This window comes from Alteromonas sp. C1M14 (assembly GCF_018860965.1).
Lineage (GTDB): Bacteria > Pseudomonadota > Gammaproteobacteria > Enterobacterales > Alteromonadaceae > Alteromonas.
In genome coordinates, this window is record NZ_JAHKQF010000008.1 from 346,030 (window position 1) to 403,700 (window position 57,671).

Below are 57,671 nucleotides of genomic sequence, written 5' to 3' on the forward strand. Positions count from 1 at the left end.
GCGGCAACGGCTTTTTCTACGCCTTTACCCATGTAACGTGACTTATCACCGTCACGCAGTTCAAGAGCTTCCCGGGAACCGGTTGATGCGCCGGACGGTGCTGCAGCACGTCCCATGGCTCCAGAGTCCAGATAGACATCCGCTTCTACCGTAGGGTTACCACGGGAATCTAGGATTTCGCGTCCGATAATGCGAGCAATTTTCGCCATTTCATTTCCTCAACGTTTGTTTGTGTAAAAGGCCCCGGGAAAGGGCTTTTACTATTAGAATCAATGGTTTTCTTTCTGATACTGTCCGGCTGCTTCTACAAAACCGGTAAACAGCGGATGGCCATCACGGGGGGTAGAGGTAAACTCCGGGTGGAATTGTCCAGCTACAAACCACGGATGTTCAGGAAGTTCGATAACTTCCACAAGCCGTTTGTCGGTGGATAAACCACTTACTTTAAGGCCCGCTGCTTCTATTTGATCGCGTAAGTTATTGTTCACTTCATAGCGGTGGCGATGGCGCTCATAGATCTCTTCGCTGCCATAAACATCGCACACCTTGCTACCAGGAATCAGATGGCACAGCTGACTACCTAAACGCATAGTACCGCCTAAGTCGGAGGTGGCATCACGGTGTTCTTTTGAGCCATCAGCATCTAACCATTCAGTGATCAGGCCTACCACAGGGTAGGGCGTTTCTGGGTTAAATTCGGTGCTATTTGCATCTTCCATATTAGCTACATTGCGGGCAAATTCTATTAAAGCAACCTGCATTCCCAGACAAATACCTAAATAAGGCACTTTATTTTCCCGTGCGAACCGTGCTGCGGCAATCTTGCCCTCAATGCCCCGTTCGCCAAATCCACCTGGTACTAAGATAGCATCTAATTGCTCAAGTACTTGGGTGCCTTTGCTTTCGATATCCTGAGAGTCAATATGATGGATGTTCACTGTCAGTCGATTTTTAAGACCGGCATGTTTCAGGGCTTCGTTAACCGATTTATAGGCATCAGGTAATTCAACGTATTTACCAATCATACCAATATTGACTTCTGCCGTAGGGTTTGACTCGGCGTACAGCACTTGTTCCCACTCGGTGAGGTCGGCTTCTTTGCAGTCTAGCTGAAAGCGATCTACAACCAGTTGGTCCATTCCTTGGGCTTTTAATGCCGCAGGAATGCGATAGATACTGTCTACATCTTTTAATGAAATAACGGCTTTATCGGCAACGTTGGTAAACAGGGCTATTTTAGAGCGTTCGGTGGCCGGCAGGGCACCTACACTACGACAGACCAAAATATCGGGTTGGATACCGATAGAACGTAATTCTTTAACCGAATGTTGCGTGGGTTTGGTTTTCACTTCCCCTGAAGCTGGCATGTAGGGCACTAACGTGAGGTGCATGTACATAGCCCGTTCACGTCCAACTTCAGTGCCTAATTGACGAATGGCTTCAAGGAAGGGTTGAGATTCGATATCTCCCACCGTACCGCCAACTTCAACAATGGCCACATCATGGCCTTCGGCACCATCGATAACACGCCGCTTAATTTCATTGGTTATATGGGGAATAACCTGGATGGTGGCGCCAAGGTAATCACCACGGCGTTCGCGACGCAGAACCTCTTCATAGACACGTCCGGTTGTGAAGTTATTTCGTTTTGTCATACGAGTACGAATAAAGCGCTCGTAGTGACCTAAATCGAGGTCAGTTTCTGCGCCGTCATCGGTGACAAACACTTCCCCGTGCTGTATTGGGCTCATAGTGCCGGGATCTACATTAATGTAGGGATCCAGCTTTAACATCGTTACGGTGAGACCACGCGCTTCAAGAATAGCTGCTAGCGAAGCGGCAGCAATACCTTTACCGAGCGATGATACGACACCACCGGTGACGAAAATATAATTTGTCATGCGAAACCTAAGGCGTTGGATTGTATGGCTAATGCGTTGAGTGCGACAGAACAAAACTCAACACTTGGACGGCGCAATAGTATAGCGAAAGACGCGCAGGCAAACAATCGGTTTGCCTGCTGGTTTTGGAAGTATTTTACGCCTGACTTAAACGCTTTAAAGTATATATTAAATCTAGCGCTTGGCGAGGGGTCAATTCATCGGGTGAAAGTGCGTTTAATGCGTCTCGTAGCGGATCGGGCATATCGGCAAAATGCATTTCTGATTGCCCTTGCTCGGTGGTGAGTGGTTCGAGTTCCGGTGCCACCTTTTCACTGTGCGCTGAGGAAGTTACCGAGGGCTGTTTGATAGGTTCTTTTGGGCCGGGGTTTTCAAGTTGTTGCAGTTTCATCCGCGCCGCCTGAATAACGGGACGTGGCACGCCCGCTAATTGGGCCACTTGCAAGCCATAACTTTTACTTGCTGCGCCCTCGGCGAGGGTATGCATAAAACGGATGGTGTCGTCGTGTTCAACGGCATCGAGGTGCACATTAACGACCCCTTTTTCTTTTTCTGCCAATTGGGTCAGTTCAAAGTAGTGGGTGGCAAACAAGGTATAGGCATGTATTTCTTGTGCGAGGTAGCACGCGCAGGCCCACGCCAAAGATAACCCATCGTAGGTACTTGTGCCCCGTCCTATCTCGTCCATCAACACCAGCGAGTGTTGGGTGGCATTGTGCAGAATATTCGCCGTTTCTGTCATCTCTACCATAAAGGTTGAACGCCCTGAGGCTAAATCATCGGAAGCACCAATACGGGTGAATATGCGATCGACTCTACCAATATTGGCGGTTTCTGCTGGCACATAACTTCCTAAATAGGCCATCAACACGATAAGCGCCGTTTGACGCATATAGGTAGACTTCCCGCCCATATTGGGGCCGGTAATAATGAGCATTTTTGTGCTGTCGTTTAGGGTTATGGGGTTGGCAATAAAGGGGTCGTCCATGACGTGCTCGACCACCAAATGCCGGCCCGATTGATAGTTAATTTCACGTTGGTCGGTGAGAGTAGGGCAATGCAAATCCAAGGTCACCGCGCGTTCAGCAAAACACTGTAAAACATCCAGTTTAGCCAGTGCTTCTGCGGTATCAATTAGACACGACAGATGGGGTTCAAAGGCATCGAATAAGGATTCATACAGTTGCTTTTCAAGGGCCAGGGCACGACTTTGACTGGTAAGCACCTTATCTTCATGCTCTTTGAGTTCAGGAGTGATGTAACGTTCGGTGTTTTTGAGTGTCTGCCGGCGAATGTAGTCTGCAGGGGCACTGGCGCTATTGGCTCGGCTTAGTTCAATAAAGAAGCCATGTACCTTGTTGTAACCTACCTTAAGGGTCGCTACGCCGGTGCGCTCACGCTCTCGTAATTCAAGGGCGTCGAGGTAATCGGTGGCACCTTTTGAGAGGGCGCGCAGTTCGTCAAGTTCCTCATTATAGCCTTCGGCAATGACGCCGCCATCACGAATAACCACCGGAGGGTTATCCACAATGGCATCATTCAGTAACTGTTGTAATTCAGGGTAGCTGCCTATGGTTTTACTTAAAGACGTGAGTAAGGGCGTGTTAAAACTGGTCAACAGATTAAGCAAATCCGGTAATTCATTAAACGCGTTCCGTAAGCGAGAAAAATCCCTAGGCCGAGCCGAGCGTAGCGCAAGTCGGGCCATGATGCGCTCGATATCTCCGATGCGTTTTAGCGTGTCGGTAACGGACTCATACCCGGTTTCTAAAAGTGCACCAATGGCTTTTTGTCGTAAATTTAATTCGTAATGATCCGTGATTGGTGCATGCAAATAACGCTGAAGTAACCGGCTACCCATGGGTGTGGCGGTGGTATCAAGTACGCTAAATAAGGTGTTTTCGTATCCGCCGGCCAAATTTTGCGTGAGTTCGAGGTTTCGCCGAGTGGCAGCATCAAGCTGGATACGGGTTTCTTGCTGCTCTTTGTGAATGCTGCGAATATGGGGCAATGCTGTTCGCTGGGTGTCTTTGACATACTGTAGTACGCAGCCTGCTGAGCCCAATGCTTTATCTAAGCCTTCTACTCCAAACCCATCGAGACTTTGGGTTGAAAATTGTTGATTGAGTTGTTCTTCGGCACTTTGAATGTCAAATTCCCACTCTGGCCGTCGACGCAAACCCTTTCGTTTTTCGATAAGATGAAGGCCGTCGAACCCTTCTGGATAAAGCAATTCAGCGGGGTTTACCCGTTGTAGCTCAGCTAATAATTGCTCATCGCTATGGCATTCCATGACTAAAAAACGGCCGCTGCTAATATCCAGTGTGGCGATGCCATATTGCATACTATGACCACAAACTGCAGCAAGGAGGTTATCTCGGCGTTCTTCAAGTAAGGCTTCGTCGGTGACTGTGCCGGGTGTGACTATTCGCTGTACCTGTCGATCAACCGGGCCTTTACTGGTGGCCGGGTCGCCGACTTGTTCGCAAATTGCCACCGATTCGCCCATTTTTACCAGCCGCGCTAAATAACTTTCTACAGCATGGTAAGGGACGCCAGCCATGGGAATAGGTTCGCCTCCGGACTTGCCCCGGGCGGTGAGCGAAATATCGAGTAGATGTGCAGCTTTTTTGGCGTCATCGAAAAAGAGCTCGTAAAAATCTCCCATACGATAAAACAATAAAATAGAAGGGTGTTGAGCTTTGATGGCCAGATATTGGCGCATCATGGGCGTATGTGATTCCAAAAAAACCTCTAGTAAAGTAATGAGTCAGTGTCGTTATGCCGTACATAATAAAGCCCATGAGGCCGTTTAAAAAAAGAAAGCGCAAAGCTTTCAAAGGGGGCACGGTTAAATGTTACACTGCAACGACAGCACAATGGTATGTATTATTGATATGAGTGACGAATTTTCAACTGTTTCTGCGTTTAGTGACTTACTTAGCACTGTGACACAACTTGGAGAGGTTTTGCGCCAGCAAGGCTGGACGGTGTCTTGTGCCGAGTCATGTACTGGTGGCGGCATTGCCTATGTACTTACCAGTGTCGCAGGCAGTTCTGATTGGTTTAATCAGTCATGGGTAACCTATTCTAACCAAGCGAAACAGCAACGCCTTGGTGTCACCCCAAGTACACTTAACCATCATGGCGCGGTATCACAGCAAACCGTTGAACAAATGGTTAATGGCGTCGTAGAAAACAGTGGCGCTGAGGTTGGGGTATCGGTAAGTGGTATTGCTGGGCCGGGAGGCGGCACTAAAGAGAAACCGGTAGGCACCGTATGGTTTGGTTTTTCCATTGGCGGCCAATTGTATTCAAGGTGTTGTCAGTTTGATGGCGATCGCTTGTCTGTGCGTGAACAGGCCATACATTTTGCAATCGACTTTCTGTACCAACGACTGGTTGCTGAATAAAACGGGGTAATACAAACTAAATATAAATTTGCACTTGACTGTACATGTATACAGTATAAAATGCATTCAACTATTGAATTTCGCTATGCGGGTCTCCTGCTGTTTCTACCGGTTTAAATAGAGTATCTATTTTTTCGCGAATTAACAGGTAAACGGGGTGGCGGCAAAGCCTCCATTATCTTGAGGATAATATCGTGGACAACAATAAATCAAAAGCACTTTCTGCCGCATTGGGCCAAATTGAAAAGCAATTTGGTAAAGGTGCCATCATGCGTCTGGGCGACAATCAGGCCATGGATATCGAAGCCATTTCAACGGGTTCACTGAGTATTGACGTGGCTTTGGGCATAGGGGGGTTACCTTGTGGCCGAGTGGTGGAGATTTACGGTCCTGAATCATCGGGTAAAACAACCTTAACCTTACAGGTTATTGCTGAAGCGCAAAAGCAAGGTAAAACGTGTGCGTTTGTGGATGCAGAGCACGCCCTTGATCCTATTTATGCGGGCAAACTAGGCGTTAATATTGATGATCTATTGGTGTCTCAACCGGATACCGGTGAACAAGCCTTAGAAATTTGCGACATGCTAGTACGTTCTGGTGCGGTGGACGTGGTGATTGTCGACTCGGTTGCAGCACTGACACCAAAAGCGGAAATTGAAGGCGATATGGGGGATTCTCATGTGGGCTTACAAGCACGTTTGATGTCACAAGCCTTGCGTAAACTCACCGCCAATATTAAGAAAACCAATACACTCTGTATCTTTATCAACCAGATCCGAATGAAGATTGGGGTGATGTTTGGTAACCCAGAAACCACTACTGGGGGGAATGCACTGAAGTTTTATTCCTCTGTTCGTTTGGATATTCGTCGTATCGGCGCAGTTAAAGAAGGCGATGAAGTAGTTGGTAACGAAACCCGAGTTAAAGTGGTGAAAAATAAAGTGGCTCCGCCATTTAAACAAGCGGAATTTATGATTCGTTACGGTGAAGGGATCAGCAAAGAAGCTGAGCTTATCGACCTGGGCGTTAAGCAAAAACTGGTGGATAAAGCCGGTGCGTGGTACAGCTACAACGGTAATCGAATTGGACAAGGTAAAGCCAATGTTATTGGATTTTTGAAAGAAAACCCTGACATTGCGAACGATATTGAATCGAAATTACGTGCAGAATTACTATTAGCGAAAGTTGAACCAACTGAAAAGCCTGAAGGCGAATCAGAAGAAGCGTTATAAGATAAAGTGGGCCACTTTACGCTTTTTGCGGAAGGTGGCCACTGTTTTCCCATCCCTCTGGAATTTTCCCCTGTAGCATATACGAATAAGCAATTAATTCGGCAATCACATAGTACAGAGATTCTGGAATTTCTTGGCCTAAATCCAGTGTTGCCAATATTTCAGATAAATGGGGATCTTCGTGTATAAGGATCCCAGCCTCTTGTGCCGCATGAATAATGGCATCGGCAAGTTCACCATACCCTTTTGATACGACTTTAGGCGCCGCTTTTTTATCGCCACCCCCATAGCGTAAACCGATGGCTCTTCGCGTTTTATTACTCATACCAATGCCTCAAATAACTGATACGGTGCTTCTTTTAATGAACCGTGTAAACGTCCTTTTTGACAACTGTGTTGCTCGATGTTTAGTCCTAATTGTGAGAAACGTTTAAGCAAAAAGGGCAGAGTATCAAAAAGTTGTGCGAGTAAGGCATCGGTAGAAGCATAAAACTGAAGATGAATATCATTACCGGTTATCCGGGTTTTGGCTAATAACTCTCCTAATTCACCCACATCGAGTTTCATGGTTAGATGCCAGATTTTTTGTTTTTTGGTTACTTCGTTGAGTTTCTCTTCTGGCTTTTCTTCAGTGCGAAACAAAATTTCTGGGGCAGGTTGACCGTCGCGACTTACTGGAAGCACGTAGTACATGGATTCTTGACCTGCGGCCCTGCTTTCTGCGTTTTGTACTTTTTGTTGTTGATGATTTGCAAGTAGGGTTTTCACTTGAGCGAGCATATTGCTGCGACTGTCTATGTGGGCAAATTCGTTTACCACACGAGACGGTCGAGAAGCCGGTTGCGCCGTTTTAACGGCTTTTGCGATAAATGACTCTGCCTGATCCATGACTTTCGCTAAGTCTGGTTGATTGCGCAGTGCTTTGCCCGCTAAATTGACTTGTAGCATGGCGACCAGAGCATTAATAAAACTAGATTGGCTAGGTGCAATGAGAAGGGTTGAGGGTTGAGTGACTAACGCTTGGGTCGACATTAACTGTTGAATTTGCGAGGTCACCGACGACGCCCCCTCCTCTGTGGAGGGTATAGCACCATTGAGGTTGCTTATTCCTTTTTCCCCTTGGCCTTTGTTACTTATATCAACCGCAGGGGATAAAAGCCCTAATTGCTCTCGCCACTGTTGCGCTAAGGCTTTCGTGGGCGTAGAGCCGGTTTGACTGGCTTCATTTAACGTAGCGACAAGTTTAGCAAGGGCGGTGTGGGTAGAACCCGTTTCAGCCAGTAATTGACGGGAAAGTTGAGTCACTTTTTCGTGAAATAATGGCAGGTTACCAATACTTTTACTAACCACTGATGGGTCAGCTTGGCGACTTCCTTCACCAATGGACTTGGCTTTTACCTCGACGTCATCGGGTGTTTCTAAGCCTGGTGCATTAGCGGTTCCTGGTGCATTAGCGGTTCCTTTTGCTGTCTGTTGCCCCGCTGGTGTTACCCCCTTTGACGTCACACTGTCCTTAATATTACGGGCATCGGCAGATAACTCGGCCCCTATCAGCGTGCTAGGCGGCACCTTCACTGTTTTAAGCAGGTTGGTGAGGGCTTCAGGCATCGTCGGTAATTGGCCTAGTATGCTCTGTGGAACGGGGAGGGCAAGTTTGGCTTGTGTTTCAACCCCGCTGACATTCAATTGGGAAAGCCGTAAAGTGATATGTAAATGCGTCAGCGCAGCAGCCCCCGTGTGTGGCATTTTTAATGCGCTGTTTATCGGGTTCGTTGACGGGGTTTGCACCGTCACGCCGTCGGCACTTAGGGACTTGGCTAAGCCTAATTGCACCAACGGTGAAGACGCCGATGCAGGTTGAGAGTGGCTGAGCTTTCCTTTTGCGATGGAAAACGTGATTTGCCAGCCCTTTGTTTGGGACGAATCTTTGGCTTCGACAGACATGGGCGAAATGGCGAGTTGTACTTTGTCTGTTATTTTAAGGGCTGAGGACAGCACGTCATCAAGCACTACAGGAACGTTAGGAGATCCGGGTAGCTGCATTTTTAAGGCGACTTGATTCCCTTGTAGGGCCTCTACCTGAGCACTTAATCGAATGGGGTTCGTCGGGCTTAACACCGTCGCTGCTTGGGTGGCTATTTGCTCAGCTAACGTTCTAATTATGCGTTGGGTATCGGCCTGGGTGATCACCGCTTGTTGTTTTAACGGCAGATGATCAAATAAGGTAGCCGTGCCCTGTGTATCTTTTGCCATGCTAGTTTGCGCCAGCCCTTGTAATACACTCGTATTTTGCACAGTAGGCTTTATTAACAGGGTGTCACTACCTAATTGACGAGGTAGTGTAATTTGTAATACCTGTTCAGGCAGACGCTGAACCACCGTTTTAGCCAAAGCAGAAAGGGTTTCAGACTGGGAAATTGCGGTGCTAGATTGTGCTTTATCAGCCTCATTGCTAGCGCTAATTAGCTTGGTTAATTCAAGGTTCATATCTGGCATATCGGCGGCTACTGTGATTAAGTTAAGCAAAATCTTGCATTTTTATCTTGTCAATTGTGCTTCAGGGTAATCTACGTCATAAAAAAGTTTAATACGCTAATGGGTGTGATGCGATTAAATTTGCCTATGCTAGAATGCAAAATTGAAAAAAATGTTAATGATTGAAGTGAGGATGTGTTGTCAGAACTAGTTGCCACCGATCTGTGTTGTATCAAGCGGGATCGAACGCTATTTGACGGTCTTTCATTAACGCTACATGCAAACCAGCTCATATACCTACGGGGCCCAAATGGGGCTGGAAAAACCAGCTTGCTACGTATTTTGTCTGGATTAAGTGAGCCAGAACGGGGCACGATCACCTGGGCAGGTGAACCGCTAGGTACTAACTGGTTCACACAAATGCTTTATGTTGGGCACAAACTTGGCTTAAATGGGGCGCTGTCGGCGGTTGAGAATTTGCGGTTTTGGTGTTTTCAACATCGGTTATCTGCAACATTGACACACATCATGGCGGTGCTGTTAGAGGTAGGGCTAGTGGGGTTAGAAGATATTCCCTGTCGAATGCTATCTGCAGGTCAACAGCGTCGCGTTGCACTGGCCCGATTGTACTTAAAACCGGCACATGTGTGGTTGTTAGATGAACCCTTTACGGCCTTAGATATTGCTGGGGTACAACAGTTAGAAGATAAAATGGGCCAGCATGTTGAAAATGGGGGAGCCATCATCACCACCTCCCATCAACCTCTATCCACACGCGTCGGACCCATCAAGTATGTTGATTTGGAGTATCAGATTTGAATCAGTTGTACAATGGCGTCTTTCTGCGGGATTTAACCTTAGCATTTCGTCAAAAATCTGAATTGATGCAACCATTAATGTTTCTCGTTATGGTGGTTTCTTTATTTCCTTTGGGTATTGGCCCAGGTCCAGAAACCTTACAACGGGTTGGCCCTGGGGTGATATGGATAGCGGCAATTTTATCGTCATTGTTAGGCATGGAGCGGCTCTTTCGTGATGATTTTATGGATGGTTCATTAGAACAACTTCAGCTGTCAGGTCTTCCTTTATATCAAGTGGCGTGTGTCAAAGTTTTGTGCCATTGGTTGGTCTCATTTATTCCGTTATTGCTGCTTTCTCCGTTGCTTGCCTTATTCCTACATTTAACCCTTGATATGTATCTGGTGCTAATGCTCACCCTTGCATTGGGTACGCCCTTGTTGTCTTTAGTCGGGGCCATTGCGGTGGGTCTTACCGTAGGCTTGCAGCGGGGTGGGTTGCTGCTTGCACTGCTACTTATTCCGGTGTTTATTCCGTTACTGATTTTTGCGACTTCTGCGGTTGAATCAGCAGCGTTAGCATTACCTTATCGAGCGCAAATTGCTATTATTGGCGCAATGTTGTTAATGGCGATAGCTGCGGCTCCTGCAGCCATTGCTTATGCCCTGAAAGTGAGTCAAAACTGATGTGGAAATGGTTGCATCCTTACGCACAGCCTAAGCGGGCTTATCAATTATGCACAACACTAACGCCCTGGTTTTGGACGGCGGCAGTGATGTGTTTAGCTTTGGGAACTATTTGGGGCCTGGCCTTTGCGCCGCAGGATTATCAGCAAGGTGACTCTTTTCGCATTATCTATATTCACGTACCCAGTGCCATGCTCTCTATGAGTAGCTATGTGGCCATGGCGATGGCCGCGTTGGTGGGGATCATATGGCAATGGCGTACAGCCTACATGACGATGATTGCCATTGCCCCCATCGGCGCGACAATGACTTTCATTGCGCTGATCACAGGCGCTGCTTGGGGTAAACCCATGTGGGGCGCTTGGTGGGTCTGGGATGCTCGGCTAACCTCGGAGTTAATTCTTCTGTTTTTGTATTTTGGCGTTATCGCACTTTACAGTGCGTTTGAAGATAAACAACAAGCGGGCAAAGCGGCGGGTGTCATGGCGTTGGTGGGCGTGGTGAATATTCCCATCATTCACTTTTCGGTGGAATGGTGGAATACCCTACATCAAGGCTCTACCATCACAAAATTAGACAAGCCTTCCATTGCCACGGATATGCTTTGGCCTTTGCTGATCAATTTGCTGGGCTTTGGGTTGTTTATTGCCGCAGTGACCACCATGCGTCTACGCAATGAAATTATTCGCCGTGAAATTCACCGTCCTTGGGTACAAAGCTTAGTTGAACAGAAGGAACAAGACCATGCAGTTTGATTCGTTGGCTGATTTCTTTGCAATGGGTGGTTACGGTTTTTATGTGTGGCTATCCTTTGGGGTTAGCGCGCTCATGATGGTCGCGATTACGGTACAAACTCGCATGGAACATAGTAAATTATTGGCGCAAATCACCACAGAAAAGCAGCGACAAGTGCGTATTGAAAAAGCGCGAAAAATGAAAAATGTCTCCCATGTACGTTAATCCAATAAATACAGGACAATAACCATGAATCCACGCAGAAAGAACAGGCTAGCGGTGGTGTTGAGTATAGGCATTCTCATTGCCGGTGCGGTTGGTCTAATGCTGTTTGCACTGACCGATAGTATCGATTTGTTTTACACCCCTAGCCAGATCGTTGATGGTCGAGAGGGTAAAAAGCCTGAAATTGGCCAGCGGTTAAGAATTGGGGGTATGGTGGTACCTGGCAGCGTGCAGCGTGACAAAGACAGCTTAGAAGTGAGTTTTGATTTAGTGGATACTGGGCCTGCGGTTAGGGTTAGGTATGCTGGGATCTTGCCAGATCTGTTCCGCGAAGGGCAGGGGATCGTGGCAACGGGTACCCTTGTAGACAATCGTATCATCGACGCTCAAGAAGTGTTGGCCAAACATGATGAAGAATATATGCCACCAGAGCTCGCGGAACAAATGAAGGGCATTAAGCACGTCAAACCGGCAAATATGGGGAGCCGAAATGATTCCTGAATTAGGTAATATCGCTCTCACGCTGGCGCTGGTTTGTGCCATTTTATTAGCCGTTTACCCTATGTGGGGGGCGCAAACGGGGCATTCTTTATTAATTGGTACGGCAAAGCCGTTAGCTGCCGGTATGTTTTTATTTACCCTACTGGCCTTTATTGCATTGGTTTATGCATTTGTCACTGATGACTTCAGCATTGCGTATGTGGCACAGCATTCTAATAGTCAACTCCCTGAATATTATAAGGTCACCGCGGTGTGGGGCGGACATGAAGGGTCGTTTTTATTGTGGGTGTTTATGTTATCCACATGGACGGTAGCAGTGGCTATCTTCAGTAAAGGGATCCCCGAGGTTATGGTCGCGAGGGTATTGTCAGTGCTAGGTGCGGTTGGTATTGGCTTTTATTTGTTTATGCTACTTACCTCTAACCCTTTCGACAGTATGTTGCCATTTTTCCCAGTGGACGGGCGAGATTTGAACCCCTTATTGCAAGACTTTGGCATGATCATTCACCCTCCCATGTTATATATGGGGTATGTGGGGTTTTCTGTCGCCTTTGCTTTTGCCATTTCTGCGCTGATATCAGGCCAGTTAGACTCTACTTGGGCGCGCTGGTCTCGGCCATGGGTGATTGCCGCCTGGGCCTTCCTTACCGTGGGCATCGCCTTGGGTAGTTGGTGGGCTTATTACGAACTTGGCTGGGGTGGATGGTGGTTCTGGGATCCGGTGGAAAATGCCTCCTTTATGCCCTGGTTGGTGGGTACGGCATTGATGCATTCCTTGGCTGTCACTGAAAAACGCAAAGTGTTTAAATCCTGGACGGTGCTTCTTGCTATCGCCGCTTTTTCGCTAAGTTTACTCGGTACCTTTCTGGTGCGTTCTGGCGTTATTGTGTCCGTGCATTCTTTTGCTAGCGACCCCTCTCGCGGACTATTTATTCTAGGTATATTGGTGGTGCTAGCCGGGCTGGGCCTGTTGTTGTATGCCTTGAGGGCCTCACAATTGCGTTCTTCAGGGCGTTACAGTTTGGTTTCCCGTGAAGTCTTACTGATGGGTAATAACGTGTTTTTGTGCGCAGCAACCATCGTGGTACTGTTAGGTACTCTCTTGCCTTTGGTGCATAAAGAGCTTGGCTTAGGTTCTATATCCATTGGCGCGCCGTTTTTCAATCAGATGTTTACGTTTCTCATTGTGCCTTTTGTGCTATGCCTTGGTTTAGGGCCATTAACTCGGTGGAAGCAACAGCCACTTAAAATGCTGCAAAAGCAAACACTGGTGGCGTTGGGCTTGAGTTTAAGTGCCGGTATTCTCATTAATTTTAGTTATGATGCGCCCACCTATATGGGAGCGATGGGGCTAGTACTGGCGGCGTGGATCCTCATTAATTCTGTTCAAGAAGTGATGCAGCGTACCCAAGCTATGTCTCAAGGCTCTCTCTTTTTTAAATTACGCCAGTTGACAGCCAGTCATTGGGGCATGGTATTCGGACATTTAGGTTTTGCGGTAACAATAATAGGGATCACCTTGGTGTCGAATTATGCGGTGGAGCGGGATATAAGAATGGCTCCGTCAGAAAGAGCAACCTTAGGTGGATACACGTTTCATTTTACTCAGTTAAAACAAGCGCAAGGGCCAAACTATACCGCCGATGTGGGCGTGTTTGATGTATACCAAAACGATGAAAAAATCGTCCATCTTGAGCCCGAAAAGCGTATTTATACTGTGCAGAAAATGCCAATGACAGAAGCCGGTATCCATTCCTCTTTATTCCGAGACTTGTTCATTGCCATGGGAGAGCCCCTTGGTGATGGTGCTTGGGCGGTGCGTATTTACATCAAGCCTTTTGTGACTTGGATATGGGCCGGCGCCGTTATCATGGCCATTGGAGGGATTTTCTCTATCTCTGATCGTCGTTATCGAATGGCGAAAATGGCGGCAGTACGACGGGTATATGGCGGGCAGCCGCTGGCCGCCCAAGGAGAAGCACAATGAACAAAAAGCTCGGCCTATTATTAATACCCTTGGTGTTGTTTTTTCTATTGGTGTTCTTTCTTTTCCAGGGGTTGTTTTCGGATCCTAGGCAGCTAGATTCACAAGCCGATGGCAAGCCTGTACCTGGTTTTTCCCTGCCAGATTTAATGGATCCCGCGACAACCTACGATCAAGACGTGTTTAAAGGTGAAGTGACCATTTTAAATGTATGGGGAGTTTGGTGTGTCACCTGTGCTGTTGAAATGCCTTTTCTTACTCAGTTACGTCAACAGCAAGATGTGCATTTTGTGGGGCTGTATTTTGACCAAGATCTTGATCCTGATTTTGGAACCAAAACCCTAAGCCGGGTACAAGACGAAGTGACCGACATGCTTAGTCGTTATGGGAATCCGTATCAGTTTAATATCTTCGATGTTTATCGTGATACATCGCTAGATTTAGGTGTGACCGGGGCGCCTGAGCACTTTCTTATTGATAGTCAGGGAGTCATTAGAATGCACCATATCGGCGATATTAATGAACGCGTATGGAAAACTAAAGTTGGCCCCCTCTATCAGCAGTTAATTGCTGAAAAGAAAGCGGCTGAACAAGGGCTCCATAAAGGCGACGAATGATGAAAAATATTTTTCTTTTGTTAGTGCTTACTTTAGGTCTGTATGAGCCGGCGTTAGCGGTAGAAGATAGCTATGCTTTTGCAGATCCTGCCCAGCGAGTGGCATTTTTGGAATTAACCGCCGTATTGCGTTGTCCTATGTGTCAAAATCAGAATATCGCTGATTCCGATGCCATGATTGCCCATGATATGCGTAGAAAAGTGTATAGCTTGCTTAAAGAAGGAAAAACGAAGCAAGAGGTCATCGCCTACATGAAAGATCGATATGGTGATTTTGTTTACTACAAGCCACCGGTGACGTTCGCCACCATATGGTTATGGGCGTTACCGGTGATTTTTATCGTGTCCCTCATGTATTTTGTTATTCGACGCCGTTCACAGCCTCCAGAGCAAGATATAGACGCAAAACTTAAACAGGCAGAGGCCATGCTAAAACAGGATGATTCATGAATTGGAGTATTTTCGTTGTTGTCGTTTCTGGCCTTATTACTCTGGTTACTTTACTTATTGCCCTCCCTTGGTTGCGTAAAAGAAAAGTAGATAAACGAGATACCCTAACTAATATTGCGGTTATAAAGCAGCGTCTTGAAGAGCTAGAAAGGGAGGCCGAAGAAGGCCTAATTGGCGATGCAGAAAAACAAAAAGCCAGTGATGAATTGAAGTTGGCTTTGGTGGATGAAAGTTCACCTCAACGTCGACAGCAAAAACAAAGTGCATTCCCTGCGTTGTTAGTGGGTGGTGCGTTAGCCTTTGTCACCGGCGGTATCGTGTATTTCACGGTGAATCATCTTAATCAAATTGAGCAAGCTCAATCTGCGATCTCTGCGTTGCCTGAACTCAGTGAAAAACTGGCATCTGGGAATGCCAGTAATTTTACTGCCAACGATATATCGGCGCTGACTTATGCCATTAGACAACGCCTACGGGAGACTCCTGAAGATGCCACCGGATGGATGTTCTTAAGCCGTCTTTGGTTATCGGTAGGGGAAACCACCCAGGCCACCCAAGCTATTGAAAAAGCCATGGCGATTAAGCCTACAGATAGCACAATACAAATTACTTATGCGCAGGCATTGATGGCATCCAATACTGAAGAAGCTTTGTTGGCAGCTCAGTCGGTACTTACTAACTTGCTCAAGCAGAATCAAGAAAATGACAATTTAGTGTTGATGATGGCCGTGGTGTCGGCCCGTCTTGGCGATTTAGATAATACCCGTACGTATTTTGCCAAGGTGAGAGACAAACTGCCTGAAGATAACGAAACCCGTTTGGGATTAGAACAGCGTTTAAGTGAACTAGAAGCACTTAGTAGCGCCACCCCCACACCATCGAGTACAATAAGTGCAACAGGGTTTGATATGCAGATCACCCTTGATGAAGCGTTGAAAAATAAAGTGCCTACTGAAGGCTTTCTTATCGTTTATGCTCAGGACGGTAATAGCGACAACCGCATGCCAGCTGCAGTGGTGAAAATGCCATTACAAACATTTCCTGTAACATTAACGCTAACCACGGAGAATGCCATGTTGCCTTCGTATACGCTATCATCCTTATCGCAGGCAAAATTGGTTGCACGTATCTCTGCTGATGAAGATGTGATGCCTGCCACAGGTGATCTACTTGGGGAAATGACGGTAACGGTCAGTCAAGGCGAAGTATTGTCGACGAAATTAGAAATTAATGAGGAAATAATGTGACCTTGTTGTCCAGAAAGTTTTTATTGAATGTTCTTTTTAGTTTAGCTTTTTTAGGTGGCTGTGCGAGCCAACCTGATGTGCAGCAAGAGGAGCAAACCAATCAATACGATGGTGATCCAAAGGACCCCTTTGAATCCGTAAACCGGGTTTCTTGGGATTTTAACTGGGAAGTCTTAGATCAATACCTCCTACGTCCTGTCACTGTGGGTTATGTCACTGTGATGCCTCAATTTGCCCGTACAGGTTTGGTCAATGCCACCAATAATTTAGAAGAGCCAGGAAATATGATGAATAATCTATTTCAGGGTAAAGTTGATGAAGGGTTAGATAGCCTTGCGCGCTTCGTTATCAATTCTACTGTAGGTTTGCTGGGCACCATTGATGTGGCAGACAAAATAGGAATACCCAGAGAGCGAGAAAGCTTTGGGGAAGTGCTGGGTGTTTGGGGCGTAGAAACTGGCCCTTATTTAATGATACCAGCAGCGGGCCCTAATGATCCCCGCTCGTTAACCGGCGATGTGGTAGACAATGTGTATTATCCTATGGCCATTTTGGATGGAACTACAACGGTGATCCGTTTTGCTGTCTCTATTCTAGAAGGCCGAGCCTCATTACTTGGTCAAGAATCTCAAATAGAACAGTCCATCGATGACTATGCATTTATTAAGAATGCCTATTTTCAAAACCTAGAATACCGAGTTACCGACGGTGACAGTGGTAACAAAGATATTGAAGAAGATGAGCTGGATGATTTTGCAGAATTTGAGTCGATGTTGGATGATATAGAGCCAGACGATAGCAACGATTAAGCATGGATGAGACAACAAAAAAGGGCCCTTGGAGGCCCTTTTTTTTTAGTTTGTGTATCCATTGGGGTTTTTGGATTGCCAATGCCAGACATCTTTACACATGTCTTGCAGTGACTTTTCCGCCCGCCAATTTAGTTCTGTCGCGGCTAAAGTTGGATCGGCATAACACGCTGCCACATCGCCGCTTCGCCTTGGCGCAATTTTGTAATTAACGGTTTTTCCCGACGCCGCTTCAAATGCCGCGATCATTTCGAGGACCGAGTAACCTTGTCCTGTGCCTAGGTTATAGATATCTAAGCCCATTTCTAGGGATAACCTGTCTAAGGCTTTCAGGTGGCCACAGGCTAAATCTTCTACATGGATGTAATCACGCACACCAGTGCCATCTTTAGTGTCGTAATCGTCACCAAACACGCTTAGTTGAGCCAGCTTTCCAGTGGCAACCTGAGAGACATAGGGCATTAGGTTGTTCGGGATGCCGTTAGGATCTTCGCCAATTTGTCCAGAAGCATGAGCGCCCACAGGATTGAAGTAGCGCAATAACACGATGTTCCATTGATTATCAGACTGGTAAAGATCCGTTAGCATGTGTTCCACCATCAATTTTGACATGCCGTATGGATTGGTGGGATGGCCGGTGGCCATTTTTTCGTGTAATGGCAAGGCGACAGGATCGCCGTACACAGTGGCGGAACTACTAAAAACTAAATTCTTCACGTTATGTTGGCGCATAGATTTACACAGCGTGAGGGTGCCATAAACATTATTTTCATAATATTCCAGCGGCTTTGCCACCGATTCGCCAACGGCTTTTAGTCCTGCAAAGTGAATAACAGCATGAATGGGGTATTGACTAAAGATACTGTCTAACACTGAAGTGTCACGGATATCACCTTGCACAAAGGTGACGGATTTACCGGTGATATTTTCCACTCTACGGAGGGATTCTGCACTGGCGTTGACTAAATTATCAAGCACAACCACAGCAAAATTCTGCTCTAGCAATTGCAGCACGGTATGACTGCCAATGTAGCCTGCACCGCCGGTAACCAAAATGGTTTTCATTGTCTCTCCTTAGATAGCACTTGTGGCACGTACTTCGCGCACAGAGAATATTGGATAGGTTTTACAATTAGAGGATAAAGTAGGAACACCAGAAACGCCCACAATAAAGAGCGCCAATCTGCCGATGTTCTGATAATTAAAACAAACACAGGCACAATGACCAGCAACTTCAGCACATTTAACAAGGTTTTTTCCGGAACAGTTAATTTTTTCGCTGCACTGGTGATAATTTGCATACGCTCTGCGAGGGAATAGGATTCAAGCCCCGGGATTTGACGAGTAGAAAAATACAATGTTATTAACGCCTTAGGATTTAAGTTATACCCTGATTGGGGGGATTACCGCGATAGTATGCCTAAAGCGCATAGAGCGACATTTCTGCCGCCCTACAAATACCACGGCGATCACCGTTATATCGCTTTCTCATCTTCTTGAGGTAGCTTTTCCCAATGACGGGTGATGAGAGAAAATACCAACACCAGTACACCGATGATACCGGCAAATATTGCAATGTTACTAAATAACTGGGAAACGTCCCCAGATTCGTCCGTACCAAATGCGCCAGCCATTACACCCGCAATTACGCTGCCGATGGAATAAGTCAGTACAAATAAGCCCATCAATTGGCCGGAAAAACGACGTGGTGATAGCTTGCTCACCGCACTCAAGGCCACTGGGCTTAAGCATAATTCACCCACAGTGTGTAAAAAGTAGGTGGCCACTAGCCAGTAGGGCGCGACTTGTTGTTCACCTGCAGCAAGCATAGCTGCGAAGAACATAACAATAAACCCACTACCCATAATCAGAACACCGATGGCGCATTTTATACCGTAAGAGGGGTCTAGCATTCGTTTGCCGAGCTGGATCCAAAGTACGGCAAAGAAAGGGGAAAGCACAATAATGAAAATAGAGTTTAACGACTGAAACCAGGCAAACGGAATTTCGAAGGTACCTAACATGCGGTCAGTATCTTCATTGGCAAACACGTTTAGCGATGAGCCTGCTTGCTCAAAACCGGCGAAGAAACAGGCGGAGGCAACACAGATTAAAAACAGCGCCATCATCCGTTTCTTTTCGTTAATTGAAAGATCGCCAAAGAAGAAAATAAAGCCAAAATACAATAAGAAAATGGCGGTAAACAAATAAGCCACATATTCGGCTACGGCAGCAACATCAATGACCAAATAACCTGCGCTCATGGCATAGGTCACTATCGCTAAGGTAGCCAAAAATAAGGTAATGCCAACCCAACTCCGTTGAATACCAGAGGGGGTCATGTTCACCGTGGGGCGAGCAGAGCTTTGCGGCAGCTTGTATCGCGTTATATGGTACTGAATGAGTCCAATGCCCATACCAACAGCCGCTGCACCAAATGCCCAGTGGTAGCCTTTTTCTACAGCCAACCAGCCACAGATAAAATTACCAAGGATAGAGCCGATGTTTATTCCCATGTAGTAAAGGGTATAGCCACTGTCTCGTCGTGCGTCGTGCTCGGAGTAGAGTTGACCTACCATTGCTGAGATATTGGGTTTAAGTAAACCGGTGCCTAAGACGACTAAAATAAGGCCGACAAAGAAGGTGGATGTGGTGGGGATGGCCAGAACGATGTGACCACTCATAATAATGATACCGCCATACCATACAGCGTTTTGACCGCCAAATAGTCTATCGGCAAGCCAGCCTCCGGACAGGCCCATAAAATACACTGCCCCTGTATATAAACCGTAAATGGCATAGGAGGTCTCTTTATCGAAACCTAGGCCTTCTTGCTGGATAGAAAGCATCATAAATATAACCAAAAGTGCGCGCATGCCGTAATAGCTCATGCGTTCCCACATTTCGGTGAAAAATAGTGTCTGAAGGCCCCCTGGATGGCCAAAGAAACTGGTATCGTTAGATGTTTTTATTGTCACAATATCGTTCCATTATTTTAATGATTGTTTTATTGAAATCTGTACCGTCATTTTTAGCTCTTAAGGCTAAATTTATTGTAAGTATAAGATACTGGCACTAACGGTAGTTATACCGAAGGGTTCCACTATACACAAGAGGTCAGGTTGGGCAAAGTAGATGAGACTAGAGGGCTGCAGCGTGCTGTCAACCCTCCTTCACTGTAATTACAATTCCTTGATGGTGGCGATAACGATTCGCCCGGTGGCATAGACAACAAGCAAAATAACCCCAAATAAAACTAAGTTGTAGATGATTTTGGGGTAGGCATTATCATCTGGCAATGTAGGGGTTTCGATGGTTACAAGGTGCTGAAGCTTTTGATAGGCCTCTACCCGCGCATTTTCTAGTGACACCAATGAAGACGAAAACGCCTGTATTGCAAGTTGCAGCTGCACTTGTAAATTACTGTACTGAGCCATCAAGTTACTAACAGACAGGGAGTCTTCGGTTTCTTGGTTGCTAAAGGATTCTTTTTGCAAACTAATTTGTTGTCTTAGGGCGTTAATTTGCCGCTTTGTGTTTTGTACTTCTGGGGCTGTTGGAGACATCATGGTCTCTAAACTGTTTAGTTCAGCCTGCTTTTGCGCCAGGGTGGCTTGCAGTGAAAAGGCGATTTGCTGAGATGCAGCCCCTTCGGCTGTAGGATCGAGCACATTGTATTTTGATTGAAAGGCTAGTAACTCGTTTTTCGCTGCCTGAAGCTTCTCCTCAACCACCCGATGTTCATTTTTAGCAAAAGCCATTTTAGATTTTGCCAAATTGTTATTAATGGCATTAAGGAACTCTTCTGCTTTTTTCACAATAGCGGCATTCACTTGGCGAGCAAATTCCGGCTCAAACCCACGTACTTTTAATGTTATCACCGATGACGCAGAGTCTACTTCTACACTGACGTGGTCGAGATAATACTCGTAAAATTGTATTTGCGTGTGATCACTGCCCAAACGGCTAAAAATATCCGCGACATCCGAACTGTAATGTTCGCTCAATGACAGAGTTTGCTCAAGGTAACGCATCATATCTTGAGATTTGATATAACTTTCGATGATTTGGCTGTCACTGGCCGAGGATGCACCGCCGAGGGAGCCCGCTAGCAATGTAGAAGGATCAAAGGTGCTGCCTCCTTCAGTGGATTTTACAATCAGTTGACTCTCACTTTCATACTGAGGTGCCGCCAGCAAGACGAGATAAAGCGCATAGATGAGCCAAGGGGCTACGATAAGCACTAATTTGTTTTTCTTTAATTTAGCGATAAGGTCTTTAGTATTCATGTGTCCGCTTCTTTAGTGTCCTGTTATTCTGCCATGTAGGCACTAATGCCTTCTTCAAGGTCTTCAAAGTAGTGCAGTTTGCCCTCATCAATCAGTATTGCTGAGGTGCAGAATTCTCGAATTTGATCTAACTCATGGCTGACCATGATCATACCTGCTGTTTCGTTTTTCTTTTTCAATTCAGCTCGGGCTTTTCGCCGAAATGTAGGGTCGCCCACCGAAGTGGCCTCATCAATTAAATAAATATCGAAATCTATATTAATGCAGCAGGCAAAAACTAACTTTGCACGCATGCCTGATGAATAGGTTTGTACGGGCAAATCGAACCGGCCGCCTAGTTCGGCAAACCGTTGTACTTTCACTTCATAGTCACGAAGAGATTCGACCTGATTAATACGGGCAATAAACCGAGCATTCTCTCGACCGGTCATTTTAGGGTGGATACCTGTGGCTAGTGCTACCGGCCAAGACATGGATTTATTGGTTAAGATTCTGCCTTTGTCGGGGTATTCACTTTTTGCCAGCATCCTAAACAGGGTGGATTTACCGGCGCCATTTTTGCCTAAAATAGCCACACTGTTTTCGGTAGGAAAATCAAAATTTAAGTTCTTAAAAATATACTGAGGCCCAAGCTTACTGGGGTAACTCTTTGTTAAGTTTTCAATTCTTATCATCGGGCCAGTATCTTCTTCCAAGTGATGTGGTATAGCGCTAAACCGATAAACAGCGTAATAATCGTGACTTTGATAAGGTATTCGTAAGAAACACCGGCGTCACCGTAAGACTCGTAGCAGGCATAGCGGGCTAATTCGAAAAAATGTACCAGTGGGTTCCAGGTAAGCCAAGGCCAGTATTCTTTGGGGAAGTCTTGTAAGCTAAAAAATACACAAGAAATGAAAAACAAAGGCCGATTAAAGAGGTTTTTAATTTTGTTCATTTCTGGAACAAAGGCAATCATAACCGCAAAGATTAAACTAATAGAAACGGAAAACACCCATAAACCAAAAAACAAAGCGATGAGCAACAAAGGGTTATTAAGCTCAAAATCCATACCCAATAGGTAGATGGCTAAGGACAGCAGGGCAATCACACCCACTTTAATGGAAAACTCCATAAAGGCTGACGTGAGCAATGCGGCAATAGGTTGAACCTGGCGAAACGCGTACAGAGGCTTACTTTGCTTAAATGCGTTAGGCACAGTGGACACACAGGTCATAAAAGATTGCACGCCCACTAACCCAATCATCATAAAGAAAAACAAAGGAATCGAATGGACATCCTTACCACTGATCAAACTACGGGCAAATGAAATGGCAAGAATAAAAAGAAAGGGCTCGATGAAGGCCCAGCCCAAGCCTAGTTTATCGTTAAACTTGCCTTGCAGTTCTCGCAGAAAGAGCGCAAATATTACATTGCGCCAAGACTGCAATTGTCGTTTGATTGATATTTCCATTAGTTAATAGCGTTTGCTGCAACAGCAATCTGATAAATAATTTGAGTAATATCTTTAACGGCTTGTAGAGATTTAACATCGATGGAAGGCAATACCACCACCTTGTCTCCTGCACTAATGGCCAGTTTACCTTCGCCTTCTGACCATACGCTGCGATTAATACTGTCAAACTCTACGATCCCGTTTTTACGGATGATAAGAATGCGCTCATCATCGGCTCTTTCGGTAAACCCGCCGGCCCAAGCCACATAATCAGCGGCGGTGGCTTCCTCATTAAATACCACGGCTTGTGGCATCATCACTTCGCCACCCACCTGTACCAGATCAGTAATTTCGGGAATAACAATCGTATCGTTAGGTTCAAGCAAAATATTGGCAATATTGCCATTTTCCGCCACGATCACCTTACCTTCAGGTTCTATTTGTTTGGCTCGTTGAATAAAATCCGCCACTAACTGCGCTTCTTGAACGCGAATAGACCCTTCACCTGTAGAGCTAATAGGGGCGGTAAACGTACTGCGTTCGAGGCGTTGTAACGACTGATCTAACATTTCTTTCTGCGCCAAGGCTATGCTTTCTCGGCGTAAATACACATTTTGTATATCAGAGAGGTTGGGATCCACCTGCACATAGTTAAGTACATCTTTAAGTCGCGTGCCCTTATCCACCATTATTTGTGATGGGCCAGTGTGAGATCCGGCAATATTAATTTGGTAAATCGTGGGCGGATGATCGTTAACAAAACTTACTTGGTCGCCGGCATCTAGGCCAATGTCAGCAAACTCGTCAAGGGTAAGATACCGCGCAAATTGTTGCTGTCCTCTTAGACCAGCAACTGAAACATGGCTGATAAAATCTTTTGGCCGCGCATATTCTAATAAGGTTTTCCCTTTCAGTTCATCGGCTTTGAATTCAAAGGTATAACTGTTACTGGCACCATCGGTAACAGTTATACGATGACCGACAGGCTGCACCACAATGGTATCGCCATCTTTAAAGGCCACATCGGGAAGCGCGCCGTGGCGAATAAAATCATACAAATCGGCAGTACCGACAACTTCACCTTTACGACGAATTTCGATGCTGCGAAAACTTCCCCGGTTAAAATCAATACCACCGGCACGTTTGAGATAATAAAGCACGCTGTCAGAGGCTAAACCCGCATACTGACCGGGGCGGATAACAGGGCCTGTGATATACACCGCCACCGGGGTGGAGGTGAGTAAATTGACATAAATGTTAACGTCATTGGTGTAAACCTTTTTAATACTGCTGGTCACCAATGAATTAACTGATCCTGCAGGCGTATCGGCGACGCGAATGGGACCAATATTTGGAATGAAGATATTGCCCTGATTATCTACGGTCACCACGTCGGCATAATTCACTGCGCCCCACATAGAGATGGATATTTTGTCACCAGGGGCAATTTGGTAGTTTTCGTTTAAACCCGTGGTACGTTCAGATTCGAAACCGCCGATAAATAAATTAGATGCAAACGGTGGGCTCAATAAAGGCTGTTCTCTGGGGAATACGTCAGAAATGGTGGGTTCACCGGGTAAAGATAATCCACTGCGGGGGGTTGTCGAGTATTCGCCGTTAGCGGAAACACTGCTGCTTCTTGCGCCCGGAAGCGTGCGAGAAGTTTGCACATCTATGGGGGAAATTTTCGTCGATGAAGAAGAGGACGACGAGCTTGAGTTTTGTTGCTCTGCTTGTTGTTGCAGTTGTTGTAAGTCAGATAAAGACTGAGCCATTGTCGAAGCGCTAGCAGTCAGGCAAAAAATAGCAAGGGCTGCGGTGAAAAAGCGAGTACGAAATACAAACATAAAATTAGCCATCAATTTAGTAGTCAACATGACTTAACAAAGGAGCAAGTAATTGCCATTCGCCGTTGCGCAAGCAGACAGCGCGGTACGTATTTTTATCTTGCAGTGACAACAATTGTTTACATGCCATACCGGTAGCAGATTGATAACTAGACACAACCTGATATTGCGTGTCTGCTATTTGCACCACACTGCCTGTAGAAAGGGTACCTTGAGGCACCGGAAGGGTCTGTGTGTCAACTAGGCGTAAATTATTGCCCGAGACGAGTGGAATATTTGCATAGACTGGGTCGGGAGCGGACGAACAGCCACTCAGCAAAAAAATGCTCCCGCACAGCGCAGCGCTTAAACCCCTGATAACAAACATATCTAGACGATTCCTTAACTAAACTGGGCGCTTAGCATACCATATAAATTATTAATTGCAGCGTCACTCTGACAAGGTTTTCCAGAGAAATCTGTTTCACCATTACGTATTTTTCACTTTAATGGCTCAAAATTTGCTTATTAATTCTTGGTTTATGATTTTTTCTATTTAAAAATGCAAATTGCAGTGTTTTTTAGAGGTAGGGATTAACGACAATCAGGGCATTGTCTACGGCAACTATCATTGTTGGAAACCTTATTTCAGGCCGTGGTGAATGGGCTGAAATTGAATTAGAAGGTAGTTATTTTTGTTTGACTCGATTATCATATGTCCCAATGTCTGTGCCGATGAACTTCAAATGAATATCAGTAGAGGCCGAAAGGAAGCAGTAATAGAATGGATCACCACTATTATCACCGCGCAAAAAAAATTCACCTCAAACGACCAGCGAGTCAAAAGGGTAGGGGACATTAGTCTTTATGTTTGATTATCTGCAAATAGTACCGTTGTTTACGGCATTTTTTGTTGCCCTAATCCTATTAATTGTCATGACGCCTTTAGCGCATCAGTTTGGATTGGTGGATCAGCCTTCTTATCGAAAACGTCATGCTGGAATGGTACCGCTGACGGGAGGCGTAGCCATATTTATGGCCGTACTGGTCGCTAGTGTGGTTACCGATGTTTGGATGAAAAACAACCCTCTTTTCTTTACCGCCTCCGCATTTATTGTGTTACTAGGTATGCTAGACGACCGTTTTCAATTAAGCGCTAAAGGGCGTCTGATGTGTCAGTTTGGTGTGGCTGCAATTATGGCGTGGAGTGCACAAAACTATATTACCTCGTTAGGCGATATTTTTGGCTTTGGCGATACCTACTTAGGTTTAAGCGGCTACTTCTTTACGATTGTTTGCGTGGTGGGTGTTATTAACGCCTTCAATATGATCGATGGTATTGATGGTCTTGCCGGTGGAATGAGTCTGATTGTTCTGCTCACGGTGGTGGGTATATTAGTGGCAACAGGTAACGGCGCTGCCATCATGGAGCCGTTAATTATTGTCGCTGCCATAGTACCTTTCTTGGCTTTCAACCTGAGTTGGAAGGGGTTTAAAGGTAATAAGATTTTCATGGGTGATGCAGGTAGCATGTTTGTGGGCTTAACCATTGTGTGGTTGCTTGTGGATCATACTCAAGGTGCCTCAGCTGCGTTCCGCCCCATTACGGCCGTGTGGTTAATTGGTCTGCCACTGATGGATATGGCAGCAATTATGTACCGCAGGGCAAGAAAAGGGCAATCAGTGTTACGCCCTGATCGAAAACACCTGCACAATATCTTCATGCGTGCTGGCTTGTCTAGTCGACAGGCACTGATCGCTATCCTGCTTTTAGGGATGTGTTATTGCGCCGTGGGGATCCTTGGCGAAGTTTACCAGGTGCCTGAATACATTATGTTTTGGTCTTTTATTGCACTATTATTTGGTTACAGTTTTGTGATTCAGAATATCTGGAAGTTAATTAGAAAAACGAAACGTTTTTTGAGTTAGGGAAGCTGTTTAAACGTCTATAATTAGTGCAGACTGCTTGCAATTTTTTTGCTATGTTTGCAGCCTTAAAATCAGAATAATTAGCGTTTCCGGCGGTCGCATTGTCTAAAGCAATTTCTTCTATTATTCATCAAGGGCGGGTGGCAGAGAACGCTCGTTCCTTGGTCGCTATGGCGGTTTATCACAAAGACAACGTCCGTTGGATACGTCAAGCCATAACTAGCATCATTTCACAAACCTATACTTCGTTTACTTTTCTTATCATTATTGACGGCGATGTTGCAGAAGAAATACGTGAGTGTCTCTTCGCTGAAGCCCAGCAAGATGATCGTATTTTTATTGCTCAGAACAGTAAAAATGTTGGGCTGGCAGCCAGTATGAATTACGCCATTGAATGGGGCTTAGCACAGCCTTATGACTTTTTCTTTCGTATGGATGCTGATGATATATCTATGCCAGAACGGATGGCCCGACAAGTCAGCTATTTACAGCATCACAAGCAAGTGGGCGTTCTTGGCACTGCATTGACGGAAATTAACGAAAATGGCGACAAGGTAGGCGCACGCACCATGCCTGTTTCCCACCAGCAGATTGTGAACGTCCTCCCTCGTCGTTGTGCAATGAATCATCCTACGGTGGCATTTCGCTACGACATTTTTCATAAAGGATTTCGTTACAACAGTGAGTTGATGAATACTCAGGATTATTTTTTCTGGATCCGATTGGCCAAAGAGGGAGTTATTTTCCGTAATTTAAAAGACAGATTGTTGGCCTTTAGACGAGTAAACGATTTTTATAAGCGTCGGGGCTTTAGTAAGTCGATTAATGAATTTAGAGCTCGCATCGCCGCCATGCGTACCTTGAACAAGTTATCGCTATGGAATTTATTTTATGCGCTAAGTGTTTTAGCCATCCGCATGTTGCCGCCTAAATTAGTAAAATTGGCTTATAAACTCGACAGAGTCTTACTTGAGAAGAGTAATAAGTCGTGACTACCGGTGTGGTGGTGGTACTGTTTCATCCAGACAAACGCCATGTGGTCGAGTTGATTGACTTGACCCATCGTCGTGGCCAACCCTTAACACTGGTGGACAACTCTCCTTCTAAGCTTGACACTCCATTGCCGGCGAATACGGCATACTTGCATCTACCTGCGAATGAAGGCATTGCGACGGCGCAAAATCGAGGAATTGCTGAATTACTTGCCCGAGGGTGCGACAAAGTCATTCTTTTTGATCAAGATAGTCAGATCACCCCTGCATTGCTAGATGGGCTTAGTGACGGCTACGATGAAGCCGTGAAAACCTTTGGTTCCGTGGCTGCAGTGGGGCCGCAAATTGTCTGTGAGTTTCACCACAAAGCGGTAGAGCCGAAAATACAAAAGGCATTGGCGATCAGTAATGACATGGCCGATGTACAGCAAATTATTGCTTCAGGTATGGTGTTAACCGCTGACAGTTTTAATAGGGTAGGGCCAAAAGAAGAAGCCTTATTCATCGATGGTGTCGACCACGAGTGGTGTTGGCGAGCCCGCAACAAAGGCTTCCATATTATCAAATTGTTATCGGTGAGTATGAACCATCGTCAAGGCGAAGGGCGTATAAAAGCCCTCGGTTTTACATTTAAAGTGGGGGCGCCTGTTCGATTGTATTATCAGGTACGTAATGTGCTTGTATTAAGTCGAAGAGCCTATGTTCCCCGCTACTGGAAGTTAAGAAATTTATGCGGCCTGCCGATTCGATGGCTTGTAAATCGGTGGCGATTCCCTGAAGGCAAACAACGGGGACAGTTTTTTGTGAAAGGTTTAATAGACGGTTGGAAAGGACGTATGGGTAAAATCCCCGACTAACAACGGTCATAAAGACGTCATGATTAGCCGATTAAAATGTCGCGCTTTTCAGACAATTTATATAAAGTTACGTGAAAACGGTCAGTTTAAAAAAGGAAGTGATGTGAAAGTTACAGTATTTGGCATTGGATATGTGGGTTTGGTACAAGCTGCCGTTCTGGCTGAAGTGGGACATGATGTTCACTGTATTGATGTTGACGAAAATAAAGTCGAGAACTTAAAGAAGGGCATGATCCCTATTTATGAGCCGGGCTTAACGCCGCTGGTTACCTCGAATTATGAAGCCGGTCGACTCACATTTACCACGGATGCCCGCCAAGGTGTGGAACATGGTGAACTCATTTTTATTGCTGTGGGTACGCCTCCTGATGAAGATGGCTCGGCCGATCTTAAATATGTGTTGGCGGTAGCAGAAACCATTGCCGAGTTTATGCAAGGGCATAAAATCATTATCAATAAATCCACTGTGCCTGTGGGCACGGCGGATAAAGTAAGAGCAAAGGTTTCTGAAAAACTCGCATCCATAGGTAAAGACACCTCTTTTGACGTGGTATCTAACCCCGAGTTCTTAAAAGAAGGAGCAGCGGTTAGCGACTGTATGCGTCCGGATCGTATTATCCTTGGTACCAACAGTGAAAAAGCCGCCGACAAATTACGAGAACTTTATTCTCCGTTCAATCGTAACCATGACAAGATTATCACCATGGACATTCGTAGTGCAGAGCTGACCAAATATGCAGCAAACTGTATGTTGGCAACGAAAATCAGTTTTATGAATGAAATGGCAAATCTGGCTGAGCGATTTGGCGCTGACATAGAGAATGTAAGAAAGGGCATCGGATCTGATCCAAGAATAGGCTATCAGTTTATTTACCCTGGTTGTGGCTATGGGGGCTCATGTTTCCCCAAAGATGTGCAAGCGCTCGTTCGTAGTGCAAAAACCGTTGGTTACACAGCCCGAGTTCTTGAGTCCGTAGAATCGGTTAACTACGATCAAAAAGAAAAGCTATTCGGCTACATCATGAACCATTTCAACGGTGACGTTAAAGGCAAAACCGTTGCTATATGGGGCTTGTCATTTAAACCGAATACCGACGACATGCGTGAAGCATCCAGTCGTGTTTTGATGGAAAAGTTATGGGAAGCTGGGGCCCGCGTACAGGCATACGATCCTGAAGCGATGGAAGAAACTCAACGCATTTATGGCGATAGAGAAGAGCTTAGCTTGATGGGTACCAAAGAGGCCGCGCTAAATGGCGCTGATTTCCTCGCTATAGTGACAGAATGGCAGGCTTTTAGAGCCCCTGATTTTGACTTAATTAAACAGAAGCTGTCGTTACCTCTAATCTTTGATGGCAGAAATTTATTTGAACCCTCGCGCATGGCGGAATACGGATTGCATTATTATGCTATTGGTCGCGGACTATCAGTAAAAGGACACTAATTATTATGAGTCAAGTAAAAAAAGCAGTTATCCCAGTAGCCGGTTTGGGCACGCGCATGTTACCTGCTACCAAGGCAATTCCTAAGGAAATGTTGCCCTTGGTAGACAGACCTCTTATCCAGTATGTGGTAAATGAGTGTGTGGCAGCAGGCGTAAAAGAAATTATTTTGGTGACCCATGCTAGTAAAAATAGCATCGAAAACCACTTTGATACTTCCTTTGAATTGGAAGCCACTTTAGAAAAGCGTGTAAAGCGTCAGTTACTTGAAGAAGTACAGTCTATTTGTCCTAAAGACGTCACCATCATGCACGTTAGACAAGGTATTGCCGCTGGCTTAGGGCATGCAATATTGTGTGCTCAGCCACTGGTAGGCGATGCGCCTTTCGCCGTGGTATTACCTGATGTCATTATTGATGATGTGGCCAGTAATCCGAAGAAAGATAACCTTGCTGATATGGTGGCGAAATTTAACACCAGCCGAGTAAGCCAAGTAATGGTAGAGCAGGTACCAGAAGAAGATATTACCAAGTTTGGTATTGCTGATTTGGAAGGGGCCGACATTCAGCCTGGTGAATCCGCTAAAATTCATCAAATGGTTGAAAAGCCAGAGTTAGAAGATGCGCCTTCTGATTTAGCCGTGGTAGGTCGCTACGTGTTGTCTGAAAAAATTTGGGAGTTGTTATCGGTAACCCCTCCAGGAGCTGGCGGTGAAGTACAACTAACCGATGCTATCGACTCTTTGATGAAGATTGAACAAGTCGATGCCTATTACATGAAAGGCAAAAGCCATGATTGCGGTAGCAAATTAGGTTACATGAAAGCCAATGTGGAATACGCACTGCGTCATCCGTCATTAGGCAAAGAATTTAAAGAGTATATTGCATCGTTAAACGGTTAATCCGTTACATAAAGAAAAAGCCCGCATACAAGCGGGCTTTTTATTATCAATGCTTCACCACTTTAAGTCGGTGACGCAGTTTATCCAGCATTTTATCACCAATCCCCCGAACCTCCGTTAGCTGCTCAACTTCATGGAAGTAGCCTTTCTCATCGCGGTAATTGATAATGGCTTCAGCTTTACTTTGTCCTATGCCAGGTAGTGTCATGAGTTGTTCCACGGTAATGGTGTTTAAATCCATGGCATCTTCCTGGGTTATTTGTGCCACATCCATGCTGTCTTTTTCGATGGTGTCAGCGACCACAGAGGGACCATGACCAAGACATAAAATGGCAAGTAAACCTGTAAGCGTGCGTGATGTTTTTTGCATAGTATTATCCTTAATGATTGTGATCCTGCGTACGAAGCGTACGGGAAAATACTACGTGATAATGACTGTTCTGAAGAGATCAGTTTAAGGACAGCTGCCCATAGGGGCAGAGCAATAAAAAAGGCGAGCTAGATGCTCGCCTTTAAAAAATACACCAATTATTAGAAGGTTATAGGCGTTCTAATACGGCATCGGTAAACTCGTTGGTGCCAGATTGACCACCAAGATCACGGGTAGTGCGATCGCCACTTTCGATGACGTCTTTTAATGCACTGCGAATTTTCTCCGCTTTGTCACCCATGTTTAGATATTCGAGCATTTGAATAGCGGCAAGAATAACTGACGTAGGGTTAGCTAAGTTCTTCCCAGCAATATCCGGCGCCGAACCGTGTACTGCCTCAAAGACTGCACAGTCTCCACCGATATTCGCACCGGGAGCCATACCTAAACCGCCAACCAGACCCGCACACAGGTCGGATAAAATATCGCCGAATAAGTTTGTTGTTACAATGACGTCGAATTGATGGGGATTCATCACCAACTGCATACAAGTATTATCCACAATCATCTCTGCTGATTCGATATCAGGATAACGCTCACCGACTTCACGGGCTACTTTCAAGAATAAACCAGAAGTCGATTTCAAAATGTTGGCTTTGTGAACAGCGGTGACCTTCTTACGACCTTCCCGTCGAGCCAATTCGTAAGCAAATACCACAATTTGCTCTGCACCTTGGCGAGTGATCTTACTCATGGCTTCAGCTTCTTGGCCATCTTCCGATACGACTTGTCCAAGGCCAGAGTACATGCCCTGAGTATTTTCACGTACAGTTATAATATCAATATCTTCATAGCGGGCTTTCGTGCCTTTAAAAGACAGTACTGGACGTACATTGGCATAAAGCTGAAACTGCTTACGCAAACTGACATTGATTGAGGTAAAGCCTTCACCCACGGGGGTGGTGAGGGGACCTTTTAATGCGACTTTATTTTTGGCTATCAAATCCAGTGTTTCTTGGGGGAGTAATTCACCGTGATTTTCCAGTGCTACCAAGCCAGCATCAGCGTAGTCATAGGCGAAGTTACACCCTACTTTATCTAAAATTTTAATCGTAGCATTGATGATATCTGGACCAATGCCATCGCCGCGAATGACTGTAATTCGTTGCTGAGTCATGTTGAGGGATCCTCTGGTAATTCTTGTTGTGTAAATTCGTTAGGTTGCAGGTGCGCAATTAGATTCGGCGCGCGGTAAATTCACCGAGCGTACAGGTGACTGTGATGGAGCATAAGGGATATGCAGTCAGCGTAGTGCCGGATCATTGGAGTATTTTATCGCAAGATGGTCTTTTGTGACAGGTAAGCGCTTCCCCCTGTGCATAAATTTCGTGAATGTTGGCTATGGCTAATAGGTGAGGGGGGAGAATAACTGCCCATCAAGGTGGTCTTTAATCTGTTCTATGTGCTGATTGTTAATGGACAATTGAGCTTGTGCTTGCACTAGAAACACGTGATTGTCAGTGGTTAACTGATTGGGTGTTAGCCAATGACGGGCAAGCAGTAAACTGAGTCCGATAAGTGCACTTTCAGCGCGTAACGCGTGGGGCACGGTATCGATAAAATGAACACTGTGCGCAACAATAGATTGGTAACGGGCGGGCTGTTGCCATTGTTTAAGTAAGGCGATGGCCATTTCGTGAAGTGGTTTTTTGCTTGTAACAAAAGAGTCCACACTAAATAGCAGTCCTTGGCTTTTAGGCCAGCGTTTTCTTACCTTTAGTGCAGGCAGTGTGAACAACGGCGAAGTGTAGAAGGACGCGAGCAGCGCCGCAGATTGTGGCGCCAACTGTGTTGCCGGTGACATAACAGCTAGCTGTGAGGCAATAGACGAGCAAAGGGTATTAATGCGTACACAATAAGGCAGAAGGGGGAAGTACTTTTGTTGCAGTCGATCAGTGAGTGTTCGCAGCACCAACATATCGGCAACCCGGGTGAGCCCGTAAGTTAAGATGGCTTGCTTTACATCCCGTACCGGCAATTGCATGCGATTATCTGTGCTAGCGGTCTCTTTTAAATAATTGGCTAACAACGGTGTATTGGCTATGTTTTTCACCAAAGTATTAAGGTGGATGTTGTCATCCTGTAGTTGGTTAATGATGTGCTTAAGATCGCTAGGTAAGCGACTAATGGGGTAACTCACCGGTAACAGTTTAACCGTGTGAGGATGCTGTTGTGTTGCGTTGTCTAACCGTTTTTGCCAATCGTTAAAGGCCAACTTAGGAGCGTTCACAGGAGACAGATTTGCCATAAGCACCTCCCTATAGCGGTGTTTGTCTTTGTCCCAGATCAGCCCATTTTGTACATTGATTCGCTGTATAAGAATAAAGGGCTTATCCTTTTCTGTGACCGTCATTGCTGGCAGAAATGGCCCTGGATAACGCAAGAACCCCTGCATAGCACCTTGTAACTCATAAGGCAGATGGGGAAACACCATTTTAAGCGCGGGGTAAAACCCTAAAGATGTGGCTTGAAGCAGACAAAGGACGAGCACCATCCACCGTTGATTGAAATTTAGTGCCGGGTTGTTCAGATAGCGAAGGGCAGATTTAGCCCCATGAAGGGCAGATTTAGCCCCATATATACGAGTCAGCTGCGCAGCTTCAACGAATAAAACGAGTTGTTTTTCTCGCCATACTTTTACGTACATAAGTAGGCTGTCTGCAGACTGGTTTGCTAAATGGCTTGCCGCATAGGTGGCCGCAATAAGGTGTTGTAAATAGTGGTCATTAAACTGCTGTTGTAAACCAACAAAGGTCATTAGCGAGGCTGAGCGAGCCGGCGAACTCATGTCACTATCGTTGAGATATACCAGCCCAAGTAATATGTCGCTATTTTCTTTACCACATCGAATCAGTATGTTGGCAAGGTCAAGACAAAGCTTAGTGCTTTTTAGTGCGTTATTAGGCTGGCTCAGAGCTTGGGTAATCGCTTTATCTTTGGCGGCGAGTTCCTCGATAACCGGATTCATGTTCACTGGCTATCAGGACTTAAGATAACTTTGGTAAGCCCCTTCACCCCAGGCAATCAAGCGTTCGTTTTCAAAAAGTAACGGTGTGCATTCATCCTGGGTGGTTAAACCGTCGGCTCTAACGTGCTGCGTCCGATAAAACATAACTTGGATGGTGGTTCCTGACTCCATTTTCGCTTCGGTAATATCAGGGGACCCCAATAAGGCAAGCACTTCCTCTCTGGTTGCGCCCAAACTTAATTTTGTGATCTGAACCTTGTTGTATTCTTCTCTATCCTGCCAGTCCATGTTTTCTGGTTTATCGGGATAGAAAGACATCACCATAAATACAAAAAGTGCATAAGCTACTGCGCCCAGCAAAATTAGTTTTAATACCTTACCATTCATCCTTTTTCACTTTTTACCGCCGTCTAAAAGCAGTGTACCTTAAAATGGTTAAAGTTAGGAACGCTAAAATCGTAAACAAAAATTAATTTTCTGCCGGTTCGATGGTATAGCAAGGCACATATTCTGATCCCGGCAGTTTCATTCGTTGTTGTGCAACAAAAGATTCAAGCAGCGCATCAATGTGTGACATCAAGGTCCCATCGCCGGTCAATTTAAACGGACCATGGGTTTTAATTTGTTTTATCCCTTGTGCTTTTACATTCCCGGCCACAATGCCTGAGAAAGCCTGTCGCAATACCATCGCCATTTCATGTGCAGGCTGGTCAAAATGAAGCGGTAAGGCGGCCATGGTGTCATGGGTGGGTTCAAAAGGGGTTTGAAAGGGTTCTTCGATGCGAAGTGACCAATTAAAACTGTAGGCATCACCGGTCACTTTACGGAAATTTTCTACTTTAGCTAATCCTGAGCAAAGGGTACGGGCAACTTCCACGGGATCATCAATAATAATTTGGTATTTATCTTGGGCGGCTTTACCTAACGTGGCGAGGATGAAATCATCAATGGCTTGGAAGTAGGCTTTAGACTCGGCAGGTCCTGTCAGCACCACAGGAAAGGGTTGTTGTGCATTTCGTTCGTTCATTAAAATGCCCAGTAAATAAAGCAGCTCTTCTGCCGTACCTACACCGCCGGGGAAAATCACAATGCCATGGGCTAATCTTACAAAAGCCTCAAGACGTTTTTCAATATCCGGCATGATAATAAGTTCGTTAACGATAGCATTGGGCGGTTCTGCTGCAATGATACTGGGTTCGGAAATACCGATATAACGCCCTCGCTGGAATCGTTGTTTCGCATGGCCAATGGCGGCTCCTTTCATTGGCCCTTTCATGGCACCCGGCCCGCAACCGGTGCAAATATTCATTTCTCTGAGCCCAAGTTGATAGCCCACTTCTTTGGTATATTTGTATTCATGTAATTGTATAGAATGGCCGCCCCAACAAACGATGGTATTTAACTCATCGTTTCCTTCTAAGGCTTGGGCATGGCGTAGCATGTCAAAGACCATATCGGTAACCGCATTCCCTTGAGAAGGGGCGCTTTCATGGACAAAGGCATATTTATTCCCCATGAACAAAATATCCCGCAATACCGCGAAAATATGTTCATGAACACCGCGTACCAGCTTGCCATCGACAAAGGCCACTTCTGGCGGATTAATCAATTCTATTTTCACGCCTCGTTCTCGGCGCACAAGCTTAATGTCAAAATCGCCATAAGGGGCAAACAAGAGTTCAAAGTTATCTTCATCGACGCCACTGTTTAGCACGGCTAAACAACAGTTTTTAAAGACTTCAAACAATTGGCTGTTGGCGGTGTCTTGGAGTTTTGTTACCTCAACTTGAGATAGCTGACTCATCCAGCCGACGGGATTTAATTGCACTTTATTCATTGAAGATGTCCTGATTACGCAATGCTTTACTTCACTACTACACAGTTACGACCGTTCTTTTTGGCTTGATAGAGCATTTCGTCAGCGCGGGCGAAAATGGTTTGTGGATCGTCATCGTCTTTAAGGCATGTACCGCCAAAGGATGCGGTAATAGTGATTTTTTCTTGTTTGAATTTAAAAGGCAGTTGAGCCAGAGTTATTCTTAGCTGTTCTAACTTTTCTTGTAATGTTTTAAGTTCCACAGAGGGAAAAATTAAAACAAACTCTTCTCCTCCCCAACGGGCGATAAATTCTTTGTTCGTTAATTTCTTTTTCAAATGTTGACTCACCACCTGCAGGGTTTTATCACCGGTTTGGTGACCGAAGCGATCATTGATGGACTTAAAGAAATCAATATCAATAATCGCCATACTCAATGCGTGATGGTTGGCTCTAGCATGATTAAATTCATGCTTAAATTTTTCGTTGTAGGCTAGGCGGTTAGGTAGCCTAGTTAAAGGATCGGTATGGATAAACGAAGTTTGTTCGGCAAGTTTTCGCCGGTACATCTGGGTTTGTTTTTGGAGCGACACCATTTGATTTTGCATGGCACTGAGCAGGGTCATCAGTCCTTGCTGCTCTTGATTGTCGGCTTCCTTACAATAGGCAAGGGTGGAAGACAGTGAGGCAATGTGCTTTTGCGCGTCAGCTTTTAGTTTTTCTAATGAGTCTGACTGTAACACGGAGCCTTCTATTTTATTGAGCTTGTCAGAGAGCAGGCTTCCTCTTTGCTGGCGCTCTTCGAAGTCCCGTTTGCTGACGTCCATGGTTTCATCTACATCGGCTTTAATTTTGCCTAAAGTGTTGTGTATTCGATGAATCATGCGCCCGGTAAGGGAAGCTTCTTGCATTGTCTCGCTTACTACCATGCGAATAACCGCGATACAGGTTTCAAGTAACTCTTGCTCGGACAAGGGTTGGACAATGCGATTTCGTAGATCGCTGACTAAGGGTTCACTCGGTTGCTTTTTGGCAAAACTCTCAATTAATTGCGCTAACTCTGCTTGAATCTCTTCGAATAGAGGCCCGTTATGATTAAGGACAATTGCATTATTATCGCTTTGCGGAACCGGGTTTTTTGACGGGTTCGAAAGACCTTGGGGTGTTAACGAGCCAAAAAGCGCAACCGTTTTTAAGCAAAGAGACTGTAACTCAAATAGATTGGTGATCGGTTGATGTGTGGCGTTAAGCAAAAGGGCACTTTGTTTACGCACTTCTTCATCGTAGGAAAAGGTTTGCTGGAAATGCTTAACGGCTTTTTCCAGCTTTTGAATGGTTAGCGAGGTGTGCTTTTTTACTGATTTATCAGCGTTTTGAAAAAGGGAATTAAGCTTATGAATGCTAACTGTTGCCAATGTAAAATCAGGTTTGCCCGCTAAATGCCCACGCAGTGTGGCTAGTTCAACGTCTATTTCGCTGGACATGCCTTCGTAAAATGCACTGAGTCTAATAATAAAAGTGACCAGCGTGTCGTTGTGGGTATTCAATGAAGCAACTTGCTTAGCGTTCATGCTTTTCCTTCGAAAAAAACTGATACATCATGCACTACTGGCGTGCAGAACGGACATTATCGCCAGGCTGTTCGAAATTTGAGCGGAACGGGTTGATGTCCAGTCCTCCTCGACGAGTATAACGGGCGAATACGGTCAGCTTATCAGGCTGACATTGGCTCATAATGTCGCAAAAAATACGTTCTATACATTGTTCATGAAATTCATTGTGTTGGCGAAATGCAACCAGATATTTTAATAGTGCCTCATGTTTAATCTGTTTACCACAGTATCTAATTTGAATACTGGCCCAATCTGGTTGATGGGTGATCAAGCAATTGGATTTGAGTAGATGGCTAACCAGGGTTTCTTCAACATGCTCTGTATCCACTGACAACAGCGCTTTATCCGGTGTGTAAGTATTTACCGTGATATCTAGATCATCAATGCAATCACCGGCTAATTCATCCATTTTTAACCTAGAGAATGCGTGCCAGGGTATTACGGTTACGGCCACTTCTTGACCGGCACAGACACTGAGATCTTGTCGAAGGGTTTGTTCAACCTCTTGCTGAGACGAAAAAGCCGTTTGGTTGAAACTGTTGAGATATAATTTAAATGATTTTGATTCAATTAACGCAGGTGACGTTACTGGCACACGACATTCGAGTATGGCGACTTGAGGTTTACCTTTTGGGTTTAACCATGAAAGCTCGTACCCAGTCCAGATATCTGTGCCTTGAAAAGGTAAGGTGTCGCCATCAATATTTAGACTGTCTCGACCTAGAGAACGAGGAACAGATTGAAGTAACGATGGTTTATAAGTTGATTCGTAATCAACGGCTTTGCCAAGTGTCAAGTTCGACGGTACATCAAATGGCGCGGTATTTGTCATATGCTTTAAATCAACCGTAAAAATTTTAAACTGTTTTTTTTTAATGCGTTAGAACAACAGTGTTACTCATAACGCGATAGTGTCAACCAAAAGGCCACATAAATGATCCATCCCATGCAATCCAGTTTAGATGCATTTGTCGAAAAATTCCGAAACCAGGCGAAAGTGCAGGCTGATTTTCTATCGATTGAATTTGATCCCCAGTGGCCATCCCCATGTTACCAAAAAGAAGGTGTAAATGGAGATATAGTGCCTTGGATACCTGTAAAACAAGCACCTCGAGGGTCATTTAAAGGTACTGAAGAAGCGTTAGCGTTAACCTTGCACCCTGATTTTCATTGCTTTTTTACTTCCTATTACAGCTTTCATCTTCCGGCCATTGCGCCCCAAGGACGCTGCGAACTACTGCAAGTTTGCAGTGATGCTGACTTTGACCGTTTGCAACAAAACATTATCGGTCATTTACTGATGAAAAAACGGTTAAAGCAGTCGCCTACGCTGTTTATTGGCTTAACTGAGGATGATGATTATTTGATTTCACTTGATAACACCAGCGGTGAAGTGGTGTTAGAGCGCGTAGGGAAAGAGCCCGAGCAGGTACTAGCAACAAATCTCTCGACATTTTTAGATTCGTTAAGCCTGGATTTAAACGAGCAATAGTGTGGGTTTACTAAGTGTAAAACAAAGCGAGGACTTAAGCCTCGCTCTGCTGAATACGTGATAACCGTTCTTCTAACACACTCATACCTGCCTCTAGGGCAGCGATACGTTTCTCAAGCGCTTGTATGCGCCCACTCTCTTTGTGTTCAGCCGGTTTCTCAGGGGCTTGCGCGCTGCTATTAAATTGTTTAACCGCATCAATGGCCTGTGTTACCGATACCTTAAAGGGGGCTTTATTTCTCAGTAATCCCACGCTGGGTTGTTGCCCGGCTTGGTGCATCTTGTGACAAATCATAACGAGTTGTTGAATGGGATCCGGTGGTGACATCGTAAATTCCTTAAAACGGCGATTTAACCATCATACTTCAAGATTGGCTTAAAGTACCAAATAATAGTTTAACTGACTAATTATTAGCGAGCCCTTAATACATCAAATATAAATAGTTCAATAAAATCAAAGGGATAAAACTTGGTGTAATTATTGATTATGTGATTATCGAAAAGCAAAAACTATTATATAAAAAGGTACACTATGAAACATATTGCATTAGCACTGGCTGTGATTTCTCCTCTTGCCCTTTCTGGGTGTGTTATCTCTGTGGGCGGTGATGGTGATCATTATTCCGCTGATTGGGAAGATCGTGAACAGAACAATCGAAAACATGTATCCCAACTTGAAAAAAACATGACGTACGAGTCGGTAGTGCGCACCATGGGGGTGGCAGACTTTAATGAAATGCTAGAAAAAGGCGATCATGCTTATCGCATTCTATTTTATCGCACCAATCGTACGATGGACGATGGCATGACAACGAAAGACGAATGTACGCCGCTGATCTTTGAAGATGGTGTGTTGGTAGGATGGGGTGATAGCGCCTATCAGTACCTCTAATCTACTTTACTTATCGCGGGTCTTCACGGTGAAGGCCCCGGTATCCTAATTATTCCCAAATTATCTGCGCGATATTGCCATTACCTTTCCTTTCTCTTGTTTTCATCGCCCTATACCCCTTAACTTTTTATTAACAATTGTGGGTGTTTTCTGTAGAGTAATATTTGAACAATAAAAATATGTGCCATACTCTGCTTGTTGGCTTACCTAAATTCGCTTTTCACTTACTCTATGGAGGTACTGCGATGTCCAACGTCCTTGAACAAGAGGTGCGTCGTGATAATGTCACCGCCGTTTTTTTAGCCGCTAATGATTTAAAAATTGCCGCATCTATTTTATATAATGCGTACTTTGATGATCCCTTATTTATGGATATCTTTCAGGCAGAAAAAGAAGGCTATGAGGGACGTTTACGTAGTGCAATTCGTGAAGAATTAGATGCATTTTGGGAAGCTGAACAGCCTATGATTGGCCTGTTTGATGGGCCTCGGTTACTGGCCGTCACCTGTTTAACCAAACCCAATAGCGATTTTTCCAGTGGTCGTTTTTGGCATTGGCGATTAAAAATGCTGCTGACTGCAGGTTATTTCAGTACGCGGGCGATGATGGATAAAGAAGATAAGATCCGCCAAAATATGCCGGCTACTGCCTACCATATGGTTTCTTTTATTGCGGTTCATCCGGATCATCAGCATTTAGGCTTAGGCCATATCTTGATGGGCGCGATTGATAGTGTGGTCAATGATGACTCAGGCAGCGAAGGCGTGGGGGTATTTGTCAGTATTCCTAAATACCTACGCTTTTTCCAAGACGGCATGTATCAGCAGATTTGTAAGTTAACCATATCGGATGTTCATGGCGACATCTTGTTTAAGCCAAAACCTTTAAGCTAGCCATATTGGGAAGAACGATGAAGGGCAATTTGCGGTTGTTTGTGACCACGCTAATTGTCGCTTTTTCACGGTAAAATACAGGATGTAGTCCATCCCATATTTTGCCGTGAGAAAGTACTTATTTACTGTGCAGCAGGTAAAGGCAAGTTCATTAACTCGATCATTTGTGATTCTAAGGCTTTGACATCTACCCCTATTACCACTGTTTGCTTTCGTTCTCCTAGACCTGGCTGGTAACCTTCAGACCAAGACAGTGTGCTGCCATAAGAGGGGCCAAAATCGGTGCCCACATCAATATATAGCTCTTCACTATGGGTAATAATGCTTGGATCGAGATAGACACCCATAGCAATTTCATCCCAAAGTGGAAAGTTTGGCTCCTTGTCTTCGATAACCTTGGTCATGGTATTTTTTCTCTTCGACATAGCGGCAAGTAACTCTGGCGTTAATTGGGTGGCGGTGGACGGGTCCACGGGCACCATAACAATTTTTTTCCAAGGTGCACGCATGGCTATGGATGCGGCTTCTGGATCCCAGATAAAATTGAATTCTCTACGCGGGGAATTGACAAACTCTCTTGCAAAATCACTGGCAGGTTTGTTGTCGATGACTTGGCGAGGTTTGAGGCTTCCTCCCATATAAATGAGTTCTTTTGCCAAAGAGGCAAATTCGGGATCTAAGCTTTGTGCCAAGGCAATGTTAGTCATTGGCCCTGTTGCAATAATGGAAACCTGCCCCGGAAACTCCCGTACTTTTCGAATAAGAAATGCTGCGGCCATTTCGTTGGATGCTTTAGTATGGGGTTGACCTTCTGGAAAGTCAGGAATTTCATCCCACGCCAAATACGACGGTAATATCTGATCAGTGTCTTCTACCCATGCCTTTTGCCAGGCTCCTTTCCATACGATTTTGCCGTACAGACTTTCCCATAAAGTGGTGGTTTTTTCTGTATTTAACAAGGGATATATGGCACCGGGAAGTACAGGGATATCCGTACGATTTGCCAGTTCAAGCCACCGAAGTGCTTTAGCAACGTTGGCATCTCGCCACATGTTGCCTGACATTATGGTTATACCCAAGACTTCAGTATTGGGATCTTGCACCAACATCCACTGGGCAATGGCGAAACCGTCATCATCTAAAATGACTTTATTTTTAGGGCTGGCGTTTACTGTGAATGTACTGATTAATGTGGTCAGTAATAATAGAAAAGAAAAGCGCTTCTTAGCCAATGCTTTGCTAAGTATCATAGTTTCCTCTGGCTGTCGTTGTACCGAAAATACGGGGCCCGTGATGATTACGGGCCCCGTCTGTTTGTTTAGAACTGTGTTTTAAACTGCGCACCAATGACCCGAGGATCATTGATAAAGGCGGTGCGGTTGTCGAAATCAAGTCCACCTTTTAAGATAACTTCGTCGGTACAGTTGCGGCAGAATAACGCTACATCGTATTTACCATTGTCCCAAGAATATCCCAGTTTTAACCCTGCCTCGAAAGACTCATCACTTTGAAATTCTTCAGAGTCGTACAAGAAGAAACTCACGCCACTACTGTAAGCGATATCCGCATACACATAGAGCTCTCCACTGTTCGAGGTTTCATACACATAATGAGCAGAAGCATTACCTATCCATTCAGCTGCCTGGGGTAAACTGTTACCGTCAATGGAATAAAGACCGTCGTCGGAAACGGGGTCGATAATAGTACAAAGTTCACTGCCATCTATGTCAGTACCACAGCCTGATACGTACAGGTTTGGATCATGTATTTCAGTGTCGTTATAACTACCACTTAATGAAATGTTAAGGTTAGGTGTAATGTAAGCTTCAAAATCTAACTCTGCACCTTGGCCCACCGTTTTGTCTGCGTTTATCAAGCGGGTTTCGTTTGCGGTCCCGCCCACAGCCGTTAACTGTTGATCACTTACTTCATAATAGAAAACGTTGAAGTTAAGTCTTGCTCGGCGGTTGAACAAATCGGCTTTTACACCGGCTTCATAAGAAATAATGGTTTCAGATTCGGCAACGGTAATTTCGTTATCTGTGGCAGACAGTGAACCAAAGGTTGGCGCACGGAAGCCTGTAGCGATACGCGAGTATAAAGACGTATCATCGTTAAGAGTGTAGTGAGCACTTACATCCCACGTTACTTTTGAATCACTCTTAGATTGGTTAAATGGAGAATCACCACCAAAGCCTTCGGTGTAGTCTTTATCGTCATACGTATATCGAATACCACCGGTTAACTCTAAACGGTCAGTCACGTTATAACCGGCAGAGCCATAGGCCGCGTAAGCTACGTTTTTCTGTCTGTTTTGTTCATGGGTGGCATCGGAGCCGAACAACGTGTCAAAGGTAAATGAGTCGGCAGTTACGTCTTCATAGAAGTAAAACACACCGGCTTGCCAGTTGATGTCAGATGATAAATCTGAGGCGATGCGCAGTTCCTGGGTAATCTGTTCATGATCAGCAAGGCCACCACCGGTTTCAACAGAAAAGGGGATATAGCCAGGTCCGAAAGGTTCAGCATAAGATGCCCCGTAACCGCCATCAATATCACCACGGGTGTAATAATGCGTTACCGATTCATAAGATGAAATTGAGTTAACGGTGAAATCATCATAAAACCATGTTAAGCGAGCACTACCGCCGGCACTGGTATATGACTGGGTATTTTCGCCATCAATGGAGATTTTTTCGGCGTCAAAGCCGTCAACCAGATCATTGCTGCCTTTTTCAATGATGTTGGCGCGGAACAAACGGGCTGTACCGTCGTTAAGGTTACGCGCGTGAATATTAAACAAGGCTTTAAAATCAGCGCCCATTGGTTCGTATACCAGTTGAATTCTAGCTGCGCTGTCATCGTAGCCGCCAAGTGAGTCATTTTCAGAGACTAATTCGTTGCTGGTATTGTAATATTCGTTGTCTATCCAGTCATCTCTGTGTTGATAAAGAAGGGAAACACGCGCAGCCATATCATCGTTAATAGGTACATTAAAGGCACCTTCAAGATTGGTCGTATTATATGTACCCAATGAGGCAGTAAAGTAGCCATCTGTTGAGCCAATGGTGGGTTTCACTGAATTGAATTTTACGACACCAGCGGGTGTGTTACGACCAAACAATGTGCCTTGTGGCCCTCTGAGAACTTCAATGCCTTCTAAATCGAATGCGGGAAAGCCTTTTAACGCGGCGTTTTCAAGCACAACATCATCATAGACTAATGAAACCGGCTGAGACGCGAAGCTGGTAAAGTCGGTATTACCGTATCCTCGAATATAAAAGCGAGGGAAGGTACGACCATTTGATGATTCAATATTTAAACTAGGTACCCGGTTTGCCAAAATGCGAATATCGCCGCCGGCCGAAGACAGCGATTCCAAAGTTTCGCTTTTTATTACCGAAATAGAAACCGGTGAATCGGTGATATCTGTGCCTCGACGATCGGCGGTAACAATAACCCGTTCAATGGTGCCAGATTCTGCTTGAGCAATGTCATCAGTATTTTCCTGAGCAAATGCTGCTGAAACAATAGCATTGTAAGAAAAACATAAAAGTAGCGTGGAACTGCTTAATCCTCGGTGCATGAAAAGCCTCTAGTTGGATGTGCTTGAGATTAAAAAAGGGTGGTGCAAAACACGTTGTTTCGAAAATTTATTAAACTTTTTGTAAAGAATGGTAAAACAACATGCAGCATAAGCGAAATTCATACCAAAAATAAGTGAAAATAAAAAATAATTATCATTATGATTTAAATGAATTTTTTATTTTTTGCGTCGTTAAGGATACGACGAAAAAATAATGCAATGCGCCATAATTGACCAAATGGTTTGGTTTTGCACCAAAGTAAGTCTTTAGTACGGCACATGGCGGCAGAATGTAACAAATGTAAAAAAGCTATTTTTAAAAGAGAACTTTAACGAGAATGTTTCTTATTTAGATTCGATTGACAAGAATTAAAGGAGCATTTCTTGAGAGAATTTCTGACTATTAGTACGCTTTGCATGCTGTCTAGCGGGGTGTCATATGCCCAGAGTAAAGACGCTGACGATAGCTTAGCCATGGAGAAAATTTCCGTAGTAGGCGCTGCAACAAACCTTAGTATCATGACGGATGAAATCGAGAAATATCAAGGGAATGACTTAGCCGATATTTTTCGTTACTCGCCGTCTATCAGCGTTGGCGGCTCCTTAGGGGTTGCGCAGAAGATATACATTCGGGGTCTAGAGGATGCGTATTTAAATGTCACTGTAGATGGCGCACAACAAACTTCTACCTTATTTCATCATATCGGTAGAGTAACGCTTGATCCTGATTTATTGCAGCAAATTGATGTGCAAGCTGGAGCAGGGGAGGCCACAAGTGGGCCTGGTGCTATTGGTGGTTCAATACGATTTAAAACCAAAAATGCGCAGGACCTATTGCCTGAAAATGCCCAATTTGGAGGGCAGATAAAGGCCAATTACTTTTCCAATGAAGGAAGCCGTTTTAGCGGTAGTCTTTATGGCAAACTCAGTGATACTTGGGGCGTCCTCGGCTACTACAGCACCGTTAACAGAGAGAATATGGAAGACGGTGACGGTAATGAGATTTATGGCACAGCCGCTGATCAAGACATGTTGTTTTTAAAGGTCAGTGGCGAAATTGCAGATAATCATTACTTATCTTTAAGTGTTGAACAACGAGATGAAGAAGGTGAGTTTTCTGCCAGACCTAATTGGCGCGTGTTTGAAGACGATACACTTTATGCTAGTGAAGCTAAGCGGGATACTTACGTGGCGAATTATCGGTTTGCCCATAGTGATATGGTTTACCTTGAGGCAACCGCCTACCAAACGACCTCTTCCTTTCAGGGAGGCAGTTATAATTGGTTAGCGGAAATAGATACCTACGGATTTGATTTAAGAAACAGTAGCGAAATAGAGCGACACAAGTTTGTGTATGGTATCGATTATCGTCACGATGAGGTTACCAGTGGCGCCGCCGCAGGAACCCGTGATAATGCAGAAGAAGGCAGTGTGCTAGGGTTATACGCTCAAGGATATAGTGATGTTACTCCCGCTCTGTTGCTTAGTTATGGAGTACGCTACGACGATTATGATTTTCAACAAAGGATTTTACTTGAAGACTTTTCTGGTACGCCGGCGACAGACACTGGCGCATCTTTAGAGGATTCAGAGCTTAGTATTAATCTTGGACTAGCCTATCGGATAGGGGAAGCTTGGACATTAGGCCTTGGTTATGCAGAGGCAGCAAGAGGTAAAGAGATTGGCGATGGTTTTACCATCGATGGGTATCTTTATGATGGCGCTGATGTCCCCGTGGTGGCTGATGATTTGAAGGCTGAAACCGTTCAGAATATTGAAGCATCGGTGGAATACCATGGGAATAACCTACATACACGATTTAGCGTATACCATTCTTCACTTGATGATGTCATTTTCGAGGGCTTTGAAGGAAATGCAGTATTTAATAATATTGGCACATTAGACACCGAAGGCGTTGAGTTTGATCTTGCTTACCGGTGGCAGTCCTTTGATTTCTTTGCCGGGTTCTCAACCGCGAATACGGAACTTAGCCCCAGAAGTGGTTTATACAGCGTTGACTATGAGCGTATTGATCTAAATGGATACGAATTTGTTGGCTTAGGTAATACTCGAGGTAACACCTGGGTTGTGGGCGTTGATCACAGCGTTAGTGCAGACCTAAGTATGGGCGTGAGCGTGACCAAAGTCGATTCAGTAGATATCGATACTCTGCATCAAGCGGTTGATTTGGGGTGGACGACACAGTTATACCGTCTACATAAGCCAAGTTATGTTACCGCCGACATTTACGCAAAATGGCAGATTACTCAGTCATTACGGGTTAATTTCGCCGTGACAAATCTCTTCAATGAACAGTATATCGATCATTCTAGTGTGGGTGATTACAGCGAAGTCTTTGCAATGGTAGTTGGTCCCTATGAAGCAGGAAGAGACATTAGATTGTCTGCCTCGTTGTCATTTTAAACCCCTCTTTGGAGGTAAAACCATGGGCTGTTAGGGCTCATGGTGTCGTTGTCACTAATGCTGCGTTAAGACGGTAAGCTAATAATAATTTGTAGTCCTGCGATAGCACCAGATAAATCAACATGATTTTTTGCCTGAATGTGACCACCAATCGCTGTAATCTGGCGGCGGGCTAACGCTAATCCAAGACCAAATCCAGTACTATGTTTGGTACGCTCCAAGGAGGACGGACTAGTCCGGGCTTTGTCCACACGAAAAAACGGTTTGAAAATATCATCTAGCATGTTTTCTGGTACACCTGGCCCGCTATCTTTAATGGTGATCTGATAGCCTTTATGATTGGCGCTAAGGGTTAATTCCACTTCCGCATTTTCAGGCGTGTAACGTAATCCATTCCTTAAGATGTTTTCAATCGCTTGACCGAGGGCTAGTTGACTCGTTTGTGTGATAGGCGCACTATCTGGAAGGACTCGTTTGAGCTTCTTGCTAGGGTATTCAAAGCGCGCATCTTCACAGATCACCTCAACTAATTCCACTAAATCAAAATCTTCGCTTTTAAGAGTGGGCGACTCTGTGCTTAACCAAACAAGAGTGAGGGTGTCTTCAACCAGTGTGCGCATGGTGGCGGCTTCGTAACGTAATCTTTGAATTGCATGTTCTGGATTGATCTTTTGAGTCAAAAAATCCACCGCCATATCTATACGTGTCAACGGCGTTCGCAATTCATGAGATAAATCAGCCAATAATTGTCGCTGATTATCGATAAGTTGACTGATGCGCTCTGCCATATTGTCAAAGGTTATTGCTAAGCGGGTGAGTTCGTCTCTGCGTGTTGCTAGGCTTACATTAGTGCGAACTTTTAGGTTGCCGTTACTAAATGCAACCGTTACGTTTTCAAGTTTACGTAACGGTTCCATGATGTGCCGATAAAGTACATAACTTAATAAGCAAAGTAGTATAAAAGGTAAGGCGATCTGTAAAATCACGTGAGTGAATTCGAACCAATTTCCTGGCCGCATACGTTCCGGTAATCGAATGAGAAAATGGGTGTTTTTATCGGCAAAAGGGATCTCCATTACCGGATTCTCCTCAAAGTACAGGTGCACTTTCCAATCCACACTACGTCCCATTTGGAAACGGTCATAGAACGAAGCGTCCATTGTCGAATTTGCCAGTAAGGCTATGTCGGTGTGAACCACCGCTGCCCAAGTTTTTTCCTTTTGCTGTAATGTTTCTAACCATTGAGCTAAGGCATTTTCACCCTTTTCCTTAAGTATGGTGTCTGCGGTTTGACCATAATCAAGTAATTCTTGTTGGTGAGCTTGAGAGATAAAACTCATTTTGACTTCAGTGTGATTTGTGAGCCAATCGATGGCCCAAAATAACAGCACCGTGCCAAAGCCAATGATCATACAAAAGCGCCAAAATAGGGTGTACTTCATACGAATTGGTAACCTTTCCCATGTAGGGTGGATAGCCGTTCTGATGGCATGCCTGCATCAACAAGCTTTTTCCGCACTCGGCTTATGTGCATGTCCAAGCTTCTGTCGTAGCGGCTAAATGGACGACCTAATACACATTGATAAAGAAAGGCCTTGGACAATATTTCGTGTTGATTTTCTGCTAATACCCATAGCAGCTTAAATTGAATAGGCGTAAGTTCAATGTTGGAGTCTAAATATTGCGCTTGTTGCTTGATGCGGTCTAATGAAAGCGCAGGGAGTGTAATTTGGGAGGGCGTATTATTCTGCTTAGTGAAGTGTATGCTTCGCCGTAGCAGCGCATCGATGCGAAGTATCATTTCTGTAAAGTTGAAAGGTTTAGGAAGGTAGTCATCGGCCCCTTTTCGAAACCCTTCAATGCGCTCCTGCTCTGCGTCGCAGGCTGTAATCATCATCACAGGCGTGCTTCTTACATTTCTAATATTGTTCAAAACGGCTAGCCCATTTTTTCCAGGCAGTAAAACGTCTAATAAGATGAGATCAAAACATTGGGTCAGGGCGGTATGTAAACCTTCCTCCCCATTCAACTTTTGGGTGATCAAAAAACCTCTTTTTCTCAACAAGCTAGACATCTGATCATTTAGCGTTCTATCGTCTTCAATAATTAAAATACGAGCAGATACCATGAAATCACACACATTAATAAAGGTTGCCCATGCTATTAATAATCATTTCTATTTGCAAGTGGGTAAGTGAAGCCATTATGGGGCTATCAGTAAGCACGGGTGTTAACGCTAACCCGCGTAAGATGGGTGTGAAAGGCCTCACGTGCCACATGGTTAATGTAAATGATCTGTCAAGATTCTTTACATTTCATGTGGCTTAGCTCGGTGAAAGGAAGAGGTGTTATTCTTAAGTCTATGTTTTAGTATTCTTTTTATGGTTTGGCATGGCCATTGCTAATTGTGTGTAACGATTGTAGAAGTGAAAGTCGCATTGGAAGCTTCAGAAGGGTTTGAGGCTTGTCTAAACATAATATCAAGGAATTAAAATTATGATTAAATCAAAAAAACTGGCGTTAGCTGGCATCACGCTAACAGCAATGTTAGGGACATCATCTGCGATGGCTGCACCTGTATTTATGCAAGGTGACTACCTTTGGACACAGGTGTCAGATAATGGAACATTAGGAAATGGCAACGCTTCGCCAGGGCTTATTCATGACGCAACGGGAACTGGCACTTTTGATACTGCAACAGGGGATTACCTTAGTCCGGGGATCCCATTTGAAGGATTTGGCGTATCTGCTGATCAGTTCAGCATGGTGGGAAATTCTAACTCTGGTGCTAATACTGTTACCCAAGTTTCCATCACAGATTTAAGTGGCGTAAATTTTGATAATCATGTTCAGTGGGTGGGTACTGCGGCAAACGGCATGTTTGATATTGTCCATGATTTTTTCTTTGATGACTCAGATGAAAACCTAAACATCACAACGGTTATTACGGCCACTGCGGATCTTACCGGGCTTATGTTTTCACGTGCAATCGATCCGGATCCAGATAACTATCCTGGTGGTTCTGCTTCAACCAATAATGAACGCGGTTTGGACTTGAATAACGATGGCGATTATGACGACGCCGGTGAACTGGCTCAGTCTGACTTTATCAGTGCTTCTGGTGTGGTCAGTGGATTAACAATTGGTATGTTTACCGATAGCGCTTATGACCACAATACCGGTATTGAAGCTTCTTGTTGTAGTCAACTTAATCCTGCCGATTATTTTTCCGGTGGAGATTATGCACCTGTGGCCTTTGGTTATGACTCATCTAGCGATCATGGTATTGGTTTAGGCTTTTTAATTGGCGATCTGGCTTTGGGGGAATCCGCCGAAATCAACTATTCCTACGTATTTGGTGATACGGTAGGCACAGTCGACATTCCAGATGATCCTACAACCTCTGTCCCTTTACCTGCCAGCGTTTTCATGTTTGGTATGGGCTTACTGGGCTTAGGTGGAATGAACTTGCGTAAGCGTTTTGCTAAGTAAGTAATTCACTATTATAAACCTGCGTGTTAACTATTTAATGATGACTAAATAGTTAACACCAGCTTCCACGTCAATATCCTATTCTCACGTTGTTAGTCATTTAAAAACGCAATTGGAACTAGCGTAGGATTTCTAACGCTTGTTCACCGGTCATTCCCTGTTTTATCCCTAATTCACTCGCCGCTTTAGACACTCGTATTATCGGGCGTTGTAGCATATCTTCGTGGGTTTTTACCCCAGATACAATGGCACAGGCCTCGTTGGTTTTGTTACAGGTTTCCACATCAATATAGGCACAAGCTAAGATGCCTTTACTACCTTGAACTGTTAGTAAGGGCAGTTGTAATTCAATATGCTCTCGTTTAAGTTTTCCCCAATCAAACTCGGTGGCTTGGGCGCTTGTTGTGAGGGCAAGTGCCAATGCTGTACCAATTATTTTTATCATGATTTTACTCCTAGTTTAGGTTAAGCGATTTCACTAATGATTTAAGCAGTATTAGTGCCAATTGCCGATAGTATTTAACTTTTAGAGGTTATCTTTAATCGCATCACGTTAGGAGAGAGTGTAATGGAGCGACAAAAGACAACGGCGTTAGCTAAAAAAGTTAGGTTAAAACCTGTAGTTTGAATCTGGGTTTTTATGATTCTTTACTTAAATGAAACTAAATTACTGGGTGATCAAGTACCGAACGAATGTAAATGTGCGTAAATATTTGTAAGACATGTCTTACAAATGCGTGAGAAATAGACTTCATTTAACCGACGCTTTTCTAATCCTAAAGTCTAAAAATATTGTTTTTTATAGGTTTTTTTAGCTTTTACATAGTTGATAATTAAATAAATGGAATTTTTTTTTAAAATGTATGTCGCGGGAATTTTTTCGTTAAGTATTATTAATCATGTCACAGGGATACACGACGAGTCAGGAAGACTGCAAGGATGAACGCGGGACAACCGAAGGAACGGATTACTTTTTCATAGGATGAGAAAGTTGCAAAGGATAAAGGAAAAGGGATCTTAGCCAGGAGGCTATTAGGGACAACTTCAGGATGAAGATTACCGTGAGGATAGCGGTGTAAGGGACTTAGGAGGCGCCAGGAGGCTCCATTAAGGACAGCTCAATGGAACTGAGCCCATCATGCATGGATGTATGGTGTAGTAAGGAATACGAAAAGGACGCAGCCGGGGGGCTCAAAGGAACAACTTCATGGACGAAGACTGCTGTAGATAAGGATGTACAGTGCTTTAAAGGATCAACGGAAAGGGATCGACTCATGGATAAGAGTTGCTCACGCTAGGATGCAGTGAGAAAAGAAGGAAAGGGGCGTATAGGGATTTTTATCTGGACGGTGAAAATTGCAATGGAACGCTGAGAAGGAAGCTCAAAATTTCAAAAAAGCGGTAGTGTAAACTACCGCTTTTTTTGTGCCTGCTTTATAAAAACAGTGGAGTATTCTTGGCTTTATACTCGATATGGCGGCAATTGTGTCCGCACCACGCGCTTACCAACCATCTTCAGTTCTCCGGTATACCGGTCTTCCCCGTTACCTGAAAATTCAAAAATAAAGTGGGATTGCCAGTCAGGCTTGGCGTATTTAAAGGTGATACGAGTCGATGTACGGGCTAACGTTAAGAGTTGTAATTGATGGGTATGACAATACTGAAGAATGTATTGGTTCGCCGCCTCAGAAATACTTCTAATACGCCAAAACTGAAAACCAACAAAACCTAAAAATAAAAACAAGGTAAGCTCGAGCAGTGTCATGTCTACTTCTTCTGTGTTTGGCTAAATAGATGGCCAAAGGCGCGGGCAAGGGTGTCACTGCGATCTGTAGCACGCAGCACGGCCAATACCTCGGCTCGCAGCATCGGTAATTGAACCAGATCTGAAAAAAAGCCAGCAAAGAGCTTTCCGTCCATCGACTCTGCTTCATCCAGTGCCGCAGCGTGCTCGAAAAACTGTGTCAATCGATGTTCAGTAAGCTGTGCATAGTGACGGCCTGCAATGACACTGAGCACATGGATATCAAGCTGCGATGAGTTTAATAAGGTATCTAACACCGCATGGACGATGCTATCCGGTTGCTCATTACTTAACGCCCGCAGGGCTGCTAGTGCTACCGTGGGGTCTGAAGCTAGAGTATCGGTGCAGTGCTTAGCGCAAAACTGTTTAAATACTGAGGGGATGCTGACGGTTTCTGCCGCGGCTAATAGCGTTCGTGTAAACTCTGCATGAAATAAAGGCATATTCGCCATGACTGCCTTACAAGTCGATTGGTCAGTGAGCGATTGGGCAAAATCGGCAATAGATTGCACAGAGAGTTTGCGCCAATCACTGATAGCCGGTGCATTAATATATTGCGCGACATCGTTTACCCCTTCATTAAACGGCAGTGATAAACAGGATTTGCTGACAGCGCTAAATTGCGCCATTTGAGATTGATTGGGCACGAAAGAGTAAGGATTGTCAGGCAGGGTATCTTGTTTCTCTTCACTTAAACTCTGACCGAGCGCATCAAGGATAATCTGCAAGAAATGGTTACGCGCGGCAGCAACGAGTAGGCCTCGTTCATCAATGGGAAATTTAACAAACCAAATATAGTGATTGGCTTTACTTCCTTCTGACCAAAACACAATGGCAAACCATGCGTGCTGTTGGCGCGGGCGAGGGCATGGGCGCATACCATTTTCTAGCTCAAGGAAAAACTGGGTGTCCATTGGATGAACGCCACGGCCAAGATCAAAAATTTGAAAGTTTGTTCCGCCGTGAAGTAAAAACTCACTTAAGGTATGAATAGCATGGTCAGAGGCTTGAGACATAGGGCAAAAATAATACCGTAGGTAAAAAGGCTAATGATAACGAGGCCGCGGGTAGATTACTACCACAAAGACGGCCATGGTATACTGACCTTTTTTTAAGGTATGGTCATGGCGCTAGAGTTAGACAGTACCTCTGGGCTGTCTGGTACAGACAAACCAGAGCACACTATCCATATTCTGTATCAGGATGAACATGTGGTGGCCATGGATAAGCCGCCAGGGTTATTGGTACATCGAAGCCCCATCGATAAGCGTGAAACCCAGTTTGCGGTTCAGCAATTGCGAGATAAAGTGGGGCGGCATGTGTATCCGGTTCATCGCCTTGATAGACCGACTTCTGGTGTGTTGCTGTTTGCCTTCGACGGACAGACGGCCAGTGCACTGGGTCAGGCAATGATGAATAAACAGATAGCAAAGCGTTATGTTGCTTTGGTGCGCGGCTGGATGTTCGGTTCAGGGTTTATTGACTACGCATTGTCTTTTAAACGTGACAAGTATGCCGATGCCCATCGTGGCGAAAATATTCCCCCACAATCTGCGCAAACTGAATATGAAACCTTGCAGCGATTTTTACTACCGGAACCGGTGGGCCGTTATGCTGAAGCCCGTTATTCTTTAGTTGCATTACAACCTTTTACCGGGCGAAAACATCAATTAAGGCGTCACCTTGTGCATTTGCGCCATCCGATAATCGGCGATACCACCCATGGTGACGGCAAGCAAAATAAATTTGCTCGTGAATACTTTGATTTTGGTCATTTAGCCCTCACATGTACCCATATGCATTTTATTCACCCTGTAACCAATAAGCGTATTTCGGTTAGTACCACACCTCATGGTGGGTTTAGTCGTATGTTAGCAACCCTTGAAGCGTACCGGTGTGATACCTTAACTTTAAAAAATTGATAAGAGAGCAATATGACAGCGTTAACTATTCTGGCGGGCAGTGTGTATGGGAATGCCCAACATGCTGCCGATACGGTAGCTTCAGCATTAGGTGAAGACGGTATTGATTGTACCGTTTTAAGTGATCCTCAGGTATCGGATGTTGAAGAGGCCGAAGCCTTGTTGGTGATTACTTCCACAACGGGGCAGGGGGATATTCCACCGAATCTTGAATTGGTTTTTGCAGAATTACGAGAGCAATTTCCGTTACTCAATCGTAAGCCCTTTGCTGTGGCAGCACTCGGCGATAGTAGCTACGGTGACACCTACTGTGGGGCGGGGGTGCAATGGCATGAACTGCTAACAGAGCTTCAGGGCAAGCCTGTTGCTGACGTGTGTAAAGTGGACGCCATGGAAAGCTTAGAGCCAGAAAAAGATGTCACTGCTTTTGTGACAAGTGTGAAAGACGAACTTATTAGCTAATAATAAAAAAGGCGCTACGAGCGCCTTTTTCGTTACCAATTCGGATAAAAATAACGGTAAGGGTTTATTCTACGCTACGTAGTAGCGCGTTAATGCCTACTTTAGCGCGGGTTTTAGCGTCAACCTTTTTCACAATGATGGCAGCATAAAGATTATATTTACCGTCTTTGCTAGGTAAGGTACCGGAAACCACCACCGAGCCCGCTGGAACGCGACCGTAGTGTATCTCACCGGTTTCTCGATCATAAATACGGGTGCTTTGTGAAATATACACACCCATAGAAATAACCGCGCCTTCTTCAACGATCACTCCTTCAACAATTTCAGAGCGTGCGCCAATAAAGCAGTTATCTTCGATGATTGTAGGGTTTGCCTGTAGTGGTTCCAATACGCCACCAATACCGACGCCGCCGGATAAATGCACATTTTTACCGATTTGTGCACAAGAGCCTACTGTTGCCCAAGTGTCAACCATGGTGCCTTCATCCACAAAAGCACCAATATTTACGTAGGATGGCATGACGACCACATTTTTACCCACATACGATCCAGTACGAACCGCTGCTGGTGGAACGATACGAACGCCTTCAGACGCAAATTGCTCGGCTGTGTAGTCACTATATTTTAATGGAACTTTGTCAAAATACTTTGTTTCAGCGCCATCGATAATATCGTTATTATGCAAACGGAAATATAACAGTACCGCCTTTTTTAACCATTGATGAACAACCCATTCCCCGGCAATTTTTTCTGCAACCCGAGCTTCGCCGCGGTTTAACAATGCAATGGCATCACTCACTGCTTTTCTGACCGCATCCGGTGCAGAGGATGGCGACAGATCGTCACGGTTTTCAAAGGCGTCTTCAATAATGGCTTTCAGTTCGTTCATGATATGTTGATGTCTTCAAGTTGATCGAGTTTAAACAGTACGCGTTTTTTCAGCGCAACCTGTTGCTCTTGGGTTAATGCTTTGCCAGCGTCGTTGCTGACAATGAAAATATCTTCAGCCCGTTCTCCGATGGTAGCGATTTTCGCGAGTTTCAACACCACCTGAGCGTCTACAAATGCATGACCGACTTTAGCCAGAATTCCCGGCGCATCAAGGGCTTCAAGCTCAAGCAGGGTGCTTTCATCGTTTAAAGTATAAAAGCGCACTTTTGTCGGCACGTTAAGCTGCCTCATTTGGCGAGGTAGCTTGCGCTTATTATCGTGAGAGCGGCCGGGCTTGGCAAGCTGATCGATAATAGCTTTTTCGAGACTACGGGTACGGTTGTCCGAGTTGAGTCGAGTGCCATCGTTTTCGAGTACCAAAATACTGTCGAATACATAGCCATCTCGAGTGACGGTGACATGGGCGTCGTGAATAGAGCAATTGCGACTATCGATAACCGACGCTACCTGGGCAAAAAGCGCTTTTCTGTCCCTACCGTAAATAAGAATTTCTGTGCCGCCTTTGGCGCTGTTGTCGTTGGCTTTTACGATGAGGGAATCGGGTGCGCTGGCAAGTATGGTTTTGGTACCCGCTAGGATCTCTTGGGTATGCCAAGCAATCTGCGGGGGTTTGAAGCGTACAAAGTAATCATCTTCCATGCGCCCCCAAAGATCCTGTATAGCCGAGTCATCAAAACCATGGGCGTCAAGAATGATACGGGCAGTATGCTTGTGTTCTTTTACGCGCTCATTGAGGGTGACCTGACATTGTAAGCCGTTGTCTAAGGCTTTCTGGGTCATTAAGTAAAGCTCTCTTAACAGTGAGGCTTTCCAGTCATTCCATAGGTTATCGTTAGTGGCGCGAATGTCAGCTAAGGTCAGCACGTACAAAAGATTTAAGTGTGTATGGCTGCGTACTGCAGTGGCGAATTCGTTAATTACATCAGGATCATAGATGTCCCGGCGTTGGGCCACCACAGACATCATTAAGTGATTTTCCACTAACCACGCAATTAAGTCGGCATCTTTTTTGTCCAAGTTGTGCATCGCACAGAAATTAGCCACATCTTCAGCGCCAAGTTGAGAGTGATCACCACCTCGGCCTTTGGCAATATCGTGGAACACCGCGGCAATATAAATGAGCTCAGGTTTATCGAGGTTTTTTACTATTCTGCCGCATCGGGGGAATTCTATATTTTCCGGTTGGAAAAACTGATTCACGTTTTTCACCACCCGATGGGTGTGCTCATCTACCGTGTAAGCATGGAAAAGATCAAATTGCATCATGCCAACAATTTTGTCCCACTCTGGTAGGTAGCGCTCTAAAATACCGTATTGATGCATGATATCCCATGCAAAATCGAAAAAGTTAGGGTGGCGAAAGAGCGCCATCAACCGTGTACGGCAGGCTTCACGTTCCACATAATAGGTATCTTCAAAACGTTGGCGGGCGTTGCGTAGTTGTCGTATTGTATCTGTATCTAGCCCTTCTATGGTCGGGTTGTCGGCGACAATATGCAAGAAATCTAAAATCGCTTCAGGGGTAGGGAACACCTGTTGATGCAAGGGCGATATCATGCCATCTAGCAAGCAAAAATCATCGTCTATAGGGGTTTCGTTTTTGATGCTCTGGTTTAACATGTCGTACTTAAACCGTTGCAAGAGCATGCGATTTAATTCGGTAACTCGACTGATAATACGGAAAAAATCACGCATCATTTTTTCTACAGATGACTTTCCGTCTCGTCCATACCCTAGGCGTTCTGCTACGTCAGGCTGATAGTCAAACAGCAGGCGATTTTCGCTACGGCCGGCCTCTAAATGCAGTGCAAAACGCATTCGCCATAACTTCATGCGACAAGCGACTAATTCACTGTGCTCTTCTTCCGCAAAGTAGCCATGACCGACTAAATTCCAGCCGTCGTATTCTTTAAAGTGTTTTTTCGCTACCCAGCCAATGGATTGGATGTCTCTAAGACCGCCGGGATTTTCTTTGATATTTGGTTCAAGGTTATAAGCTGTGCCATTGAATTTGGCATGACGGGCTTTTTGCTCGTCGTATTTGGCTTGAAAAAAGGCCTTAGAAGAGAGGGCTTTTTTACCGTTTAATTGTTCCCACAGCTTATCAAATACATCGCCATCGCCGGTGAGTAGCCGACTTTCCACTAGGTTAGTGGCAATGGTGATATCTTCTTTTGCTAATT

At 44.9% G+C, this 57,671-nt stretch carries 54 protein-coding genes (2 of these 54 only partly in view); 24 read left to right on the forward strand and 30 right to left on the reverse strand.

Annotated elements, in window-relative coordinates; translation table 11 throughout:
* The 3 genes from eno to mutS form a co-directional block, all read right to left on the reverse strand.
* A protein-coding gene (gene eno / locus KO501_RS06210) for a phosphopyruvate hydratase (RefSeq protein WP_216028776.1) crosses the window boundary here: on the reverse strand, window positions 1–209 show its beginning. The gene continues 1,084 nt to the left of window position 1, outside the view; 209 of the gene's 1,293 nt are visible here — the first part of the coding sequence; the start codon lies at window positions 207–209; its stop codon lies off the left edge, out of view.
* A gap of 60 nt (window positions 210–269) precedes the next feature.
* Window positions 270–1,901 carry a CTP synthase gene (locus KO501_RS06215; RefSeq protein WP_216028777.1) on the reverse strand — a complete coding sequence of 544 codons (1,632 nt, stop codon included), beginning with the start codon at window positions 1,899–1,901 and terminating at the stop codon, window positions 270–272.
* A 136-nt stretch (window positions 1,902–2,037) separates the two neighbouring features.
* Complete coding sequence (mutS, locus tag KO501_RS06220) at window positions 2,038–4,629, reverse strand: DNA mismatch repair protein MutS (protein ID WP_216029054.1); 2,592 nt, start codon at window positions 4,627–4,629, stop codon at window positions 2,038–2,040.
* A 169-nt stretch (window positions 4,630–4,798) separates the two neighbouring features.
* Here mutS and KO501_RS06225 point away from each other — a divergent pair, with 169 nt between their 5' ends.
* Together KO501_RS06225 and recA are read left to right on the forward strand one after the other, a co-directional pair.
* Window positions 4,799–5,314: a CinA family protein gene (locus KO501_RS06225; protein ID WP_216029055.1), complete on the forward strand. Its 516-nt coding sequence runs from the start codon at window positions 4,799–4,801 to the stop codon at window positions 5,312–5,314.
* 194 nt (window positions 5,315–5,508) lie between these two features.
* Complete coding sequence (gene recA / locus KO501_RS06230; RefSeq protein WP_216028778.1) at window positions 5,509–6,546, forward strand: recombinase RecA; 1,038 nt, start codon at window positions 5,509–5,511, stop codon at window positions 6,544–6,546.
* A gap of 16 nt (window positions 6,547–6,562) precedes the next feature.
* Here recA and KO501_RS06235 read toward each other — a convergent pair whose 3' ends face one another.
* Both KO501_RS06235 and KO501_RS06240 read right to left on the reverse strand, forming a co-directional pair.
* Window positions 6,563–6,871 carry an EscU/YscU/HrcU family type III secretion system export apparatus switch protein gene (locus KO501_RS06235; protein ID WP_216028779.1) on the reverse strand — a complete coding sequence of 103 codons (309 nt, stop codon included), beginning with the start codon at window positions 6,869–6,871 and terminating at the stop codon, window positions 6,563–6,565.
* Window positions 6,868–9,072, reverse strand: a complete 2,205-nt coding sequence (locus KO501_RS06240) for a flagellar hook-length control protein FliK (RefSeq protein WP_216028780.1) — start codon at window positions 9,070–9,072, stop codon at window positions 6,868–6,870. The genes KO501_RS06235 and KO501_RS06240 overlap by 4 nt, the downstream gene beginning before the upstream one ends.
* A 147-nt stretch (window positions 9,073–9,219) precedes the next feature.
* Between KO501_RS06240 and ccmA the strand changes: the two genes are divergently transcribed.
* From ccmA to KO501_RS06290, 10 genes are read left to right on the forward strand one after another with little or no spacing between them, the layout of a single operon-like run.
* On the forward strand, window positions 9,220–9,840 hold the full coding sequence (ccmA, locus tag KO501_RS06245) for a cytochrome c biogenesis heme-transporting ATPase CcmA (RefSeq protein ID WP_216029056.1): 621 nt from the start codon (window positions 9,220–9,222) through the stop codon (window positions 9,838–9,840).
* Complete coding sequence (gene ccmB / locus KO501_RS06250) at window positions 9,837–10,505, forward strand: heme exporter protein CcmB (RefSeq protein WP_216028781.1); 669 nt, start codon at window positions 9,837–9,839, stop codon at window positions 10,503–10,505. The genes ccmA and ccmB overlap by 4 nt, the downstream gene beginning before the upstream one ends.
* Entirely contained in the window at window positions 10,505–11,260 is a 756-nt protein-coding gene (locus tag KO501_RS06255; RefSeq protein ID WP_216028782.1) for a heme ABC transporter permease, read from the forward strand. Before ccmB ends, KO501_RS06255 begins: the two co-directional genes overlap by 1 nt.
* The gene (gene ccmD / locus KO501_RS06260) at window positions 11,250–11,465 is read left to right on the forward strand and encodes a heme exporter protein CcmD (protein ID WP_216028783.1); all 216 of its coding nucleotides are present in this window, start codon (window positions 11,250–11,252) and stop codon (window positions 11,463–11,465) included. The genes KO501_RS06255 and ccmD overlap by 11 nt, the downstream gene beginning before the upstream one ends.
* 24 nt (window positions 11,466–11,489) lie before the next feature.
* Window positions 11,490–11,966: a cytochrome c maturation protein CcmE gene (gene ccmE, locus KO501_RS06265; RefSeq protein WP_216028784.1), complete on the forward strand. Its 477-nt coding sequence runs from the start codon at window positions 11,490–11,492 to the stop codon at window positions 11,964–11,966.
* Window positions 11,956–13,953 (forward strand): heme lyase CcmF/NrfE family subunit, encoded by a 1,998-nt coding sequence (locus KO501_RS06270; protein WP_216028785.1) that lies wholly within the window; start codon window positions 11,956–11,958, stop codon window positions 13,951–13,953. The genes ccmE and KO501_RS06270 overlap by 11 nt, the downstream gene beginning before the upstream one ends.
* The gene (locus KO501_RS06275; RefSeq protein ID WP_216028786.1) at window positions 13,950–14,567 is read left to right on the forward strand and encodes a redoxin family protein; all 618 of its coding nucleotides are present in this window, start codon (window positions 13,950–13,952) and stop codon (window positions 14,565–14,567) included. Before KO501_RS06270 ends, KO501_RS06275 begins: the two co-directional genes overlap by 4 nt.
* Window positions 14,564–15,016, forward strand: coding sequence for a cytochrome c-type biogenesis protein (locus KO501_RS06280; protein WP_216028787.1), 453 nt, complete (start codon window positions 14,564–14,566; stop codon window positions 15,014–15,016). Before KO501_RS06275 ends, KO501_RS06280 begins: the two co-directional genes overlap by 4 nt.
* A complete protein-coding gene (gene ccmI, locus KO501_RS06285) occupies window positions 15,013–16,263 on the forward strand; it encodes a c-type cytochrome biogenesis protein CcmI (RefSeq protein ID WP_216028788.1) in 1,251 nt (416 codons plus the stop codon). Before KO501_RS06280 ends, ccmI begins: the two co-directional genes overlap by 4 nt.
* Window positions 16,260–17,072 (forward strand): VacJ family lipoprotein, encoded by an 813-nt coding sequence (locus KO501_RS06290; protein WP_354667812.1) that lies wholly within the window; start codon window positions 16,260–16,262, stop codon window positions 17,070–17,072. Before ccmI ends, KO501_RS06290 begins: the two co-directional genes overlap by 4 nt.
* 45 nt (window positions 17,073–17,117) lie before the next feature.
* On the opposite strand, the gene galE is transcribed toward KO501_RS06290, so the two are convergent.
* The 8 genes from galE to KO501_RS06325 form a co-directional block, all read right to left on the reverse strand.
* Window positions 17,118–18,137 carry a UDP-glucose 4-epimerase GalE gene (gene galE / locus KO501_RS06295; RefSeq protein ID WP_216028789.1) on the reverse strand — a complete coding sequence of 340 codons (1,020 nt, stop codon included), beginning with the start codon at window positions 18,135–18,137 and terminating at the stop codon, window positions 17,118–17,120.
* The gene (locus tag KO501_RS18300) at window positions 18,134–18,436 is read right to left on the reverse strand and encodes a DUF6170 family protein (protein WP_354667815.1); all 303 of its coding nucleotides are present in this window, start codon (window positions 18,434–18,436) and stop codon (window positions 18,134–18,136) included. The genes galE and KO501_RS18300 overlap by 4 nt, the downstream gene beginning before the upstream one ends.
* Window positions 18,437–18,547: 111 nt before the next feature.
* Window positions 18,548–20,044, reverse strand: coding sequence for a peptide MFS transporter (locus KO501_RS06300; protein WP_216029058.1), 1,497 nt, complete (start codon window positions 20,042–20,044; stop codon window positions 18,548–18,550).
* A 210-nt stretch (window positions 20,045–20,254) separates the two neighbouring features.
* The gene (locus tag KO501_RS06305; RefSeq protein ID WP_216028790.1) at window positions 20,255–21,361 is read right to left on the reverse strand and encodes a capsule biosynthesis protein; all 1,107 of its coding nucleotides are present in this window, start codon (window positions 21,359–21,361) and stop codon (window positions 20,255–20,257) included.
* 23 nt (window positions 21,362–21,384) lie between these two features.
* Window positions 21,385–22,035 (reverse strand): ABC transporter ATP-binding protein, encoded by a 651-nt coding sequence (locus KO501_RS06310; protein WP_216028791.1) that lies wholly within the window; start codon window positions 22,033–22,035, stop codon window positions 21,385–21,387.
* Window positions 22,032–22,814 (reverse strand): ABC transporter permease, encoded by a 783-nt coding sequence (locus KO501_RS06315; RefSeq protein ID WP_216028792.1) that lies wholly within the window; start codon window positions 22,812–22,814, stop codon window positions 22,032–22,034. Before KO501_RS06315 ends, KO501_RS06310 begins: the two co-directional genes overlap by 4 nt.
* Complete coding sequence (locus KO501_RS06320) at window positions 22,814–24,643, reverse strand: polysaccharide biosynthesis/export family protein (protein WP_216028793.1); 1,830 nt, start codon at window positions 24,641–24,643, stop codon at window positions 22,814–22,816. The genes KO501_RS06315 and KO501_RS06320 overlap by 1 nt, the downstream gene beginning before the upstream one ends.
* A 16-nt stretch (window positions 24,644–24,659) precedes the next feature.
* The gene (locus KO501_RS06325) at window positions 24,660–25,010 is read right to left on the reverse strand and encodes a hypothetical protein (RefSeq protein WP_216028794.1); all 351 of its coding nucleotides are present in this window, start codon (window positions 25,008–25,010) and stop codon (window positions 24,660–24,662) included.
* Window positions 25,011–25,489: 479 nt separating this feature from the next.
* On the opposite strand from KO501_RS06325, the gene wecA reads away from it, so the two are divergent.
* From wecA to galU, 5 genes are all read left to right on the forward strand, one after another.
* Window positions 25,490–26,551: a UDP-N-acetylglucosamine--undecaprenyl-phosphate N-acetylglucosaminephosphotransferase gene (gene wecA / locus KO501_RS06330; RefSeq protein ID WP_216028795.1), complete on the forward strand. Its 1,062-nt coding sequence runs from the start codon at window positions 25,490–25,492 to the stop codon at window positions 26,549–26,551.
* Window positions 26,552–26,652: 101 nt separating this feature from the next.
* Window positions 26,653–27,543, forward strand: coding sequence for a glycosyltransferase (locus tag KO501_RS06335; RefSeq protein WP_354667813.1), 891 nt, complete (start codon window positions 26,653–26,655; stop codon window positions 27,541–27,543).
* The gene (locus KO501_RS06340; RefSeq protein WP_216028796.1) at window positions 27,540–28,400 is read left to right on the forward strand and encodes a glycosyltransferase family 2 protein; all 861 of its coding nucleotides are present in this window, start codon (window positions 27,540–27,542) and stop codon (window positions 28,398–28,400) included. The genes KO501_RS06335 and KO501_RS06340 overlap by 4 nt, the downstream gene beginning before the upstream one ends.
* Before the next feature lie 103 nt (window positions 28,401–28,503).
* Entirely contained in the window at window positions 28,504–29,844 is a 1,341-nt protein-coding gene (locus KO501_RS06345; protein ID WP_216028797.1) for a UDP-glucose/GDP-mannose dehydrogenase family protein, read from the forward strand.
* Window positions 29,845–29,849: 5 nt separating this feature from the next.
* Window positions 29,850–30,743, forward strand: coding sequence for a UTP--glucose-1-phosphate uridylyltransferase GalU (galU, locus tag KO501_RS06350; protein WP_216028798.1), 894 nt, complete (start codon window positions 29,850–29,852; stop codon window positions 30,741–30,743).
* Window positions 30,744–30,789: 46 nt separating this feature from the next.
* On the opposite strand, the gene KO501_RS06355 is transcribed toward galU, so the two are convergent.
* From KO501_RS06355 to queF, 7 genes are all read right to left on the reverse strand, one after another.
* Entirely contained in the window at window positions 30,790–31,113 is a 324-nt protein-coding gene (locus KO501_RS06355; RefSeq protein ID WP_252728189.1) for a ComEA family DNA-binding protein, read from the reverse strand.
* Window positions 31,114–31,282: 169 nt separating this feature from the next.
* A complete protein-coding gene (locus KO501_RS06360) occupies window positions 31,283–32,290 on the reverse strand; it encodes an isocitrate dehydrogenase (RefSeq protein ID WP_216028799.1) in 1,008 nt (335 codons plus the stop codon).
* A 228-nt stretch (window positions 32,291–32,518) separates the two neighbouring features.
* Window positions 32,519–34,141, reverse strand: coding sequence for a hypothetical protein (locus KO501_RS06365; RefSeq protein WP_216028800.1), 1,623 nt, complete (start codon window positions 34,139–34,141; stop codon window positions 32,519–32,521).
* A gap of 12 nt (window positions 34,142–34,153) precedes the next feature.
* Entirely contained in the window at window positions 34,154–34,528 is a 375-nt protein-coding gene (locus tag KO501_RS06370) for a DUF3192 domain-containing protein (RefSeq protein ID WP_216028801.1), read from the reverse strand.
* An 82-nt stretch (window positions 34,529–34,610) separates the two neighbouring features.
* Entirely contained in the window at window positions 34,611–35,978 is a 1,368-nt protein-coding gene (ppnN, locus tag KO501_RS06375) for a nucleotide 5'-monophosphate nucleosidase PpnN (RefSeq protein WP_216028802.1), read from the reverse strand.
* Window positions 35,979–36,004: 26 nt separating this feature from the next.
* Window positions 36,005–37,528: a GGDEF domain-containing protein gene (locus KO501_RS06380; protein WP_216028803.1), complete on the reverse strand. Its 1,524-nt coding sequence runs from the start codon at window positions 37,526–37,528 to the stop codon at window positions 36,005–36,007.
* A gap of 34 nt (window positions 37,529–37,562) precedes the next feature.
* Window positions 37,563–38,402, reverse strand: coding sequence for an NADPH-dependent 7-cyano-7-deazaguanine reductase QueF (gene queF / locus KO501_RS06385; RefSeq protein ID WP_216028804.1), 840 nt, complete (start codon window positions 38,400–38,402; stop codon window positions 37,563–37,565).
* Between the two features lie 102 nt (window positions 38,403–38,504).
* On the opposite strand from queF, the gene syd reads away from it, so the two are divergent.
* Window positions 38,505–39,062 (forward strand): SecY-interacting protein, encoded by a 558-nt coding sequence (syd, locus tag KO501_RS06390; protein WP_216028805.1) that lies wholly within the window; start codon window positions 38,505–38,507, stop codon window positions 39,060–39,062.
* A 34-nt stretch (window positions 39,063–39,096) separates the two neighbouring features.
* On the opposite strand, the gene KO501_RS06395 is transcribed toward syd, so the two are convergent.
* A complete protein-coding gene (locus tag KO501_RS06395) occupies window positions 39,097–39,390 on the reverse strand; it encodes a hypothetical protein (RefSeq protein WP_216028806.1) in 294 nt (97 codons plus the stop codon).
* Window positions 39,391–39,594: 204 nt separating this feature from the next.
* Between KO501_RS06395 and KO501_RS06400 the strand changes: the two genes are divergently transcribed.
* Both KO501_RS06400 and KO501_RS06405 read left to right on the forward strand, forming a co-directional pair.
* Window positions 39,595–39,954 carry a DUF3192 domain-containing protein gene (locus tag KO501_RS06400; RefSeq protein WP_216028807.1) on the forward strand — a complete coding sequence of 120 codons (360 nt, stop codon included), beginning with the start codon at window positions 39,595–39,597 and terminating at the stop codon, window positions 39,952–39,954.
* 245 nt (window positions 39,955–40,199) lie between these two features.
* Entirely contained in the window at window positions 40,200–40,847 is a 648-nt protein-coding gene (locus KO501_RS06405; protein ID WP_216028808.1) for a GNAT family N-acetyltransferase, read from the forward strand.
* A gap of 122 nt (window positions 40,848–40,969) precedes the next feature.
* On the opposite strand, the gene KO501_RS06410 is transcribed toward KO501_RS06405, so the two are convergent.
* On the reverse strand, window positions 40,970–42,097 hold the full coding sequence (locus KO501_RS06410) for a nucleoside hydrolase (RefSeq protein WP_216028809.1): 1,128 nt from the start codon (window positions 42,095–42,097) through the stop codon (window positions 40,970–40,972).
* 68 nt (window positions 42,098–42,165) lie between these two features.
* Window positions 42,166–44,433, reverse strand: a complete 2,268-nt coding sequence (locus KO501_RS06415; protein WP_216028810.1) for a TonB-dependent receptor — start codon at window positions 44,431–44,433, stop codon at window positions 42,166–42,168.
* 417 nt (window positions 44,434–44,850) lie between these two features.
* Between KO501_RS06415 and KO501_RS06420 the strand changes: the two genes are divergently transcribed.
* Complete coding sequence (locus KO501_RS06420; protein ID WP_216029061.1) at window positions 44,851–46,857, forward strand: TonB-dependent receptor; 2,007 nt, start codon at window positions 44,851–44,853, stop codon at window positions 46,855–46,857.
* Between the two features lie 65 nt (window positions 46,858–46,922).
* Here the strand turns inward: KO501_RS06420 and KO501_RS06425 are convergent, their stop codons facing one another.
* Window positions 46,923–48,299, reverse strand: coding sequence for a sensor histidine kinase (locus KO501_RS06425; RefSeq protein ID WP_216028811.1), 1,377 nt, complete (start codon window positions 48,297–48,299; stop codon window positions 46,923–46,925).
* On the reverse strand, window positions 48,296–48,985 hold the full coding sequence (locus KO501_RS06430; protein WP_216028812.1) for a response regulator transcription factor: 690 nt from the start codon (window positions 48,983–48,985) through the stop codon (window positions 48,296–48,298). Before KO501_RS06430 ends, KO501_RS06425 begins: the two co-directional genes overlap by 4 nt.
* Window positions 48,986–49,353: 368 nt before the next feature.
* Here KO501_RS06430 and KO501_RS06435 point away from each other — a divergent pair, with 368 nt between their 5' ends.
* Window positions 49,354–50,349 carry a hypothetical protein gene (locus KO501_RS06435; RefSeq protein WP_216028813.1) on the forward strand — a complete coding sequence of 332 codons (996 nt, stop codon included), beginning with the start codon at window positions 49,354–49,356 and terminating at the stop codon, window positions 50,347–50,349.
* Between the two features lie 118 nt (window positions 50,350–50,467).
* Here the strand turns inward: KO501_RS06435 and KO501_RS06440 are convergent, their stop codons facing one another.
* From KO501_RS06440 to KO501_RS06450, 3 genes are all read right to left on the reverse strand, one after another.
* Window positions 50,468–50,794 (reverse strand): DUF1805 domain-containing protein, encoded by a 327-nt coding sequence (locus KO501_RS06440; protein WP_216028814.1) that lies wholly within the window; start codon window positions 50,792–50,794, stop codon window positions 50,468–50,470.
* Between the two features lie 1,017 nt (window positions 50,795–51,811).
* Window positions 51,812–52,114 (reverse strand): DUF3301 domain-containing protein, encoded by a 303-nt coding sequence (locus tag KO501_RS06445; RefSeq protein WP_216028815.1) that lies wholly within the window; start codon window positions 52,112–52,114, stop codon window positions 51,812–51,814.
* Window positions 52,115–52,116: 2 nt separating this feature from the next.
* Window positions 52,117–53,169 carry a DUF3549 family protein gene (locus KO501_RS06450; RefSeq protein WP_216028816.1) on the reverse strand — a complete coding sequence of 351 codons (1,053 nt, stop codon included), beginning with the start codon at window positions 53,167–53,169 and terminating at the stop codon, window positions 52,117–52,119.
* Window positions 53,170–53,277: 108 nt separating this feature from the next.
* Between KO501_RS06450 and KO501_RS06455 the strand changes: the two genes are divergently transcribed.
* Both KO501_RS06455 and KO501_RS06460 read left to right on the forward strand, forming a co-directional pair.
* Entirely contained in the window at window positions 53,278–54,075 is a 798-nt protein-coding gene (locus KO501_RS06455) for a pseudouridine synthase (RefSeq protein ID WP_252728190.1), read from the forward strand.
* A gap of 12 nt (window positions 54,076–54,087) precedes the next feature.
* On the forward strand, window positions 54,088–54,537 hold the full coding sequence (locus KO501_RS06460; RefSeq protein ID WP_216028818.1) for a flavodoxin domain-containing protein: 450 nt from the start codon (window positions 54,088–54,090) through the stop codon (window positions 54,535–54,537).
* A gap of 64 nt (window positions 54,538–54,601) precedes the next feature.
* Here KO501_RS06460 and dapD read toward each other — a convergent pair whose 3' ends face one another.
* Complete coding sequence (gene dapD, locus KO501_RS06465; RefSeq protein WP_216028819.1) at window positions 54,602–55,426, reverse strand: 2,3,4,5-tetrahydropyridine-2,6-dicarboxylate N-succinyltransferase; 825 nt, start codon at window positions 55,424–55,426, stop codon at window positions 54,602–54,604.
* A protein-coding gene (gene glnD / locus KO501_RS06470; protein WP_216028820.1) for a [protein-PII] uridylyltransferase crosses the window boundary here: on the reverse strand, window positions 55,423–57,671 show its 3' portion. Its footprint extends 403 nt past the window's final position; only the last 2,249 of its 2,652 coding nucleotides appear in the window; its start codon lies off the right edge, out of view; the stop codon is at window positions 55,423–55,425. Before glnD ends, dapD begins: the two co-directional genes overlap by 4 nt.

Excerpts from the sequence above, each read along its gene's own strand:
- KO501_RS06215 (WP_216028777.1), bottom strand. The coding sequence starts at position 1,901 with ATGACAAATTATATTTTCGTCACCGGTGGTGTCGTATCATCGCTCGGT.
- mutS (WP_216029054.1), bottom strand. The coding sequence starts at position 4,629 with ATGATGCGCCAATATCTGGCCATCAAAGCTCAACACCCTTCTATTTTA.
- KO501_RS06225 (WP_216029055.1), top strand. The coding sequence starts at position 4,799 with ATGAGTGACGAATTTTCAACTGTTTCTGCGTTTAGTGACTTACTTAGC.
- KO501_RS06235 (WP_216028779.1), bottom strand. The coding sequence starts at position 6,871 with ATGAGTAATAAAACGCGAAGAGCCATCGGTTTACGCTATGGGGGTGGC.
- KO501_RS06255 (WP_216028782.1), top strand. The coding sequence starts at position 10,505 with ATGTGGAAATGGTTGCATCCTTACGCACAGCCTAAGCGGGCTTATCAA.
- ccmD (WP_216028783.1), top strand. The coding sequence starts at position 11,250 with ATGCAGTTTGATTCGTTGGCTGATTTCTTTGCAATGGGTGGTTACGGT.
- ccmE (WP_216028784.1), top strand. The coding sequence starts at position 11,490 with ATGAATCCACGCAGAAAGAACAGGCTAGCGGTGGTGTTGAGTATAGGC.
- KO501_RS06270 (WP_216028785.1), top strand. The coding sequence starts at position 11,956 with ATGATTCCTGAATTAGGTAATATCGCTCTCACGCTGGCGCTGGTTTGT.
- KO501_RS06275 (WP_216028786.1), top strand. The coding sequence starts at position 13,950 with ATGAACAAAAAGCTCGGCCTATTATTAATACCCTTGGTGTTGTTTTTT.
- KO501_RS06280 (WP_216028787.1), top strand. The coding sequence starts at position 14,564 with ATGATGAAAAATATTTTTCTTTTGTTAGTGCTTACTTTAGGTCTGTAT.
- ccmI (WP_216028788.1), top strand. The coding sequence starts at position 15,013 with ATGAATTGGAGTATTTTCGTTGTTGTCGTTTCTGGCCTTATTACTCTG.
- galE (WP_216028789.1), bottom strand. The coding sequence starts at position 18,137 with ATGAAAACCATTTTGGTTACCGGCGGTGCAGGCTACATTGGCAGTCAT.
- KO501_RS06305 (WP_216028790.1), bottom strand. The coding sequence starts at position 21,361 with ATGAATACTAAAGACCTTATCGCTAAATTAAAGAAAAACAAATTAGTG.
- KO501_RS06310 (WP_216028791.1), bottom strand. The coding sequence starts at position 22,035 with ATGATAAGAATTGAAAACTTAACAAAGAGTTACCCCAGTAAGCTTGGG.
- KO501_RS06315 (WP_216028792.1), bottom strand. The coding sequence starts at position 22,814 with ATGGAAATATCAATCAAACGACAATTGCAGTCTTGGCGCAATGTAATA.
- KO501_RS06320 (WP_216028793.1), bottom strand. The coding sequence starts at position 24,643 with ATGTTTGTATTTCGTACTCGCTTTTTCACCGCAGCCCTTGCTATTTTT.
- KO501_RS06325 (WP_216028794.1), bottom strand. The coding sequence starts at position 25,010 with ATGTTTGTTATCAGGGGTTTAAGCGCTGCGCTGTGCGGGAGCATTTTT.
- wecA (WP_216028795.1), top strand. The coding sequence starts at position 25,490 with ATGTTTGATTATCTGCAAATAGTACCGTTGTTTACGGCATTTTTTGTT.
- galU (WP_216028798.1), top strand. The coding sequence starts at position 29,850 with ATGAGTCAAGTAAAAAAAGCAGTTATCCCAGTAGCCGGTTTGGGCACG.
- KO501_RS06355 (WP_252728189.1), bottom strand. The coding sequence starts at position 31,113 with ATGCAAAAAACATCACGCACGCTTACAGGTTTACTTGCCATTTTATGT.
- KO501_RS06360 (WP_216028799.1), bottom strand. The coding sequence starts at position 32,290 with ATGACTCAGCAACGAATTACAGTCATTCGCGGCGATGGCATTGGTCCA.
- KO501_RS06365 (WP_216028800.1), bottom strand. The coding sequence starts at position 34,141 with ATGAATCCGGTTATCGAGGAACTCGCCGCCAAAGATAAAGCGATTACC.
- KO501_RS06370 (WP_216028801.1), bottom strand. The coding sequence starts at position 34,528 with ATGAATGGTAAGGTATTAAAACTAATTTTGCTGGGCGCAGTAGCTTAT.
- ppnN (WP_216028802.1), bottom strand. The coding sequence starts at position 35,978 with ATGAATAAAGTGCAATTAAATCCCGTCGGCTGGATGAGTCAGCTATCT.
- KO501_RS06380 (WP_216028803.1), bottom strand. The coding sequence starts at position 37,528 with ATGAACGCTAAGCAAGTTGCTTCATTGAATACCCACAACGACACGCTG.
- queF (WP_216028804.1), bottom strand. The coding sequence starts at position 38,402 with ATGACAAATACCGCGCCATTTGATGTACCGTCGAACTTGACACTTGGC.
- syd (WP_216028805.1), top strand. The coding sequence starts at position 38,505 with ATGATCCATCCCATGCAATCCAGTTTAGATGCATTTGTCGAAAAATTC.
- KO501_RS06395 (WP_216028806.1), bottom strand. The coding sequence starts at position 39,390 with ATGTCACCACCGGATCCCATTCAACAACTCGTTATGATTTGTCACAAG.
- KO501_RS06400 (WP_216028807.1), top strand. The coding sequence starts at position 39,595 with ATGAAACATATTGCATTAGCACTGGCTGTGATTTCTCCTCTTGCCCTT.
- KO501_RS06405 (WP_216028808.1), top strand. The coding sequence starts at position 40,200 with ATGTCCAACGTCCTTGAACAAGAGGTGCGTCGTGATAATGTCACCGCC.
- KO501_RS06410 (WP_216028809.1), bottom strand. The coding sequence starts at position 42,097 with ATGATACTTAGCAAAGCATTGGCTAAGAAGCGCTTTTCTTTTCTATTA.
- KO501_RS06415 (WP_216028810.1), bottom strand. The coding sequence starts at position 44,433 with ATGCACCGAGGATTAAGCAGTTCCACGCTACTTTTATGTTTTTCTTAC.
- KO501_RS06420 (WP_216029061.1), top strand. The coding sequence starts at position 44,851 with ATGCTGTCTAGCGGGGTGTCATATGCCCAGAGTAAAGACGCTGACGAT.
- KO501_RS06425 (WP_216028811.1), bottom strand. The coding sequence starts at position 48,299 with ATGAAGTACACCCTATTTTGGCGCTTTTGTATGATCATTGGCTTTGGC.
- KO501_RS06430 (WP_216028812.1), bottom strand. The coding sequence starts at position 48,985 with ATGGTATCTGCTCGTATTTTAATTATTGAAGACGATAGAACGCTAAAT.
- KO501_RS06435 (WP_216028813.1), top strand. The coding sequence starts at position 49,354 with ATGATTAAATCAAAAAAACTGGCGTTAGCTGGCATCACGCTAACAGCA.
- KO501_RS06440 (WP_216028814.1), bottom strand. The coding sequence starts at position 50,794 with ATGATAAAAATAATTGGTACAGCATTGGCACTTGCCCTCACAACAAGC.
- KO501_RS06445 (WP_216028815.1), bottom strand. The coding sequence starts at position 52,114 with ATGACACTGCTCGAGCTTACCTTGTTTTTATTTTTAGGTTTTGTTGGT.
- KO501_RS06450 (WP_216028816.1), bottom strand. The coding sequence starts at position 53,169 with ATGTCTCAAGCCTCTGACCATGCTATTCATACCTTAAGTGAGTTTTTA.
- KO501_RS06455 (WP_252728190.1), top strand. The coding sequence starts at position 53,278 with ATGGCGCTAGAGTTAGACAGTACCTCTGGGCTGTCTGGTACAGACAAA.
- KO501_RS06460 (WP_216028818.1), top strand. The coding sequence starts at position 54,088 with ATGACAGCGTTAACTATTCTGGCGGGCAGTGTGTATGGGAATGCCCAA.
- dapD (WP_216028819.1), bottom strand. The coding sequence starts at position 55,426 with ATGAACGAACTGAAAGCCATTATTGAAGACGCCTTTGAAAACCGTGAC.